The following is a 43,558-nucleotide window of genomic DNA, read 5'->3' on the forward strand; positions in this document are numbered from 1 at the left end:
GAGCGCGTGAGGGGCCCGGTGACCACCGGGCCCCTCATGTTCGGTCGAGGTATTCCCAAAAAGCGACAGCGCTGTCATGATTTGTGAATGGCCTCCCCCACGCTCGGCACCAATCTTCGTCGGCTCGTCACCACCCTGGACGGGGCCGTCGACCGCGCCTATGAGGCCGACGGCCTCGCCTTCCGCGCCGCCTTCACCCCCGTGACCAGGGCGCTCCTTCGCCACCTGTCCCTGTCCGTGGGCGGCCTCGCCCGGGAGACCGGCATGACGCGTTCGGCCACCAGCCAGACCGTCGCCCAGATGCGCCGGCTCGACCTCCTCGTCCCGGCCGACAGCGAGGACGGTCGGGAACGGCGGGTGCGACTGAGCCCGTCCTGCCTGGAACAACTGCCCGCCGTCGAACGGCGGTGGCGACTCACCGCCGAGGCCGCCCTGGAGTTGGATCGGGAGCTGGGAACCGACCTGAACGGGACCGTCTCCGCCGCGCTGGACGTCCTGGAGCGGCGCCCCTTCCTACCGCGGGACTCCGGCGGGTCCGACGCGGAGGGGATCGACACGCCCGCCCTGGTGGACGAGGTGGCGGACCTGGTCGAGAGGAACTACGTCCACCCGGAGATCGCGTCGCGGGCCGCGGCCGGGCTCCGTGGCCGTGCCCTCGGCGAAGCGCGTTCGCTGCCCGCCGTGGCGGCCGCCCTCACCGAGGTGCTGCGCCCGTACGACGGCCACTTCCGGGTGGTGCCCACCGCCGAGATCCGCCGCCGGGACCGCCGTTCACGAGCCCGGGTGGACGACGTGGGGTTCGACGTCACCGAAAGGGAGGGTGTGCTCGTGGTGGACGTCGCCGAGTTCACACACCTGGCTCCCGAAACCGAGTCGGGGCGACGGCTGACCGAACTCGCCCGGGAACGACTGCGGCCCCTGGCTGAGGCCGAGGCCGTCGTGTTCGACCTGCGAGGCACCCCGGGAGGCGCTCCCAGCATGGTGGAGTTCCTGATCGACCACCTGGTGCCCGACACCCCGGTCGAGGTGGTCGCCTTCCACCCGCGCGACGGCGAGGTGTGGCGGTCGTGGACTCCGGCGGATCCGGAGAACACCCGTCGCCCGGACGTACCGGTGTGCGTGCTCGTGGACGCGGGCACGGCCTCGGCCGCGGAGAGCTTCGCGCTGGCCCTGCGCACACTGGGACGTGCCATCTTGGTGGGGCACCGGACCGCCGGCGCGGCCAACCCCGGGGACTACTTCGCCGCCTCATCGGGTCTGAGCGTGTTCGTCTCCACCGGAGCCCCCAGGGATCCACGTAGCGGGCAGGGCTGGGAGGGAACGGGCCTGGAACCCGATCTGGCCTGCCACGCGCCCCTGGCCCTGGACCACGCGCTGACACACTTGCGCGGACACCCCTGATCCCATACCCCGGTGGGGTACGGGTAGGGTGATGCCCATGTCGAGATCCGAACGGCGGCAGCAGGGCACGGGACGCGCGTGGGCGCGCGTCCTGGCGCTGGTCGCGCTGGTGTTCGGACTCGGAGCCATGCACACGCTGGGACACGTCCAACACGAGGCCCACGCAGCCGCGGGTCCGGCGGCCGCCCATGACGTGATGGGGAACGCCGTGGCGGAATCCTCCTCGGACCTGCCCGAGCTCGACCCCACCTCGCTCTGTCTGACCGTCGGGGCCTTCACCGTCTCCCTGCTCGGGGTGGCCACCGTCGCGTTCCACCGTTGGCCGGATGAACCGATCCCGTCCACGGGGCCGACGCGTCGGCCGTCCCCGCTCTTCCCACCGGCTCCGGACGATCCCTCTCCGGTTCGCTTACAGGTTCTGCGCGTCTAGATGCCCGCGGACGCCGACTCCGTCGGCCCGTCCGCTCGCCATGCGTGTACCAGCTGAACCCGGAAGACGAGGAACCGATGACCTTCGACAAGCGTGCCCTGAACCACCGTGCCCTGGCCGTGGCCTTGGCCACCGTCCTGTTCGCCACCTCCTGCGGCGAAGCCGAGACGGAGACCGACACCCCGGAGAGCCAGGGGCAGGTCACCGAACACACCGACGCGGACGTGCACTTCGCACAGATGATGATCCCGCACCACGAGCAGGCCGTGGAGATGTCCGACCTCGCCGACACCCGAGCCGGTGACGAGGTCCGGCCCCTGGCCGAACAGATCCGGGCCGCCCAGGGGCCGGAGATCGAACAGATGGAGACGCTCCTGGACGGCTGGGGCGCCGAGGTCGATCACGACATGGACCACGCCGAGATGGACGGAATGCTCTCCGAGGAACAGATGGCCGAGTTGGAGTCCGCCGAGGGAGACGAATTCGACGCCTTGTTCCTGGACTTCATGGTCCTGCACCACGAGGGCGCCGTCTCGATGGCCCGAACCGAGCTCGACGAGGGTGTGGATCCCCAGGCCCGGGAGTTGGCCCAGGAGATCATCGACGCCCAGGAGGAGGAGATCGCGCACATGAACGACCTGCTCGGCGAGGACGGCCGCGAGCACTGATTTCGGGCGACGAATGACGACGTCCCGGGCCCGTGCGGGTCCGGGACGTCGTGACGCCGTTCGGGGGGTCAGCCGGCGGTGGCCGGGATGACGCTGCCCTCGTAGGTCTCCTCGATGAAGCGCACCGTCTCCGGGGAGGTCAGCAGGTCGACCAGCACCTCGATCCGGGGATCGTCGGTGTTGTCGGTGCGGGAGGCGAGGATGTTCACGTACGGGTTGCCCTCGAACTCCTCCAGCAGGATCGAGTCGTTCTCGAAGTCCAGCCCGGCTTCCTGCGCGTAGTTGTTGTTGACGATCGCGGCGTCGACGTCGTCCAGCGAACGGGGCAGCTGGGCGGCCTCCACCTCACGGAAGTCAAGGTCGCGCGGGTTCTCCTCGATGTCGGAGAGACTGAAGGCGGCCTCGTCGATGCCCTCGGCCAGAGTGATGAGCCCGCTCTCCTCCAACAGCAGGAGCGCCCGGAACTCGTTGCTGGGGTCGTTGGGCAGCGCGACCTGGGAACCCTCGGCCAGGTCGGCGATGTCGTCCACGGACTTGGAGTACAGGCCCAGCGGCGGCAGGTAGATCTGCTCGACCGCGACGAGGTCGGTGTCGTTGCCCTCGTTGTACTCCAGCAGGAACGGCTCGTGCTGGTAGAGGTTGACGTCGAGTTGGCCCTCCGCGAGCGCGGCGTTGGGCGCGATGTAGTCGGAGTACTCGTGGATCTCCAGGGCGAGACCCGCTTCGGCGGCGAGTTCTGACTCGACGAACCGGAGGATGTCGCCGGCGGGGACGGCGGTGGCCCCCACGGTGAGGGTTTCCTCACCCTCGGCGGCCTCCGTGTTGTTCTCGGAGGGGGCACCACAGGCACTCACCGCGAGCAGGGCCAGGGCGGCGGGGACGGCGAATACGGCGCGACGCATGGGAGTCCTTCGAGTGTGACGTGTACGTACGAGTTCGGGTGGTTTTCCTACCTTTTAAGTATTAAATAAAGGTTAACCCGAGAAGTCCAGACCCAGTGACCAAGCGCACATGCCCTGACCTGCCCGAAGAGGGTGTCCGCCCCTGAATCCTCGCGATCGGGGCGGCGTTGGATCACCCGGTTTCGGATACGCACCGTGTTCACCGGATCGAAGCGCTCGCCCCCTACGACGCCTCCCCCACCGACGGGTCCGGGGAGAACGGATCCGCCCGAGTGGCGGGGGTCCGGAGGTTCGCGCGCCCCGTGACGCCCTGGGGCACCATTCGACCCCACGACCCCCGCCGCCCCTTACCGTCTACTTACCCCGGGTGAGCAGACTTGCCGTTGACGGCACCAGGACAGGGGCGTGCCCCCAGGGATGGAACGAGGACAATGCTCTCCGACGTGTTCGAGTGGTTCAAGGGGTTGTTCGGTGACACCGCCGGCGATCTGATCGACGGGGCCAGTGGCGCCGCAGACGAGGCCGGGGCCGCGGTCGAGGGCCTGGGCGATGGCGCCGTCGGCGAGTTCGCCCAGGACAGCGGCCTGGACACCGTGGCCCAGGAGGCCCAAGAGGGCGCCCTGGGAGAGGTCACCGAGACCGCCCAGGGCTTCCAGGAGCAGGCCGAGACATTGGGCGGGATCGCCGAGGACCCAATGGGCGCCGCCGCCGACGGGATCCGCGGCCACATCACCGACGAGAACTGACGCCCCCGCCCTCGCCCGTCCTGCCGATACTCGGCGCGCGGGGGCGACTTCCGGGCGACGATCCGCGTAGCATTCCGACTACCCTCGGTCATCACCGATCGTCGAAAAGTCAGGGAGCTCCCATGAAGTCGCCCGTCAGCCCGCACCAGATGGTCCTGCGCCTCGCCACGGGTGCCTCCATCCTCAACTCCGGACTGAGCAAGCGCGGGGCCGACGAGGACACCGCGATGGGGGTGCACGGCATGGCGGTCGGCACCTACCCCTTCCTCGACAAGGTCGACCCGGTCAGTTTCACCCGGGCGCTGTCGGCCGGGGAGATAGCCCTGGGCACCGCCCTCCTCCTCCCCCTCGTCCCCAACAAGCTGGCCGGGGCCGGGCTGAGCGCGTTCGCCGCGGGCCTGCTCGGCCTGTACCTGCGCACGCCCGGCATGCACAAACCCCGCAGCCTGGCCCCGACCGATGAGGGCCTGGGCCTGTCCAAGGACCTCTGGCTGTTGGGCGCGGGGCTGTCCCTGGTGCTGGAGAGCTGCGAGCGTCGACGCTGAACCCCCGTTCGTCGACATGTGGCCTGCGCCGCCGGCGCACCGCTCGGAAGCACCGCGTGGCCATCCGGCGACTCCCGGTTATTACTGAACGGTCATAAATCAACCACTCACCTGCGATTACACAAACAGGTATCGAGTACCAGAAATATCTGCTTCATATGGTATTTACATATCACCATTGAATGACTACGGTTCTGGAAAGCGATCGGGTTCGACACCGCCCCCGAGAACAGCGTGAAAACCCGTTCGCCCACCTTACAAAGCAGCACTGCAAGGAAATTTCGATCCCCTGGCTGGGAGCGCTCCCAGCACTCCCAGTCAGCCCATCCCCCCTTCCCCTTCCACATCCACCCAGGTCAACGTCAGAGACCCCGGAACTCTCCGGCGCCGGCCGTGAACGAAGCCTCGTCCCCTCGACGCTTCGTTCGCATCGGGTGGATTCACCCCCCGCTCACTCTTGAGGAAGAAATCGAGATGACAGAAAACCGTGCCGTGAAAAGGACCCGATGGGTCCGTGGTGGACTGGCCGTGGCCGCCGGATTCGGCCTCGTGCTTTCCGGATCCCACGCACTCGCCGCCGCCGAACGCGTCGAGAACCCCTACGTCGGCGCCGACGTCTACGTGAACCCGATCTGGTCGGCCAACGCCGCGGCCGAACCCGGTGGCGAGGCCATCGCCGACCAGCCCACCGGTGTGTGGATGGACCGCATCGGAGCCATCGAGGGCAACGACAGCCCCACCACCGGCGACATGGGACTGCGCGACCACCTGGACGAGGCGGTGGAACAGGCCGCCGGGGAACCCCTGGTCTTCCAGCTGGTCGTCTACAACCTGCCCGGCCGCGACTGTGCCGCGCTCGCCTCCAACGGCGAGCTGGGCCCGGACGAGATCGACCGTTACGAGTCCGAGTACATCGACCCGATCGCGGAGATCCTCGCCGACTACGAGGACACCTCGCTGCGCGTGGTCACCACCATCGAGATCGACTCACTGCCCAACCTGGTCACCAACATCTCCCCGCGGGAGACCGCCACCCCCGAGTGCGACGAGATGCTCGCGAACGGCAACTACGTCAACGGGGTCGGCTACGCCCTCGGACGGTTGGGCGCCATCGAGAACGTCTACAACTACGTGGACGCCGGCCACCACGGCTGGATCGGTTGGGAGGACAACTTCAGAGCCTCGGCCCAACTGTTCTACGAGGCGGCCAACGCCAACGGGGCCTCCCCCGACGACGTGCACGGCTTCATCGCCAACACCGCCAATTACTCGGCTCTGGAGGAGGACAACTTCGCCATCACCGACCAGGTCAACGGCACGAGCGTGCGCGAGTCGCAGTGGGTGGACTGGAACAACTACACCGACGAGCTCTCGTTCTCCCAGGCCCTGCGCGACGAGCTCGCCTCCATCGGGTTCGACTCCGAGATCGGCATGCTGATCGACACCTCCCGCAACGGCTGGGGCGGCCCCGACCGTCCCACCGGTCCGGGCCCGGAGACCGACGTCGACGCCTACGTCGACGGCGGCCGCTACGACCAGCGCATCCAGTCCGGTAACTGGTGCAACCAGTCCGGTGCGGGTCTGGGTGAGCGACCCACCGCCGCCCCCGAGCCGGGCATCCACGCCTACGTGTGGATGAAGCCTCCGGGCGAGTCCGACGGCTCCAGCGAGGAGATCCCGAACGACGAGGGCAAGGGCTTCGACCGGATGTGCGACCCGACCTACGAGGGCAACCCGCGCAACGGCAACAACATGAGCGGTGCCCTGCCGGACGCTCCGGTCTCGGGCCACTGGTTCTCCGCACAGTTCCAGGAGCTGCTCGCCAACGCCCACCCGCCGGTCGAATAGGAGGGATGGACGCCTTCCCGGGTCCGGGCGCCCGCACATCCCACGGGGTGTGCGGGCGCCCGCCGTGTGCCCCGCTCGCCCCGAAGATGGCTACCGTGGAGTAGGTCTCACCCCGCCTCGACCCGAAGGGCCCACCATGTCCTCCCCCATCTCCCCCGCCACCCGCCGAACAGCACTGGTCACCGGGGCGTCCTCCGGGATCGGCGCGGCCGTGGCCGCCGCCCTGGTCGAGCGCGGCTACCGCGTATTCGGTACCAGCCGTGCACCGGAGAAGGTCACCACGCCGATCGCCGGGGTCGAATACCTGGCCCTGGACCTGACCGACTACGCGTCCGTGGCGGCGTGCGCGGAGGCCGCCGGTGACGTGGACGTCCTGGTCAACAATGCCGGGGAGAGCCAGAACGGGCCCATCGAGGAGCTCCCGATGGACGCGGTGGAGCGGGTATTCCGGCTCAACGTGTTCGGGGCGGTCCACCTCACCCAGCTACTGCTGCCGGGGATGCGCGCACGCGGGTACGGGCGCGTGGTGATGGTCGGGTCGATGCTGGCGAGTTTCCCGTTGGCGTTCCGATCCTCGTACGTGGCGACGAAGGCGGCCATCAAGGGGTTCTCGGACGCCACGCGGCGCGAGGTGTCCCCGTTCGGGGTGGGGGTGACCACCGTGGAGCCGGGTTCGATCAGCACCGGGATCAGCGAACGCCGCACACAGTACGTGTCCGAGGGTTCCTCGTTCGAGGACGAGTACCGCACCATGGTGAACACGCTCAACGCCAACGAGGCCAAGGGCATCTCGGCGGAGAAGGTGGCCGCGACCGTGGTCCGGGCGATCGAGGCTCGTTCGCCCCGGCCGCTGTACGCGGTGGGCAGCAACGCGCCCCTGGTGTTCGCGCTGCGAAGGCTGCTGCCGAGTTCGGTGATGCTGCGGATCGTGGCCCGCAAGCACGGTCTGCGCTGAGTCCACGCCCCCGGTCATAAGCGTCCTGAAAGCAGGGCGGAGCATAATCGGACGTGGAACAGGGCGAACATGCGGCCGGCGACCACGAGAACGCCAATCGGTGAGACGACGAATACCCCCACGCGCACGAGCGATCCGGGGCCGGGGCGCGCGAGACCGTTCCCCGGCCCCGCGCTCGAAAGGCACCCCTTAGGTTGGCCTCAGCGGTTGTCGAACCGAACCGAGGAGTAAGCGTGACCAGTGTCGTCAAGTTCAACGTCCTGACCGTCCCCGAGGGCGAGGGGGCCACCCTGGAGGGGCGCTTCGCCAAACGCGCGGGCCTGGTGGAGGGTCAAGAGGGCTTCGAGGAGTTCCAGCTCCTGCGCCCGGTCGAGGGCACCGACAAGTACCTCGTCTACACCCGTTGGCGGTCGGAGGAGGACTTCCAGAACTGGGTGAACGGCCAGGACTTCAAGAAGGGCCACGCCAAGGCCGCCGCGGACGCCGACAAGGACGGGCACGCGCACGGCGGGCACGGTGGCCCGGCCGCGACCAACAGCGAGATCTGGGGCTTCGAGGTCGTCCAGCACGTGGTCGCCAAGGGCTGAGGTTCCCCACCCGCGGTACCGGCCATCGTGGCCAACGGGCATTCGGTGGGGGCGCCGCGCCCTCACCGATGTTCGGACGACAGGATGGACCTCCATGAGGAAGTTCGCCCGTCGTGTCCGGTACGCCTTCGCCCCGTCCGCCGTGGCCGCCGGACTCATCGCCGTCCTGGTCGGGGTGACCAGCTCCGCCGCGATCGTGTTCACCGCCGCCGAGGCCGCGGGTGCCTCCCCCGGAGAGACCGCGTCCTGGATGCTGGCGTTGGGTGTGGGCATGGCCGTGACCTGCGTGGGCCTGTCCCTTCGGTACCGGGCCCCGGTGGTGACCGCCTGGTCGACCCCGGGTGCCGCGTTGTTGGCGGTCGGTCTGGACGGGGTGACCATGGCCCAGGCGGTGGGCGCCTTCCTGTTCTCCGCCGCGCTCATCACCCTGAGCGGGGTGACCGGCTGGTTCGAGCGGGTCATGGACAGGATCCCCGTCCCTCTGGCCGCCGGGTTGTTGGCCGGCGTGCTCCTACAGTTCGGGATCGGCCTGTTCAGCAGTATGGAGGGCGACTTCGCGGTGGTGTTCGCGATGTTCGCCACCTACCTGGTGTGCCGGAGGTGGCTGCCCCGGTACGCGGTGCTGCTGTCGCTGCTCGCCGGTGGCCTGGCCGCCGCCTTCGAGGGTTCGTTGCACCTGGGTTCGGTGGACCTCGCCCTGGCCACCCCGGTCTTCGTGGCACCGGAGTTCTCCTGGCAGGTGTTGGTGAGCGTCGGCCTGCCCCTGTTCGTGGTCACGATGGCGTCGCAGAACCTGCCCGGGGTGGCGGTGTTGCGCGGCGACGGCTATCAGGTGCCGATCTCGCCGGTGATCGCGTGGACCGGGGCGACCAACCTGGTCCTGGCCCCGTTCGGCTGTTACGGCATGAACCTGGCGGCGATCACCGCGGCGATCTGTACCGGCCCGCAGGCCCACCCCGACCGGGACCGCCGCTTCCTCGCCGGGGTGTGGGCCGGGGTGTTCTACCTGGGTGTCGGGGTGTTCGGCGCGACCGTGGCGTCCCTGTTGGCCACGCTGCCCTCCTCACTGATCCTGGCCATCGCGGGGCTGGGGCTGCTGGGCACCATCGGTGGTTCGCTGGCTTCGGCGACGGCCGACACGGAAGCGCGCGAGGCCGCGGTCGTGACCTTCCTGGCGACGGCGTCGGGGTTCACCCTGTTCGGTGTGGGTTCGGCGTTCTGGGGCCTTCTCGCCGGGGTGCTCACCCTGGTGATCACCCGGTGGGGCCGACGAAGCGACGCCGAAAAAGCCCTTGCCCAGCGGGAAAAGCGTGCGCTATAACTGATTTTCCGCACCGAACGACGGTGCGAGCCCACGACGTGAAGGGAGGCGTTCCCGATGTTCCGCATGATCACCGCGTCCGCTTCCGAGGTCGGCTTCCGACGCTGACCAGGGTGACGGCGGGCGCACCACACGAAGGTGAAGCCTTGACCGTTCTTCCGAACGACCTGACCATCCGCACCATCACCGGTCCCGAGGAGCTCGACCTCTTCAACCGGTTCCCCTACGCCCTCAACGACGAGTTCCCGGTCGACATGGCCCAGGGCCGTCGCCGCCCGCGGTGGATGTGGGTGGCCACCCACGGCGACCGTCTCATCGGCCGCCTGTCCTGGTGGTGTCGTGACCAGGACGACCACCCCCTCCTGATGGACGTGTTCGACGTCGTGGACGCCCCCGACGTGGATCGGGTCGCCGTGGCCGAGCACCTGGTGCGCACCGCGGCCGCCACCGTCCTCGGTGAGGGCACGATCTGGCCCGAGTACCTGCGTTTCCTTCCGGCCGACTGGCGTGAGGACCCCGAACAGCGGCCCATGGTCGAGGACCTGATGGCCGCCTTGGAGAAGACCGGGGGTCGGCCGCTCACCGAGCGGCTGCGCTTCGAGTGGCGGGAAGGTTCCCGCGAACCCGTGGTCGGCGACCGGCTCCGGTTCCGCGAGATCACCGACACCACGGAGATCCTGGACCTCATGGTCCGGGCCCTGGACGGCACCTTGGACCGCCACGACCAGGCCGACCTGCGGGAGAAGTCCGCGCGCGAGGTCGCCGAGGCCAACTTCGCCGACGAGTTCGCCGCCTACACCACGCCTCGTTCGTGGTGGCGGGTGGCGGCGCTGCCCGACGGCGAACCGGTCGGGTTCGTCATCCCGGCCCGCAACGCCTACCATCCGATCATCGCCTACATCGCCGTGCTTCCCGAGCACCGTGGCAACGGGTACATCGACGACCTGCTCGCCGAGGGCGGTCGCGTGCTGCGGGAGACGGGCGTGGACCACGTTCGGGCCGCCACGGACCTGGGCAACGTACCGATGGCCCGTGCCTTCGAACGCGCCGGTTACGACACCATCAGCGGGATGGTCACCATGGTGTGGAACGAGCACTCCCCCGCCTGACGACATGTGGGTGGGTCGTCCACGGACGACCCACCCGGGTTCCGATTCAGCCCCGTGGCACCGGATCCCGACCCTCTGAGGGGATCGGTTCGGCCTTCCCACCGGGTCCATAGGTCATCCGGCGCAGGAAGGTCTCCGCGGGGCCGCGCACACCGAACCGGTCCATGATGGCCGCGATCACCACGGTGACCGCCCAGACCGCCGCGCCGAGCAGCACCGCCTGGGCGTCGTCGAGTCCCGCGCCGATGTTCAGCGTGTACGGCATGAGGAGCGCGACCCAGGCCACGGACTGGAGCAGATAGCAGGTCATCGACCGCTGCCCGGTGGCGGCGAGCGCCCGTACGAGGGGCCCGCGGCGGTCCCCGATGGCGACGGCGAGCACCGCGATGAGCGCGGCGTACCCGAATCCACCGGCGTATCCGGACACCACGTGCAGCCACTTGACGGCGATCGACAGGACCGGGTCGGGCTGCCAGACCCGCACCATGACGAACATCTGGGGCAGGGCGCCGATCACGGCGGCGACGATGCCCACCAGGGCGACCCGACGCAGGAACCGCAGGTGTCGTTCGGGTTCCTCCATGAGACGTCGACGTGCCGCCCAGACCCCGACGGTGAAGGGCAGGACCGAGATGCCGAGCATGAGCACGGTCATCACCGGCCAGATGGCGAGCCGCATGATCAGGTCCGTCAGCGGGGTGACCTCCATGGCCTGCTGTTGGGCGTCGCTCGCGGAGAGGCCGGCCTCGAACACCGCGTACACCAGCGTTCCCACGGACGCCCAGGCCAGACCGGTGGCGAGCAGACGCCGGTCGGTACGGTGCAGCACCCCCGCCAGTAGGAGGGCGATGAGCCCGTAGACCGCGATGATGTCCCCGTAGAAGAGGAGCAGGGTGTGCAGGAAGCCGATGACGACCATCCAGCGGCCACGTCGGCGCACGAGGGAACGCACCCACGGCCAGGGGCGGCCCTCGGCGGTTCGGCGCAGGTAGATCTGGGCGAGCCCGTAGCCGAACAGAGCGGCGAACATCGGGTAGCCGCGAGACTCGGCGAACAGGGTCATGAACGCGGTGACCGTGGTGTCCAGGGTTCCGACCAGGTCGAGGCCCTCGCCCGTACCGGCGATCTGGCGGAACATGTGGGCGTGCACGGTGGCGATGACCAGCAGCATGAAGCCGCGGGCGAGGTCGGGAGCGAGGGAGCGTCGGGCCGGTGGGGTACCCGTCGTCCCAGGTGGTGATGGCGTGCCGTTCATGGGTGACTCCGTTCCTCGGCGCCTCACTAGGCTACGATGGCGTATCTTATGTGATCACACGATACGCGATCGTTTCTTATGAACGGACGTACATGAATGACCACAAGCGGCCGGCCGCCAAGACCACGCGCCGGCGCGGTCGGGAACTCCTCGACGCCATCCACCAGGCCGTACTCCTCGAAGTCGCCGAGACCGGTCTGCCCGGCCTCACCATGGAGGGGATCGCCCGTCGCGCGGAGACCGCCAAGACCTCGCTCTACCGGCGCTGGACCTCGCCGGAGGACATACTCATCGAGGCCCTCCGGGAGCGCTACCCGCGTGAGAACCCCACGGCCGACGCCGGCGGCCTACGAGAAGACCTGGTCGCGGCGATCGGACTCATGCGCGAACTCATGGGCGATCGGATCCTGGGACCCGCGATGCTGGCGGTGAACTCCGAGGCCATGGTGCGTCCCGAACTCCACCGGCGGATGTGGACGGAGGTGTACGACCCTCAGGGCGAACGCTTCACCCGGCGCGTGATGGAGCACTACGCCGCCCTCGGGCACATCGACCCGGCCAGGGTCAACGACCTCACCGCCGACATCGGCGAGTCCCTGATGTTGAAGTACGCCGTGGACCACCCCGGCGAGCTCCCACCGAAGGGCTACGAGGAACGGATCGTCGACGAGGTCCTGCTGCCCGTCCTGGGAGTACGGTCCTGACCACACGAAGACGCCCCACACCCGGGTTGGCGGGGGTGGGGCGCGGGTAGGGAGATCCTTTGTACTCGATCTCGAATCCTGGGGGAAGCCCGTGAACGCCGTGCTGTTCGACATGTTCGGTGTGGTCGCCATGGACCAGTCGGTGAAGGTCCGCGAACAAATGGTGGAGTTCTCCGGCCACGACCACGACTCCTTCTGGGAGGCCTACTGGGCGCGGCGGCAACCCTATGACCGGGGCGACCTCGATGGTCCCACGTACTGGAAGACGGTCGGTGAGCGTCTGGGCGCTCCCTTCACCCCCGAACAGGTGGAGCACCTGATCACCCTGGACCTGGACAGCTGGTCACGGATCAACGACGAGTCCGTCGAGGTGGTGCAGGGGCTGGCCGCGTCGGGCAGAGCCGTCGGGTTGCTGTCGAACATCCCCGAAGACCTCGCGAAACGGTTCGAGGAACGCTTCCCCGAAGTGCTCGACCTGTTCCCTGTGCTGGGGTTGTCCTGCCGGATCGGGCACGCCAAGCCCGAGACCGCGGCCTTCGAGTGGTGTCTGGAACGGTTGGGGTCCCCCGCCGAGGGCGTCCTGTTCGTGGACGACAACGCCACCAACGTGGCGGCCGCGCGGGACCTGGGGCTGCGGGGGCACCGATTCACGACGGTGTCCGACCTACGATCGGCGCTGGCGCACGGATGAGCCCCCGCGGCGGTACTCCCGGCGCGTCCGGTGGAAGCCGGACGCGCGGCTCGGCGGTCGGTTCTCAGGCGTCGAACTCGCGGAGGAGTTCGGCGACCTTCTCTGGCTGCTCGTAGAGGGACAGGTGCCCGGCGCCCTCGATGGTGCGCACCTGGGTGTGCAGGAAGCGGCGGGCCGGTCCGTGCAGTCGCGCGGGTGAGAAGAACGGGTCGTGCGACCCGGTGGCCACGGTGACCGGGGTTCCGGCCCAGGCCCTGAAGAACTCCCCGTACAGAGGAGTCGGTGTGGAGTTGGTGCGGCAGTGGCGGGCCACCAGCGTCAGCCACTCGGCCTCGGAACGGTACTCGGCGCAATCGGTGTCCGTGGACGGACCGCTGAGGAACTCGATCAGTCGGGTGCTGTTCTGCTCGTTGGGGTGGATCATCCACGGCAGGGTGACGCGCATCGACTCCGAGCTGACCCCGGCGGCCGTCAACCCGGCGGGGTTGAGCAGCATCAGTCCGGCGACCAGCGGGCTCGGGGTCGAGGACAGCGCGATCGCGGCGCCCCGGGAGTGTCCCAGGAGGATGACCGGGCGGTCGGTGATCTGCGGTAGGAGTTCGTCGAGCCACTCACCGTAGGCCTCCGTCCGGGAACCGGCGTTGCGCTTGTTGCAGCTCAAGCCCGGCTGTCCCGGAGGGTCGACCAGCAGTACCGGCCGGTCCGCGGCGAGCGCGCGGGCGGCGGGGACCGTGGTGGCGGCGTTGAAGTTGGTGCCCGACAGGACCAGGACCGGGGTTCCGGACCCGCCCAGGGCACGAAAGGCCTGTGTGGGCCCCAGGCCGGTCTCCACGGGTGGGAGGGGCCCGAGGTCGGGCCACCGGCTCAGGGCCTTGTGACACCAGGCGTGCACGGAACGCTCGGCGTTCTCGGAGCGATAGACGCGCGCGGCGCGACGGGGGACAACGGTCATGGATCTGATTTCGCGTAGAGAGCTGAGGTGTTCGCCGACCTGATTTCCCGGCGCACCAAGAGAGGACTGTACGCCTCTGCCGGGCGCCTGGCCACTTCAGAGGGCGAGCCCCCGAAAAGGTGTCGCCCGGCAGTGGCGTCCAGCGGATTCATACCCCCGCCGAAGTGCCCATTGGTGGGCATGTTCTCCCTGGTACGGGGGTCGATGATCCCGACCGGAAACGGTCATCGAGCCCCAAAGAGGTTTATTTTCGACTCTGATCGGTCGATACCGGAATCGGCCCTGTGATGGGCTTTCTCGATGATCGGATGAACCATCGACGGGAAACGGTCTCCACGGTGATTTGGGGTCCGAGTAGGAACGGAACGGTGAGTCCCGACAGCTGTCACATCTGTTGACACCCGTAGTGGGACACGCCACCCTGTCGGCATGGACGGTGACGCGGTGGACTTCGTCAGAGCCGACGTGGAGCGGGTGTGCGCGGAGTTCGCGGACTTGGCCCCGGCGGTGCGGCTGCGCAAGCTCGCCGAGCTGCGAGCGGTCTTGGACCAGACCCTTGACCAGGCGACGGCCGCGGCGATGGGCGACGCCCGATCCGAGGGGTGGGGACTGCGCCGTATCGCGGCGTTCTCGTCCGTCTCCCACGAGCAGGTACGGCGCACCCTCGCCGCAGCAAGCGAGGGTTCCCAGGAGTGAGGGGCCCTACTGGGGGGCGGACAAGATACGCCGGAAAGGGGCAACGGGCATCTTCAGGCCGCACTCCCGAAGGTCCGGCAACAGGACAAGTAACCCGTGAGTAGCTACGTGGTCAGGGTTGTTCTCCCAGGCCCAGTTCGCGCCCGGTCGGGCACGGGTAGGTCGTTTCGCAGGTCAGGCAGCGCCGCTCGCGCTCTCGTAGAGGTAGCAGGCGTGCAACTCGCGCTGGGCCTGGAGCAGGACCAGCCGGCCTCGGCCACGGCCTCCATGGCGGCGTCGGTGCGCGGCGCCTGGGCCAGGAGCTGGCGCTGGACGTGGTCCTCGGCCCGCAGGGCGGGGTGGGTGTAGGTGGCGGCGTCGCACTCGTCCAGGCCGAACACGTCCAAGGCGTTGGCGTAGTACAGGGCCGTCCACAGCGCCTCGGCCGGGACGAGCCAGGTGGTCGCGTCGGGGGCTTGGCCGTGCAGGGCGTCCGCCAGTTCCTGGAGGGCGGCCGGGAGCGGTGGCGGGGTGGGGTCGGTGCGGGCAAGGGTATCCAGCAGGGCGGCGAGGTGGCGGGGGTCAACGGCGACGGTCTCGTGGAACACGCGGGGGTTCTCCTTCTTCGGGGGAGGGGGTGTCAGATGCTGATCATCAGCCGGTGGCCGGTGGGCAGCACGCCTTCTCCGACATGGTCTTCGGCATCTTCAAGATGCTCGGCTACCGCTTCTCCCCGCGCTTCAAGGACCTGGAGGACCAGCGGTTCTGGAAGGCCCAGATGCCCGGCGCCGAGGCGGCGGGCGGGTACGGGCCGCTGGAGGCGCTGGCCCGCAACAAGGTCAATGTGAAGAAGGTCCTCACGGCCTGGCCGGACATGCTGCGGGTGGCCGGCTCGCTGGTCACCAACCAGGTTCGGGCCTACGACCTGCTGCGGATGTTCGGCCGCGAGGCCCACCCCACCCCGCTGGGGCAGGCGTTCGCCGAGTACGGGCGGATCGCCAAGACCCTGCACCTGCTCGCCGTCGTCGACCCGATCGACGACACCTACCGGCGGCAGATGTACAAGCAGCTCACCGTCCAGGAGTCCCGCCACAAGCTCGCCCGCGACATCTGCCACGGCAAGAAGGGCACCATTCACCAGGCGTACCGCGACGGGATGGAGGACCAGCTCGGCTCGCTCGGCCTGGTCCTCAACGCCGTGGTGCTCTGGACCACGCGGTACATCGACGCAGCGGTCGCCCAGCTGCGGGCCGAGGGCCACGAGATCCGGGACGAGGACGTGGCACGGCTGTCCCCTCTGAAGCACAAGAACCTCAACGTCCTGGGCCGCTACAGCTTCACCGCCTCCACCCCGGCGGGCGGCGGTCTGCGGCCGCTGCGCGACCCGGAAGCGGTCGAACTGGACGAGGACGACGACGGTCAGGAGTGAGCCTGTGGTCGTCCTCGGGCTGTCCGGCAAGCGGGGGTCAGCGGCAGCACCCGGCCTGGTCCGGGTCCTGGAACGTGGTGGTGAGCGGGCGGCCGACGGCGAGGGCCTGCTCCACGCGCACGGCGGTGGCCTGGGGGTGCTGGGCCAGCCACGGAGCGGCGGCCCCGGCGGAGGCGAAGAAGTGAACCAGGTTGCAGAACGCCGAGCGCACGGACGTCATGTCGTCGGGGATGACGAGGGAAACGACCGCGGTGGCCGGCTCAAGGTCCCTGATCCGGTCGTCCTCCACGGTGAGCCGGACGGGGGTGCCGGTGGTGTGGCAAGGGGAGGTGACCTGGGCGGGGCGGCCCAGGACGGTGGGGAACATCAGGGTGTCCAGGGCGCACCAGGTGTACAGCTGGCGTCCGTCGACGGTGAAGCGGTGCGGGGTAGGGCTGAGGGTGATGCCACTGCCGACGATGCGGCCGACCGGGTCGTATTCGGTGTCCGGCAGCGTGGTCAGTGCCTCGCGGATCTCTTCTTCGCTCCGGCCGGTGGCGTCGGCGAGGTCGCCGGTGGTGACGGGCCGGCCCTGGCTGAGGAGTTTCAGCAGGGCGCGCCACAACCACGGGCGGGTCTGTGCGCTGCTCGCGGCGCTGAAGGCCCGGGTGAGCCGGTTGGCGAGCTGGCCGGGATCGACGTCCATAGTGTCGTGCCTTTCAGGGGGAAGAGGTCAGGAGGCGCAGCAAGAGAGCTTGGTGACGTCGCGGGTGTAGGTCTGGGCGGCCAGCTTCAGGCCCTCGGCCATGGTCAGATATGGGCACCACAGGTCGGCCATCTGCTGCACGGTCATCTCGTTGGCCAGGGCGTAGACGGCGGTGGCGATGACGTCGCCGGCGCCGTCGGCCAGGACGTGCGCGCCGAGCAGGCGGCCGGTGGCGGCGTCGGCGACGAGCTTGATCAGGCCCCGGGTGTCGCGGTTGACCAGCGCGCGCGGCACGTACTCCAGTGGCAGGACGCGGCAGTCGCACGTGTAGCCCTGGGCGATGGCTTCGGCGTCGGTCAGGCCGGCGGAAGCGATCGCGGGGGTCGTGAAGGTGACCCGCGGCAGGTGGTGGTAGTCCACCGTGCGCCCGGCACCGTCGAAGGCGTTGTCGGCGATCAGGGCGCCGTGGGCGGAGGCGACGTAGACGAACTGCGGGTGCCCGGTGACATCCCCGGCCGCCCAGATCCGCGGGTTGGCCGTACGCAGCTGCTCGTCGACGACGACTTCACCGCGCTCACCGGTTTCGACTCCGACCGCGTCCAGGTCCAGGCCGTCGGTGACCGGACGACGTCCGGTGGCCACCAGCAGCTCGGCGGCCCGCAGTTGAAGCTCGCGGCCGTCACCGGTGCGCGCGGTGGCCACGGCCCCGTCGGCCTTCCGGCGCACCGCGGTCAGACGCGTGTGGGTGTGGACGGTGATGCCCTCGTCCGCGAAGACGTCCTCCAATGCGGCCGAGATCTCGGGTTCCTCACCGGAGGTCAGTCGGCTACGGGCCACCACGGTGACCTTGGTGCCCAGGCGGGCGAACAGCTGGGCCTGCTCCAGACCGACGTACCCGGCACCCAGGACCAGCAGGCTTTCGGGCAGTGCGTCGAGATCCATGGCGGTGGTGGAGGTCAGGTAACCGGCCTCCTGAAGCCCGTCGACGGGCGGCGCCCACGGGGCGGAGCCGGTGGCGATCAGGTAGTGCGCGGCCTCGATGCGGCGGCTACCGCCGCCGTCGGCCGGCGCGACGTCCAGGGCGGGGTTGTCCCGGTCGCCGGTGAAACGGGCGGTGCCGGGCAGGATATCCCAGCCGTACTCGGCGGCCAGGTCCGTGTACTTCTGTGCCCGCATCTCCTGGACCAGCGTGTCCTTGCCCTCGATCAGCACGTCGAATGCCACCGGCCCGGCCTCGGTGCGGATGCCGGGGAAACGCTGTCCCTCCAGCGCGCTGCGGCGGGCCTCGGCGGCGGCCAGCAGCGCCTTGGACGGCACGCACCCGGTGTTCACGCACGTGCCGCCGGTGGTGGCCCGCTCGACCATCACCACCGAATGCCCTTTGCGCCGCGCGGCGATCGCGGCGGCGAACGCCCCGCCGCCGGAACCGATGACCGCCAGGTCGTAACCGTGGTCCGCTGCGCTCACCGCAGCACCTCCTCGCCTGCGGCCCCGTGTGATCGGAACCGTTCTATGCGCTTTGCCGAATAGCTCTTGAGGCCATACTATGCGGATAGGCGAATAATTCCAGTTGTGGAGGCCCCATGCCCACCCGCACCACGGCCCTGGTTTCCCCGGTCCGCGACGCCGCCGAGGAGGTGCCGTGCACCCATCTGGACACGGTGGCGAAGTTCTTCCGCGCACTGTCGGACCCCACCCGCCTGAAGCTGCTGGAGTACACCCTTCGCGGCGAGCGCACCTCCGCCGACTGCGTCGCCTATGCAGGCATCTCCCAGCCGCGCGTGTCCGTGCACCTGTCCTGCCTCACCGACTGCGGTTACGTCACCGCCCGCCGCGACGGCAAGAAGCTGCGCTACTCGGTCGGCGACCCGCGCGTCGCCGACCTGATCGTGCTCGCCCGCTCGCTGGCCGCGGACAACGCCGCCGCCCTGACCTGCTGCACCCGCATCCCCGAAAACCAGGACTGACCGAAGGGAGCGATCCCGGCATGCCCATCGCAGACCGGCCCTCGCACCGCGACAAGGAAACCTCCGGCACCGGCACGGTGGCGGCCGGGATCGGCGCCGCCGTCCTGATGATCGTCTGCTGCGCCGGACCCGCCCTCGTCGCAGCTGGCGCCCTCACCGGAATCGGTGGCTTCCTCGGTAACCCATGGGTGATCGCCACCGCCACCGTCGTCGTCCTGGTGGTGGTCGCGGTCACCACTCTTGCCCGTTGCCGCCGCTCCGGCCGCGACGCCTGCTGTTCACCGACACGCACCGAAGACCGCGCCAAGGATCACCGCCGCTGACCTCCGCCCTGCCGCGTGACGAGGTCTCTCGCAAGCCGAAACCCGCAGCTGACAGCCGTGATCAAGTGCTTAGCGCCAACCGCTGTACCGCTGGTCCCCAACACCGGTAAGTTCGGTGCGGCGTCCGCCGGACAGCTCCGGCACGTGCTTGTACAGCGTCGACCGGGAGACGCCGAGCAGGCGGGCGATGGAGGCCACGGAGTTGTCGGGGCGGCTCAGCAGGTCGCGGGCGTGGCGGATCTGCTCCGGGGTCATGGCCGGGGGCCGTCCCAGGCGTTTTCCGGCCGCGCGGGCGGCGTCGAGTCCTTCGTGGGTGCCCTCGACGATGAGTTCGCGGATGAACTCGGCCAGGGCGGCGAAGACGTGGAAGACCAGGCGCCCGCCGGGAGTGGTGGTGTCCAGGGCTTCGTGCAGGGAGCGGAAGCCGATCCCGGCGCGGCGCAGGTCGCCCACGAGGGTGATGAGGTCCTGGAGGGAGCGGGCGAGCCGGTCCAGGGCGGGGACGACGAGGGTGTCGCCGGGGCGCAGGTAGGCCAGGCACGCTTTCAGCTCCGGGCGCTGGGCGTTCTTCCCAGACTTGACGTCGGCGAACACCTTGACGCACCCCGCGGCTTCGAGCGCGCGGAGCTGGCGGTCGAGCTTGGGGTGTCGGTAAGGAGCGTGTCATCAGGTGCCAACTAACCCGCGAGTAACTTAGCTGGGGCCGCGCCGGATGTCGTACTTCTGGAAACTGACGTTTCCGGAAGTAGACTGCGGGGGTGACTTCTGGAAACACGACCCCTGGCCCGCAGCAGCCCTCCGATTCGACTTCTGGAAACACACGGACCGGGCGGCCCCGCCACACCCCCGACCTTCCCGGCGACCTCGCGCACGAACTCACCGCCTTCACCGAACGATTGGCTGTCGCCACCGACCTGGGTCCGGCCACCCGGGACAAGTACCGGCGCAGCACCGCCTCCTTCCTGACCTGGCTGGCCGAGACAAGGGAGGCCGGTGCCCTGGACGGCGACCCCCTCACCGATGCGGCCGCGCGGGACTGGGCGGTGCGTGACTGGCGCCGGCACCTGAAGAACACCCGCACCGGCCGGGGCACCCACCTGGGCGCGGCCACCATCAACAACCGCCTGGCCGCCGTGGACGCGTTCTTCGCCCTGCGCGGCTCCGGCCGCCCCGCGGTGGTGCGCGAACACCTGGCACGCCCCAGCGCCCCCCGCGCCCTGGACCAGCGCGCGCTGTTGCGGTTCCTGCGCACCGTGGCCCGCGACGCCACCCCGCGGGACCGGTCCATCTGCCACCTGGCCTACTACACGGGCCTGCGCATCGCCGAGATCGTCGCCCTGGACACGGCCGACATCCGCCTGTCCGCACGCCGGGGCAGCGTGCGGGTGCGCGGCAAGGGGCGGTTCGGCGGCAAGGACCGCACCGTGCCCCTGCACGCCCAGGCCCGGACCACCCTGGAGGAGCTCTTGGACGGGCTCGGCCGACCCACCGCTGGCCCGCTGATCCGCAACCGCGACGGCGGGGCGCTGTCCACCCGCGCCGCCAACGCGGTGGTCACCGCCCTGGGCGCCGCGGCGGGGATCGGCCCCGCCGACGACGGCGAAGCCTTCGGGCCGCACGTGCTGCGCCACACCTTCGGCACCGACCTCGTGCGCGGCCGCAGCGACCTCGCCTCCGCGCCGGTGGACGTGGTCCTGGTCGCCGAGCTGATGGGCCACACCGACCTCAACACCACCCGCCGCTACACCCTGCCCAGCGAGGCGGACAAGGCCCGTGCTCTGGACACCCTCACCAGCGATCGGTGAGAGGGGTCCGTTGCGCGTTCAGCTGTTCTGGGCCTGGCGGCACCGTTCGCACAGCAGACGGCGTGCGGGTTCTGCGCGTTCCACTGCCCCGGGGCTGGCGGGGCGGCTCAGGACGTGGGCGGTCTCATGGGCGTGGTCGACGCACAGGGCCGCTCCGCAGACTTGGCAGATGCCCACTGCCGTGCGCTGTTTGCCTTCGTGGGCGCAGTCGTAGCACTGCATGGTTCCCCTGTCGTCGGTGTTCGAGCTCTGGAGCCGTCGCGCTGGTCCGGGTCCCGGGTGCGGCCAGAGGCTGCACCCGGGGCGCCGGGTCCCGGGTGCCGTGTCAGGGCTTGGAGTCGGGTGCGATCTCCGCGAGCAGTTCCTCGATCCGCTTCTTGATCTCGTCGCGGATGGGGCGCACTGCTTCCACGCCCTGTCCGGCGGGGTCGGGCAGTTCCCAGTCGAGGTAGCGCTTGCCGGGGAAGATGGGGCAGGTGTCGCCGCAGCCCATGGTGATGCACACGTCGGAGGCTTCGACGGCGTCGATGGCCAGGAGTTTGGGGTGCTCACTGGTGATGTCGATGCCGACCTCGGCCATGGCCTGGACCACGGCGGGGTTGAGGGTCTCGGCGGGTGCGGACCCCGCCGAGCGCACCTCGACGCGTCCCTGGGACAGGTGGGTGAGCCAGGCCGCGGCCATCTGGGAGCGGCCGGCGTTGTGCACGCACACGAACAGCACGGACGGTGTGGTGGAGTCGGTCATGGTCGTGGCCTCTACTTCGTCTCGGTGGCGGACGTCAGAGCGAGGTCATCCACCAGGTCGTGGATGCGGGTGTCGATGGCGTCGCGGATGCGGCGCAGCTCCGCGAGGGGTGCGCCGTGCGGGTCGGGTGTGGGCCAGTCCAGGTAGCGGCGGCCCGGGACGACGGGGCAGGCGTCGCCGCAGCCCAGGGTGATGACGACGTCGGCCGCCTGGACGACCTCCTCCGTCAACGGCTTGGGGTAGGCGGGACCCAGGTCGGCCCCCACCTCGCCCAACACCCGGGCCAGGTCCGGTTCCACCTGCGCGACGGGGTCGGTGCCCGCGGAGGAGACCGTGACCTGACCGGGGGCGCGGTGGGCGAGCAGCGCGGCGGCGATCTGGGAGCGCCCCGAGTTCTGGGTGCACACGAACAGCACCCGCACGGGGCGGGAACCGGGCGCCTGCTGAACGGCGGCCAGGGCGCCCAGGCGCTCGGCTGCCAGGCGTTCGGCCAGCACGTTCAGGTGGGCGCTGACCCGGGCCGTGGCGGCCAGGCGCTGGTAGGAGTCGACGATGAGCGCCTGCACGGTCTCGGTGGAAAAGCGCCCCTGGTGGCGTGCGGCCAGCCGGGCGGCGCCCATGTCGACGCGCTCGTGCAGGAGCGGTCGGGGCTCGGGTGTGGTCATAGTCGGGGTTCCTCTGTGAGAGAAGAGGCCACTGACGCGTCGCATCAGCATCGAATGATGAGATAGTATCAGGCCATGCTGATATCAGAGAATACTGATCTGATCAGGGCGTTGGCGGATCCGCTGCGGATGCGGATCGTGACGCTGCTGGCCCGCGAGACCCTGTGCACGAACCACCTCATGGAGGAGACCGGGGCGCGGCAGACCAACCTGTCCAACCATCTGCGGATCCTGCGCGAGGCCGGGGTGGTCGAGACCGAGCCCTGCGGCCGGTTCACCTACTACCGGCTCCGCCCCGAGGCGCTGGAGACCCTGTCCGAGGGGCTGTCCGGGCTGGCCGCCACGGCCCGCTCCACCGGCGCCGACCAGAACAGGAGGCCCTGCTGATGGCCCCGACCGACAACACGACCGTCGCGGGCACCTCCGTGGTCGCGGGGCTCTCGGTCCTGGACCGGTTCCTGGCGGTGTGGATCCTGCTCGCCATGGCCGTGGGCCTGGGCCTGGGCCGGGTGGTCCCCGGCCTGAACGAGGCCTTGGCGGCGATGGAGGTCGGCGGGATCTCGCTGCCCATCGCCCTGGGCCTGCTGATCATGATGTACCCGGTGCTGGCCAAGGTCCGCTACGACCGCCTGGACACCGTCACCCGCGACACCCGGCTGCTGGTGTCCTCCCTGGTCATCAACTGGGTCGTCGGCCCGGCCGTGATGTTCGCCCTGGCGTGGATCTTCCTGGCCGACCTGCCCGAGTACCGCACCGGCCTGATCATCGTCGGCCTGGCCCGCTGCATCGCCATGGTCATCATCTGGAACGACCTGGCCTGCGGGCACCGCGAGGCCGCCGCCGTCCTGGTGGCCCTGAACTCCGTCTTCCAGGTCCTGGTCTTCGGTGTCCTGGGCTGGTTCTACCTGGACCTGCTGCCCGGGTGGCTGGGCCTGGACACCGGCGGACTGGACGTCTCCCCCTGGCTGATCGCCCTCAACGTGGTCATCTTCCTCGGCATCCCGCTCGTGGCCGGGTTCCTCACCCGCACGCTCGGCGAGCGCAGGATGGGCCGGGAGCGCTACGAGTCGGCGTTCCTGCCCCGGATCGGCCCCTGGGCGCTGTACGGGCTGCTGTTCACCATCGTCCTGCTCTTCGCCCTGCAAGGGGAGAGGATCACCAGCCAGCCCCTGGACGTGGTGCGCATCGCCGTGCCGCTGCTGGCCTACTTCGTGATCCTGTGGTTCGGCAGCTTCGCCTTCGGCAAGGCGATCGGGATGAATTACGACCGCACCACCACGCTGGCCTTCACCGCGGCGGGCAACAACTTCGAGCTGGCCATCGCGGTGGCGATCGCCACGTTCGGCGTCACCTCCGGCCAGGCCCTGGCCGGAGTGGTCGGACCGCTGATCGAGGTGCCCGTGCTCATCGCCCTGGTCTACGTCTCCCTGGCCTGGCGCAAGCGCTTCGCCCCCGCACGCCGGTAGACGATCGCGTTCGGGAGCGCAGAGCGCTAAGACGCGGTCCTGCGCTCCCCGCGGCTGTGGACCGCCTGGCAAGACGAGAAGGGGAGGAACATGTCCACCGAACACCACCTGGTCGACGTCGCCGTCATCGGCGGCGGCCAGGCGGGCCTGGCCGCCGGGTACTTCCTGCGCCGCGCCAAGGCCGAATTCGTCATCCTGGACGCCGGCGACCGTCCGGGAGGTGCGTGGCCCCGGTACTGGGACTCGCTGCGCCTGTTCTCCCCGGCCGCGCACAGCATGCTCCCGGGGTGGTGGATGCCCGAGGAGCAGGGGCAGGAGTACCCTTCGGCCTCTCATGTGGCCTGGTACCTGGCCGAGTACGAACACCGCTACCACCTGCCCGTCCACCGCCCGGTCCGGGTGGGGCAGGTCGAGCGGGCCGAGGACCGGCTGCGGCTGCGCACGGACGCCGGTACCTGGCTGGCCCGGCGGGTGATCAGCGCCACCGGCACCTGGAGCGCCCCCCACATCCCGCACGTCCCGGGCCGGGACGCCTTCGAGGGCCAGCAGCTCCACACGGTGGACTACCGCGGCCCCGAACGGTTCGCCGGGCAGCGGGTGGTGGTCGTGGGCGGGGGCAACTCCGCCGCGCAGATCCTCGCCGAACTCTCCGAGGTCACAACGACCACCTGGGTCACCTCCCGGCCGCCCCGGTTCCTGCCCGAGGACGTCGACGGGCGGGCCCTGTTCGCCATCGCCACCCGGGCACAGCACTCACCCGTTGCGGGCGTGGCGGACCTGGGCGACATCGTGGTCGTGCCGAGCGTTCGCCGGGCACGCGAGCGCGCAGCCCTCAAAGCCGAGCCTATGTTCGACCGCCTCACCCGCACCGGCGTGGCCTGGGCCGACGGCACCGCACTGGAGTGCGACGCCGTTCTGTGGTGCACGGGATTTCGCCCGGTGCTCGACCACCTTCACCCCTTGGGCCTAGTAGGCGCACAGGGGCGGGTCGCGGTGCAGGGGACCCGGTCGGTGGCCGAACCGCGCCTGCACCTGCTGGGCTACGGGGACTGGACCGGGCCCGCCTCGGCCACCCTCATCGGTGCGGCGCGCACCGCCAAGGCGACCGTCGCCCAGATCACCCGGGAGCTGGAGTCCGAGGCGCCGCCCCGAACCCGGTGAGGTGGGCGCGCGCACCGCGCGCGGTGGCGCGGTAGACCCCCGGCGCATCGGTGGGTTCGGCGTAGTCCAGGGACTCCAGCCTGCCCCACGCCGCCGACGCGGTCATGGGCATGTTGAACGCACGTCCGTGCTGCCCCACCGACCTGCTCGCCGGCGTCACCACCCGCACCCTGACCGACGCGGCCCTGGAAGCGGTTCGCGGTATCTACGCCCAGGGCATCGCCACCGGCCACACCACCTTCGAGACCGAGGCGCCCGCCGTCGAGGACCGGAAGGACAGGTGGCTCCCCGCGCACCGCTGGGCCGCCGCTTCACCGGTCTCGTCTCGCGCGGTCTACGCCGGGGTCGCCCAGACCTCGGTCTTCCCCGAGAACCGCGCCAGCCTGGCCCTGCACCACCCACCACGGCACCTGGCGCGACACCGTCCTGGTCGAACGTCGACGCCCGCAAGCCCAACCGGCCCCCTAGCCCACAAACATGAAGGTATCGGCGCCCGCCCACCCTGCGGCGACCGGGGGAACCACTCCGGTGCCCCATCGCCCACAGCCCGCTGAGCCGCCCTCACATGAGGTGGATCAGCCGCCCAAGGCCAAGCGGTTGCCCATGTTCAGACGGATGTCGCCGTAGGGGTTCATGTTCGAGGAGAACAGCGGTGTGAGCCCGCGCCGGTCCTGGGCCGTCAGCGCGTTCTCCCACTCGGGTTCGGCCAGCACCTGTTGGAGCATCAGCGTGTTCACGTACACCAGGCACGCCTGGAGGATGTGCAGGGCGAGCATGGTCAGCTCCTGCTCCTCGCGCCGGTTGGAGGACAACTCGCCGGTCTTGCCGTAGAGGATCTCGCCGTGGATGCCGTGGGAGTTCTCCACCACGTTCAGCCCCGAGCCCACCTCGTACTGCAAATCGCGGTCGCGCAGGTAGCGCGCGCAGAACGCGGTCTTCTCCGCCCGGCCCACCTCCAGCATCGCCGCGTAGGTGGGGTGGGAGGCGTTGCGGGTGAAGCGGCGCAGGATCGCCTCGGTGGAGGCGGTGCCCAGCCGGATCGCGGTGGCGTACTTGATCATCTGGTCGTACTGCTGGGCGATCAGGTCCCAGCGGATCGGCCGGGTCATCGCCGGGCGCAGGTTCGGGTAGGTCTGAAGGTCGCCGCGGTCGGGCCGGTAGAGCTTGACGCGGTTGATCTGCTTGATGCGCGGCAACAACTTGAACCCCAGCAGACGGGTGATGCCGAACCCGATCTCGGACTGACCGTGGGAGTCGACGTAGTTGGCCTCCACGTTCATCGAGGTGCCGTGCCGCATCGCCCCCTCCACCATGGCGTGCACCTCCGAGGCCGAGCACGACAGCAGCTGGGAGTGCACCGCCATCGACCGCTCCTCGATGTGCCAGTAGATGAGCACACCCCGACCCCCGTACCGCGAGTGCCACTCGGTGAACAGGTTCTGGTCGAAGGCCTTGACGTGCGTGGAGTCCGACCCGACCGCGGTCGAGCCCTGCCCCCAGAGCGCTTCGGAGCGGATCGCGAAGGTGGCGTTGGCGATGGCACGGGCAGCGCCCCGGGCCCCCTCGACGGTGAAGTAGCGGCGCCGGATGTAGCGCAGGTCGTCCTCGGAGTAGGCGTGCTCGCCCGCGGCCGCCCGACGCAGCCCGGTGTTGGTGCCGTAGGCATAGATCACCAGGATCAGGCGCTCCCACAGCTCCTCGGTCGTGATCACCTCGCGGGCGCCGACCCCGGTGAAGGCATCCAGCATCCCGGTGCGCAACGCGGTCTCCTTGAGCATGTCCAGCAAAGGGACCACACCCCACTGGGCGCGCACCGCCTTCTTCAACCTGCGCAGGTTGCGCGGCTCAGCGCGCGCCTCCAACGGAGAGAGGCTGATCGCCCCCGCCTTGCGCTCGGCGACCTCCACCCACCCCAGGCGGGGCAGCGCGTCGTTAAGGTGAGCCAGCTCGCTGACCATGTCGCCACGCAGGCGAGCGATGAACTCGCCCGAGTCCAACGGCTGGTTGAGCTTGCGGTAGTTCTCGACGCGCTTGTCGGCGAAGTCGGCCGGCAGATCCTCATCCGGGTTGCGCCACCGGTCGGCGCCCACCACCCAGATCTCCTTGCAGCGCAGCTGCTCGCGCAGGACCTGGAAGACCCCGCACTCGTACACGGTGCGCAGCACCCGCACCCGGCCGCGTTTGTCGGTGCGGTGCAGCAGCTCGCGCAGCTCGAAGGGGACGACCCCGTCGACGGGGATGTGCTCACCGGCGTCGTAGTAGGGGCGGTTGTTGGACACCTCCCGGTAGCGGCAGATCAGCTCCAGGGCCTTGACCAGCGGGCGGTGCACGTCGTTGGAGGAGCAAAACTCCAGCACGTCCAACAACTGGAGCAGCCCGGCGCGGTAGTGGTTGGAGTAGGAGGACTTGAACACGCGCTGCTTGTGCTGGCGGTAGCTAGTGCCCTTGGACCGGAACTCGGCCAGCAAATCCTGCAGGGTCTGCTCACCGCCGGCGGCCGGGTAGACCACCTCGCGCACCAGCGACTCCGGCGAGCCCACGGAGGCCTCGGCGATACGGAAGAGGATGTCCTCCTTGCCCGAGACCCGCTTGAGGTCGCGGACGAACTCCTCGGTCACGACCTTCTCCGCGCGGGCATTGATCCGATGCACCGTAGCGATCACCAGGTCGACCAGGGTGTCGGTGACCTCCCGCTCGCGCGAGAACAGCAGCGCCCCCAGCAGAGACACCTTGACCAGGGGCGGGTGGCCGCGCAGGTGCGAGGGCGCCTCAGCCGCGGCCCGGTCCCGCCACGCGGCCACCATCGTGGCCGGGATCCGCGCGAAGGCCCGGTGCGGCACACCCACGGCCCGCACCGCTTCCAGCTTCGTCTTCTCCGCGATCAGCGTCTTGAGGCTGACGTTGCCCGGGGCGTCCTTGATCTGCGCATACACCTCGGGTCCCTCCCCGGGCGCCGGTTCCTCGCCGGGGTCGTCGCTGGCCTGCCCGATCAGCGTGAGCATCCGCTCCACGACCTCGGCGGGCACCCCGCCCGCCGCGCGGGCCATCATCGCTTCCTCGGCCCGGCTCAGAGCCGAGCGCACGATCCGCTCGACGCGGGTCTTCTCCGGCGGCTCGATCAGCTCCTCACGGCAGTGCTCCAGCAGGCGCTGACGCACCCGGTCGGGGTCGCGCTCCTGGTCGCACACGTTCTCGGCCAGCCACAGCGTAACCTTCTCGGCGTCGGCGACCGAGCACTCACCAAAGCCGGTGAAGTCGCGGATCTCGGTGCGGTTCCGCTTGGCCGAACGGCCCTGCCAGTCGTAGAAGGCGATCTCGGAAGGCTCGACCTTGACCTGCCCGGCCACGTGGACGATAGCGTTGTCGGGCACCTCGCCGCGGCCGCGCGGGAACCGGCCGCGCCAGAGCAGGAAGCGCAGGGTCAGCGCGAACCCGAGCCGACTCGCCCCGCTCTTGTTCCGCAGCTGTGTGAGCTCGTCGGCTCCGAGGGTGAAGCTGTCCAAGAGTTCGTCCAGGTCCAGGTCCCGTGCCACCCGACCGTCTCCTGCCCGCGCGTGTCCTTGGCCGGGCGGTGCGCCCGGCTATCCCCGATCTTCGGGGGCCTTGGGGCGGGTTGTCCGGCGAACCCGTAAGTTACTCGCGGGTTAGTTGGCACTTGGTGACACGCTCCTTACCGACACCCCGAGCGGGGGAAACGCGCCATCTTCTGGTAGCACTTCAGCGCGAGCACCACGGCGAACAGCGCCTCGGGGGCGCTGGTGCGCTCGCGCGCCCACCCGATCTCGTCGGCGTTGGGAGTGAAGGACACGTGCAGCATCCGCGCAGAGGTCAACCTCTTGAACTGCGGGTAGGCCGTGCGCTCGATCGAGGTCACCGGTAGTCCTCTTCCGGCCAGGGGGTCATCGAACGTCGAACACGGTAGTGCGGTCGAAGAGGACACCTCCGACGCTTCACCAAATCGCAACCGAAAGGGCGCAGAACGTCACGTCTCAGCGGAGGGTGAGGTCGCTGGCCAGGCCGTTGCCCCTTTCTGGCTTATCTTGTCCGCCCCCCCTACTGGCCGGGGCGGGGTGCGCGCAGGGGGCGCAGCCGCCCGGCACCGATCTCGGGCGCGAGGTTGAAGTTGTAGCGGCCCAACAAGTTCAGGTGCTCGCTGCCCAGGGGGCTGAGGCGGGCGATGTCAGCGGCGTGCACGCGGGTGCCCTCGGCGCGGATCTGGGCGATGGCGCGGCCGATGTAGACGGTGTTCCACAAGATGACGACGTTGACCATGAAGCCGAGCGCGCCGAGCTGATCCTCCATGCCCTCGCGGTAGCGCTGGCGTAGCTCGCCCTTGTGGCCGTGGAAGATCTTGCGGGCCAGGGTGTGGCGGGATTCTTGGCGGTTGAGTTGGGTGTTGACCCGGCGTCTGAGGAGTTCGTCGTCGAAGTAGGAGGCCAGGTAGATCGATCGGTCCAGGCGTCCCAGTTCCATCAGGGCCCGGCCGATCGGGGTGGGGGTGCCGCCTCCGGCCAGGTAGCGGAACAGTTCGCTGGCTTTGACCGCCCCCGAGCGCAGGGAGGCGGCCACTCTCAGCATCTCGTCCCAGGAGTCGGTGATCAGGCCGGTGTTGATCCGGGTGCGGGTGAGGTTGTTGAGCGGGCCGTAGTCGGCCGCGGGGTCGGTGCGGTACAGCGTCGCCGATCCGGCGTCGGCCAGGCGGGGGGAGAACTGCCAGCCCATGAGACGGAAGATACCGAAGGCGATCTCGGAGGCCCCGGCGGTGTCGGAGGTGATCTCGGTGGGGCGCAGCGAGGTCTCCTGCTCCAGCAGCCCTTCGAGGATGTAGTACCAGTCCTTGGGGGTGCCGGGGATGACGATGCCGTGGAAGCCGGTGAACTGGTCGCAGGTGAAGTTGTAGTAGGTCACCCCGCGGGCACCTTTGCCCTTGCCGAAGTACTTGGTGTTGGGTCCGGCGTTGATGGTCTTGACCGGGACGATGAAGCGCAGCCCGTCGGCGGAGGCCAGCTCGCCGCCGCCCCAGGCGGCCACGATGTCCAAACGTGAGTGGTAGTCGACCAGGTCGGCGTTGGCCGGGGTGAGGGTGGCCTCGCGGATGTAGTTCTGCTCGGTCCAGAACAGCCGGTCCAGGGACAGGGCCTGGCTGGCCTCGGAGACCATCGGGCGCATGCCGACGTTCATGGCCTGGGCGCACAGCACGGCGGCGATGGAGGTGATCATGTCCTCTTTGCGGGAGGGTGTCTGGCCGCCCACGTGGGTGAACCGGTCCAGGCACCCGGTCCAGGAGTGGACCTCCAGCAGCACTTCGGGGAAGTCCACGACGGGGACGCGGGCGGCCACATCGGCGCGCAGCGCGGTCAGTGAGGCGGGCTCGTCCAGGGCATCCAGGGCGGACAGTACGAGGTGGTCGCGGCCCTCGCGCTGCTCGATGCGCACCGAGGGGTTGGCCGCAAGGCCGTCGGCGAGCTGGCGGTAGGCGCCGTCCAGCCGATCGGCCCACCGGTGAAGGTCCACCCCGGGTGCGGGTGACAGGCCCAGGTCGCGGCACAGGCCGTCCCGGGCGCCCTCCCACGCGGGTCCGGCCAGAAGCCCGGCGGTGGGGTCGCCCCACTTGCCCAGGCCGGGCACGAACACCTCGTGGCGGCGCAGCGACTCGCGCAGCCGTTCGGCGGCGGCGACGGTGTAGGCGTCGGGGTCGAACTCACCGGCGTTGGGCCCGGTGGTGGGGAAGACGCGGCGCCGCCAGGCGGGGGTGAGGAAGGTGGTGGGCACGATCTTTGGGTCGACGCGGGTGCGGCGTTGGGGCAGGGTCCGTACGAAGTCCAGGGCGTCGATCACGTCGGCGCCGGCGGGGCTCTCGCCGCAGGCGAAGTCCAGGGTGCGCAGCAGCTTGGGCAGGAAGCGGCGGATGGTGGCGGCGCGCTCCATCAGTTCGGCTTGGGCGTCCTCGTCGGGCTCGCGGGCCAGGTCGCCGACGGTGGTGGCGGCGTTGTCCACGCGTGCGGTGTCCATGCAGGCCACGATCGCTCGCACGTCGCTGTCGGGGTCGTGGAAGGAGTCGACGACCTTGAGCCAGGCCTCGCGCAGCACCAGGGCGGCGGCGTCCAGGTCCTTGATGGAGCGCATACGGGCCCGGTTGGCGCGGTGGGCGGCGGTACGGATCAGATCGCCGATGAGCAGGTCGAACACCTCCACGGCCTCGTCGGCTGCGGTGGGTTCCAGGGTGGCGGCGAAGGCGACCAGGGTCGCCATCTTGCGGTCGTTGGCGAGCTGGGCGACAGCTTGGGCGCGGGCGGCCTTGGCGAAGCGCGCCAGGGCCACGATCCGTCCCGGGGGAACCGAGGACAGGTCCCAGGCGGAGGCGCCCAGGGAGCGGATGGCGGCGTAGCGGTCCAGGGCTTTGACGACGCCCTTGCCGCTGATGTCGGTGGGGCTTTTTCGGTAGCGGTCCAGCTGGGAGACGCGCCCGCCTTCGGCCACGTTGACCAGGGCCTGAAGGGTTGTGCGCTGTTCAGGGGTGGGGGCGGCGGACAGGAGCTTGAACTGGCGCAGGGCCACGCGCTCGCGCACCCCAGCGATGAGCCGTTCCAGGGTGCTCACGCCGGGCAGCAGGATCTTGGCCTCGACCAGGCGGTTGGTGGCCAGGTCGAACAGCACGCTGGGGCGCTCGTTGCCCGACCAGGAGCGCCGGTAGGCCCAGATGCCCAGCGACAGCCACTGATGCGGGTCGAAGAGGGTGTAGCCGTAGCGTTCGCGGATCAGCTTCTGGTGGTCCCAGCGGCCCTTCTTCTCCCCGTACCCCTTGAGGTCGTCGGCGGCCAGGCCGAGTTGTTCGGCGACAAAGTCGACGACGGCGGCGGGCACCTGGGTGGGGTCGTCCAGGAACGTGCCCAAAAAGCGCACGGTGGTCAGTTGCAGGGCCAGACCGAGCTGGTTGCGCGGACCGTAGGCGCTCATCGCTAGGCGGCGCGCGTCGGCATCCAGGTGGAAGAAGGCGCCCAGTTGGGACTCATCGGGAACGGTGTTGAAGCGGCCGTAGCGCTCGCGCTGGGCGGTGGTGAGGAAGTTGACCGGCATGAGGGGGTGCTTTCCGTGGAGGGGGCCACTGCCCTGGGGCGGTGGGCGGAGGTGGCACGGGGATCGTCCCAGGGGCAAGCCCATCGGGTGGTCGATTCGGCGCGATCGCCCAGATACCGGCGAGGAACCCGGTGGGCTGGTCCTACAGTGCAAAGGCGCCGCCTTCGATGAGGATGACGATGCCGAGGACGATGAGGACAGCGGGGAGCAGAACGTGGCCCCAGCGGCTGAGCGCGCGGGCGATGGGGGCGCGGGTGGCCAGGAACCTGCCGACCGCGCACAGCACACCGACCAGGAGCAGGAAGACCGCCGTGTAGACGGCGAGGCCGGTGTGGTCGGCGGTGATGAAGACGGGGACGTAGACGCCGATGTTGTCGCCGCCGTTGGCGAAGGTGACGGTGGCGACGGTGAGCAGGGCCGGACCGTTGTTGCTACCGGGGGCGTCATCGTCGTCATCGCCGCGCCACAGCTTCCAGGCCGCTCGCAGGCCCAGAAACAGGGGGAGCAGCCCGAAGTAGGCGCGCACCGCCTCGGGCAGGAAACCCGCGCCGAAGGTGGCGGCCAGCGTGGCGGCCAGGATCGCTGTGAAGCCCAGGTACTGCCCGGCTACGATCTTCGCGGTGGTCCCGCGCTGCCCGGCGCCTTGGGCAAAGAACAGCGCGAGCACCACGATGTCGTCGATGTTGGTGACGGTGAACAGGCCGACGGCCTGGGCGATGATGATCAGGTCCACGGGGCGGGGTCCTTGCCGGACGGTTCCGGCGCGCCGTGGCGGGCGGCGGTGAGCACGATGAGCACCGCGCCGACGACGATGAAGGTGTCGGCGAGGTTGAAGGTGGGCCACCAACCGGTGTGCAGGTAGTCGGTGACCACGCCGTCCAGTCCGCGGTCGATGAGGTTGGCCAGCGCCCCGCCCAACACCCCGGCCAGGCCGATGCGGCCCAGGAACGGGGCGGTGGAAGCGGTGCGCCAGGTGTAGGCGGCCACGGCGGCGGTGATGAGTCCGGTGAGGGCCACGATGATCCAGGCGGGCAGGGTCGCCCCCAGGCTGAAGGCGACGCCGGGATTGTAGGCCAGGCGCAACTCCAGCAGTCCCAGGAGGTGCGGGCCGGATTCGCCGGTCAGCCTCTGTTCGGCCAAGGCCTTCAGGGCCAGGTCGGTGGCGGTGAGCGCGGACGCGGCGGCCAGCACGCCCCACCGGGGGAGCGTGCCGGCCGCGGCCGGTGTCGTCGGCCTCACGCCTGGGCCTCCGCGCGCTCGCGCGGTGCGGCGATGGCGCCGGGGGCCAGCCCCAGCTTGCGGGTGCGTCCGGCGCGGATGCCGTTGCCGATGACCACGACCTCGGCCACCTCGTGTACCAGCACGACCGCGGCCAGACCCAGGACGCCGAACAGCGCCAGGGGCATCAGGCCGGTGATGATGGCCAGCGACAGTCCCACGCTCTGCCACATGATCGCTCGGGAGCGGCGGGCGTGCGCCAGGACCTGGGGCAGGTGGCGCAGGTCCTCGCCCATCAAGGCGACGTCGGCCGTCTCGATGGCCACGTCGGTGCCCATCGCCCCCATGGCGATGCCCAGGTCGGCGGTGGCCAGGGCGGGTGCGTCGTTGACCCCGTCGCCCACCATCGCCACGGGACCATGCGTGCGGAGCTCGCCCACGAGGCGGGACTTGTCCTCGGGGCGCAGGTCGGCGTGCACGTCGCCGGGGTCGATACCGGCCTGGGCGGCCAGGGCGGCGGCGGTGGCCGGGTTGTCGCCGGTGAGCATCACCACCCGGTAGCCTGCACCGCGCAGGGAGGACACGACCTCACCTGCTTCGGGGCGCAACTCGTCGCGCACCGCGATGGCGCCGATCACGGTGCCGGAGTCCTCGACCAGGACGGCGGTGGCCCCGGCGTGCTGCATCCGCTCCACGTCCCGGGCCAGGGGGCCGACCTCGATCCAGCCCGGGCGGCCCAGCCGCACGGTGCGCCCGCCCAGGGTGCCGGTGAGCCCGGCACCGGTGATGGCCTCCACGCCCTCAGCGCGCTCCGGTACGGGGGCGGCGGCCAAGATGGCGCGGGCCAGGGGGTGTTCGCTGCGCTCCTCCAGCGCGGCGGCCACCGCCAGCACCTGCTCGGTGGTGTGGTCGGGGGCGGGAGCGGTCTCGATGACGGCGGGGCGGTTGCGGGTCAGGGTACCGGTCTTGTCCAAAGCAACGGTCCTGACCCGCCCCATCGCTTCGAGGGCGGCTCCGCCCTTGACCAGGGTGCCGTGCTTGGAGGCGGCACCGATCGCGGCCACGACGGTGACGGGCACGGAGATGGCCAGTGCGCACGGCGAGGCCGCCACCAGCACGACCAGGGACCGTTCGATCCAGGTCAGCGGGTCACCGAACAGCGACCCCAGGGCGGCGATGAGCACGGCGGCGATCATCACCCCGGGCACCAGCGGTTTGGCGATCTTGTCCGCCAGGCGCTGTCCGGCGCCCTTGCGGGACTGCTCGGCCTCCACGATGGACACGATGCGGGCCAGGGAGTTGTCGGCCGCGGTGGTGGTCACGGTGACCTCCAGCACGCCGGTGCCGTTGATGGAACCGGCGAACACCTCGTCCCCGGGGGCCGCTTCGACGGGGACGGATTCGCCGGTGATGGCGGAGGTGTCCAGGCTGGTGTGCCCGGAGGCGATGACACCGTCGGTGGCCACGCGCTCCCCGGGGCGCACCACCAGGGTGTCGCCCACGGCCAGGTCGGCCGGGTCCACGGTATGCTCCACGCCGTCGCGCAGCACCCGGGCCTGGTCGGGGACCAGGTCCAGCAGGGCGCGCAGGCCGCGCCGGGTGCGGGCCACGGAGTACTCCTCCAGGCCTTCGGCGATGGTGTAGAGCACGGCCAGCATCGCGGCCTCGCCCACCTCGCCCAGGAGCACGGCGCCGATGGCGGCGATGGTCATCAGGGTGCCCACGCCGATCTTGCCCTGGGCCAGGCGGCGCACGGTGCCGGGAACGAACGTCCAGGCGGCCACCGCAAGCGCAACGGTCTTGAGCACCAGTCCCACCAGGTCGGGGGCGCCGGCCCAGCCCGAGGCGTACCCGGCGCCCAGGAGCAGGGCGGCCACGGCGGCGAAGCGGATCTCGCTCACCTGCCACAGCGTCTCGGGCTCGTGCTCTTCGGCTTCTTCGCCGGTGCGGGACTCTTCGCCGTCGCATGCGCAGGCGTCACTCACCGCGCACCCCCGTCATCGTCGTGGTCTGGTTGTCGGTTCCGTAGGTGGGGCACAGCACGACCGCTCGGCCGGTCGCGGCCAGCAGGACCTCGGCCGAGGCCAGCAGGTCCAGTAGTTCGGGGCGGGTCAGGGAGTAGAACACCTGCCGCCCCTCGGCGCGCCCGTCGACCAGGTTGCAGTCGCGCAGGCACGCCACGTGCTTGGAGACCGTGGACTGCGCCAGCCCCAGTTGGGCCACCAGGTCGGCGACCCGCGCCTCGCCTTGGGCCAGGCGGCGCACGATGGCCAACCGTGTGCCGTCGGAGAGGCTGTGGAAGAGGGCTTCGGCCGCGCTCAGGGTCGTACTCGTTGTGGACGGACACTCATCCGTGCTATTCATCGTCATGAAACGATCATATCCCATTTCGGCGATTATGGAAGGTGTGGGCATGCTCATGAACCGCGTGGAGTCGGCGCTGATCGACTCCGGCCCCCGGCGACTGCTCCAGCGCTACGAGGCCAACCTGCTCATCAAACTGGGCGGACGCACCCCCGGGGCCCGCGTCGCCGAACTGGGCTGCGGGCCCGGCTACGGCACCGGGCTCATCCTGGACACCTTCGGTGCCGCGTCCGTGGACGCCGTGGACCTGGACCCCAAGATGCTCGCCAGAGCACGGCGCCGCCTTCAGCGCCACGGCGAGCGCGTCTACCTGGCCCGAGGGTCGGCCACCGATCTGGCCAGCGCTTTCGGGCCCATCGGCGGCGGGAAGGACGCCTCCTACGACGCGGTGTTCGACTTCGCGATCATCCACCACATCCCCAACTGGCGCGATGCCCTGGCCGAGGTCGCCCGCGTCCTCACACCCGGCGGCCGGTTCTTCTTCGACGAGGTCACCGCCACCGCCCTGGCCCGCCCCACCTACCAGGTGCTGTTCGACCACCCCAGCGCCGACCGGTTCAGCGCGGGCGAGTTCCTCGCCGAACTGCCCCGCCACGGCCTGCACATCGGCGAGAACTGGCGCACCCGCATCGGCGGCGACTACCTCCTGGGCGTCGCCACCCGCACCTGAACCCCATCCACCCCACCTGAACGGAGACCCCCGTGGCACTGGCCGCTCTCACCCTCTACCTACTTGGCCTGGCCCTGGCCTTCGGTGTGCGCGCCCTGGCCGCGTGGCGGCGCACCGGTGACACCGGGTTCCGCCGCCCGGACACCACCGCCTTCACCGCCCCCTGGTGGGGAAGTGTGCTCTTCGTCGGCGCGCTCGTCCTAGGGCTGGCCGCACCGGCGACCGGGATGTTCGACCTGGCCACGGCCGCCCCGCCGCCGAGTGTGGGAGTCTCCGGGTTGGTCCTGATGCTGTTCGGCCTGGTCTTGGTGCTCGTCTCCCAGGCCGCGATGGGGGCCTCCTGGCGCATCGGCGTGGACGAGGACGAGCGCACCGAGCTGGTCACCCGCGGCGTCTTCGCGCTCGTGCGCAACCCGGTCTTCACCGGCATGGGCGTGCTGCTGGCCGGGCAGGTGCTCGCCGTGTCCTCGGTGCTGTCGATGGTGGCCCTGGCGGTCTTCACCGCCGCCGTGCAGGTGCAGGTCCGCGCCATCGAGGAGCCCTACCTTCTGCGCACCCACGGCACCACCTACACCGGTTATGCCGCGCGCGTCGGCCGTTTCCTGCCCGGAATCGGCCGTCTCACCGACCACGGCACCACGAAGGGATCCCGGTGAGCGGCTGCTGCGCCCCCAGCGATCAGGAGCCCACACCAGAGGAGGAGCGCGTCGGCCGTATCGCGCTGACCGTCATCCCCACCATCAGCGTCGCGACCCTGGTGGTCGTCGGTACCCTCCTGCTGTCCTAGAACGCGCACGGGGTATCGTGCGGTGCGCCGTGCTCTCACCGGTCGACGGTGAGCGCATCCAGAGCGGCGGCCTTGTCGGCTTCGGTGGGCAGGGCGTAACGCCGGGTGGTGTTGATGTCGCTATGGCCCATCAGCTCGGCGACCGTCACCAGGTCCACCGGCTCCTTGGACAGGTCGCCGCCACCGCGCACCAGATCCGTACCGAAGGTGTGACGCAACACGTGCGGGCCGAACGCCTCGCCGTCGTCAGCCGGTCCGATCCCGGCCATCGCACCGAGCTCACACACCACCGTGTTCGCGGCCCGCGTAGACAGCGCCTGGCCGTCGCGGTTGCGGATGAGCGGCCCGGCGGCGGGTCGGCCGAGGTCGTCCAGGAGGCGCTCCAGAGAGGAGCGCGCCTCTGCGTGCAACGGGACGGCGCGGTCCTTGCCGCCGAACCTGCCCTTGCCGCGCACCCGCACACTGCCCCGACGCGCGGACAGACGCAGGTCGGCCACGTCCAGGGCGACGATCTCGGCGATGCGCAGGCCCGCGTAGTAGGCCAGGTGGCAGATGGCCCGGTCCCGGGGTGAGGCGTCGCGGGCCACGGTGCGCAGGAACCGCAGCTTGGCGCGGGCGTCCAGGGCCCACGGGGCGGTGGGGCGGTGGGGCGGGGCAGGTGTTCGCGCACCACTGCCGGGCGTCCGGAACCGCGCAGGGCGAAGAAGGCGTCGATGGTGGCGAGCCGGTTGTTGATGGTGGCCGCCGCCAGGTGGGTGCCCCGGGCGGTGCGGGTGTTCTTCAGCGTGCGGCGGTAGTCGCGCACCGCCCAGTCCCGCGCGTCCGGGTCGGTGAGGGGGTCTCCGTCCAGGGCACCGGCCTGGCGGGCCTGGGCAAGCCAGTCCAGGAAGTGGGCGGAGTTGCGCCGGTACTTGTCGCGGGTCGCCTCTCCCAGGTCGGTGGAGGCGGCCAGCTTGGCGACGAACCCCTGGTGCTCGTCCGCCAGGTCGTCGGGGAGGTCGAGGGTTCGGCGCGGTCGGCCAGCGCGTGTGTTTCCAGAAGTGGAAAACGAGGGCTGTTCCCCGACAGGGGGTGTGTTTCCAGAAGTCACCTGGTCAGTCTACTTCCGGGAATACCGATTTCCAGAAGTAGGACGCTCGACATGATGGCCTGCGAGGTGTCAACAGATGTGACAGTTACCGGGACTCACCGTTCCGTTCCTACTCGGACCCCGATTTCAGGCACTCCTGAGCCGCCGGCCACCCCCGGCCGGCGGCTCCCGGTCAGGAGGCGAAAGCGGGGTCAGGCGGGCAGACGCACCAGCATCTTGCCGGTGTTGGCGCCGCGCATCATGCCGAGGAACGCGTCGACCGCGTTGTCGATCCCGTCGACCACCGTCACCTTGCTGTGCAGCTTGCCCTCCGCCAGCCATCCGGCCGCGCGCTCGTAGTACTCGGGGGCCAGATCACCGTGGTCACCGACCAGGAAACCCTGGAGCTTGACCCGCTTACCGACGAGTAGGCCGAGGTTGTCCGGACCGGGGGCCGGTTCGGTGTCGTTGTAGACCGAGATGGCCCCGCACAGGGCGGCGCGTCCGTGGACGCGCATCCCCTGGATGGCCGCACGCAGGTGGTCGCCGCCGACGTTGTCGAAGTAGACGTCGATGCCGTCCGGCGCGGCCTCGGCGAGTTGCCCCTCCAGGTCGCCCTCGCGGTAGTCGATGGCGGCGTCGAAGCCGAACTCCTCCAGCAGGCGGCGCTTCTTCTCGGGACCGCCGGCGGAGCCGATGACCTTGGACGCGCCCAGTCGCTTGGCCATCTGCCCGGCGAGGCTGCCCACCGCGCCCGCCGCACCGGAGACGAACACGACGTCGCCCTCCTTGAGTTCGGCGATGGCGGTCAGGCCCGCGTAGGCGGTGAGGCCGACCATGCCGAGCGCGCTCAGGTAGGCCTGGGCGGGCGCGGCCTCGGTGTCGACCACCTTGGCGCGGGCGGCGTCCATCAGCGCGTACTGGCGCCAGCCCTGGAAGTGCAGGACACTCGCGCCGACGGGCACGTCGGGGCTCTCGGAGGCCACGACGGTACCGACCGCACCGCCGTCCATGACCTCGCCGAGCCGGAACGGCGCCACGTAGGATTTGGTGTCGTTCATGCGGCCCCGCATGTAGGGGTCGACGGAGATCCAGTCGTTGCGGACCTGGATCTGGCCGGGGCCCGGCGCTTCGACGGTGGTCTCGACCACTGCGAAGTCCTCCGGCTTCGGCTCCCCATCGGGTCGGGCGACGAGGTGGACTTCCTTGGAAACGGGCATGCTTCTCCCCCTGTTTGTTTTCGTTCCGAACGTCGAGACCTGGACTGTTCACTCAGACCCTAGGTGGTTCGAACACGGTCGGTGCTGAGCGCGTCCCACCCTGTGTCGATCTCGTGCGCGCGTGGGGTGCGCCGAGCGGTCCCTTCGGGCTACTTCTGCGATCCCAGCAGGCCACGCCCGCCGTACTTCTTGTGGATGGCCTGTTTGGACACCCCGAGCGCCTCGGCGATCCGGGCCCAGGTGAGCCCCTGGTTACGGGCGCGGCGCACCAGGACCGCCTCGACGCGTTCGGACTCCGAGCGCAACTCCACGAGTGATTCCAGCGACTCCAGGGTGCTCTCGCCCCGCAGGGACCTGGCGATCTCTTCCAGTCGTTCGGTGCTCTCCATGGGTCAACGGTAATTGACACCGGGTGTCACCGTCGCCGCGTATCTTGATCCCCATGCCGACCATCGAACGCGCGCGTGCCGAGGACATCCCGGCGATCGTGGCCATGCTCACCGACGACCCCCTCGGCGCGTCCCGAGAGACCCCCGACGACCTCACCCCCTACCTGAAGGCCTTCGAGGTGATCGACTCCGACCCCCACCAGTACCTGGCGGTGGCCCGACGGGACGGGCGAGTGGTGGGCACCCTCCAGTTGACCGTTCTCCCAGGGCTGTCCAGGACGGCGGCCACCCGCGCGCAGGTGGAGGGGGTACGGGTGCACGCCGACGAACGCGGCGGCGGGCTCGGCACCGAGCTGCTGGAGTGGGCCGAAGGCCGAGCGAGGGAGCTCGGCTGCGTACTGCTCCAACTGACCTCCGACGCCACCCGTGTGGACGCCCTCCGTTTCTACGAGCGCCTGGGATACGAGGCGTCGCACGTGGGCTTCAAGAAGCCCCTCGCCTGAGCCCGCGGGACAGAGGAGGGGCTGGTCACGGTGTCCATGCGCCGGGTCTCCGGCCGGCTCGGGGCGTGACGGTCAGGGCGTGACGATGGCGAAGACCGGATCCGGGAGCTCCAACAGACCCAGCAACCTGTCCACCAGCGTCTCGTCGCCCTCGAACGACATGCCCTCCGTGCCCTTGCCCGCGAGCAGCCGCAATAGCCGGAACTTGTTCAGGGTGACGGTCAGGTCCGCTTCCCCCCGACGCGGCTTCTCCCTGGTGGTGAACGCCCCGTTGGAGAGGGTGGTCCGGTGGGTGGTGTTCAGGTCGGTGAACACCCAGTCGATGACGAAGCACTCCTCCCACGCCTTGGGACCGTTGACCCGGATCCCCACAGAGGTGAAGAGCTGCTCCAGCGACAGCGCCGAGGTCACCCCCGTACCGGTCTCCATCGCGGTCTCCGGCTTGCCGTTTCGCAGTTCGGCCGCGCCTTGGAGGTAGAAGTTTCGCCAGGTGCCGTTCTCCGAACCGAACCCCAGCCGTTCGTAGACCTCCACCAGCGCGGCGCGCGCTCCCTCGTGCTCGGGATCGGAGAACACCGCGTAGTCGAGCAGGGTGGCGGCGAACCTGAGATCGCCCTCGGCCTTGTACCCGTCGGCTTTGCGGACCACTTCGTCGATGCCGCCCATGCACTCCACGTACCGCCACGCCGCCTCCTCCGGCGGGTGTTGCCACAGGTGGGCGGGGTTGCCGTCGAACCAGCCCATGTATCGCTGATAGATCGCCTTGACGTTGTGACTCACCGAACCGTAATAACCGCGGGTGTGCCGGGCGCGCTCCAACGCGGGAGGCATCTGAATCCGTTCGGCGATCTCCGAACCCACCATCCCCAGGTTCATCATCCTGATCGTCTGGTCGTGCAGGTAGGCGTAGAGGTCGCGTTGTTCGCACAGGAAGCGGACGATCCGGTCGGTGTCCCAGGTGGGCCAGTGGTGGGAGGCGAACAGCACGTCGGAGTCGTACGCGAACAACTCCACGGCCTCGTCCAGGTACCGTGCCCAGGCACGCGCGTCCCGGACCGGCGCCCCGCGCAGGGTGATGAGGTTGTGCAGGTTGTGGGTGGCGTTCTCCGCCATGCACAACGCCCGGTGTTCGGGGAAGTAGAAGTTCATCTCCGCGGGCGCTTCGGTGCCGGGGGTCATCTGGAAGACGATGCGCACCCCGTCGACGACCTCCTCCTGGCCGGTACGGGTGATGTTCCGGTTGGGCGCGATGAGGGTGATGGTGCCGGTGGAGCTCGCCTGCCCCAGCCCCATCCCGATCTGACCTCGGGGCCCCGGCGACAGGTAGGCCCCGGTGTGGAACAACCCGCGGCGGGCCATCGCGGGGCCGGTGTAGACGTTCTCCGAAGCGGCGTTCTCCATGAACCACTTCGGGGCGAGGATCGGCACGTTGCCCTCGGTGACACCACCGACCCCACCGAAGTGGTCGACGTGGGAGTGCGAGTAGAGGACCCCGCTGACCGGCCGATCACCGCGTTGGGAACGGTACAGCTCCAGGCCGGCCCTCGCGGTCTCGGCGGAGACCAAGGGGTCGATGACCAGGACGCCTTGGTCGCCCTCGACCAGCGTCATGTTGGACAGGTCCAGGCCTCGGACCTGGTAGATCCCCTTGGTGACCTCGTACAAGCCCTGCTTCGCGCACAGGCGGGACTGACGCCACAGGCCGGGGTGGACGGTGTCGGGGCGGTCCTGGTCGAGGAAGGCGTAGGCCTCGGTGTCCCACACCACCCGGCCCTGTTCGTTCTTGACCTGTCCCGGTTCCAGTCTGGCGATGAGTCCACGGTCGGCGTCGGCGAAATCGTCTCCGATGGCCGCGCCCTCGTGTCCGTTCCCGATCATCACTGTCTCCTCGTCGTACCGACGGCCGCCGACACGGGCGGCCCGTGTCAGCGGCGGGGGAAGGCTCTGGGGCCCTCGGGATCCAGGTCCGTCAGGAGCGGAGCGCCTCGACGAGTTCCCGTTCACCGTCCTTGGACAGGTTGGTCTGGATGACTGTGGGGTGCAAAGGCTTGAACGCGTCGACGACCCGGTCGATGGTGGCGTCATCGGCGAGCAGGAACACCGCGGCGCGGTCCTTTTCGAGTTCGGAACCGATCTGCTTGATCATGTCGTCGTCGATGCCCACGTCGCTGAGCTTTCCCGCGATCGCGCCCGTGCCGGCCCCCACGGCCAGGCCCAGGAGCGGATTGAGGAAGAGCATGCCGATGAGGGTGCCCCACAGCGCGCCCCCGGCGGCACCGTAGCCGGTTAGGTGAAAGGTCTGGTGGATGCGCGGGCGCCCCTTGTCGTCCTTGTAGGCGTAGGCCGCGTCCTCCAGTCGGAGGAGTTCCTGTTTGCCCAGGTCGGATGCGATGTCGAGCGCCTTCTCCGCGGTGTCGCGGTCGGCGACCCCCAATACGATCAGCTGCGCCATGGGTGTGTTCCCTCGCCGTCGATTCCCGGCCCGAGGTCCCGGGCCTTGGCCCGGAGCCTTTCCCGGGGCATCTTTGGTCAACGTCAGTGAGGGGGACGATTCACGCAAAACCTCATAGATCACGCAGGGGACCACCGGGGCCGAACCCGGGGTCGTCGGGATCGTTCTCCCGGCTCACCTGGCGGCGGACCAGCCGGTAGAGGACGTAGCCCCAGACCAGGACGGCGGTGGCGACCATCAGGTGGCCCAGCGTGCCGAGTTCCACGGTTCCTCCCTTCCCGACCCCTACCCGACCCGGTGTTCTCGGACGCGGCGGGCCAGGACCAACCTGGCGGTGTAGGGGACCAGGACCCGCCCGTCGGGGAAGTGGTGGTCGGCGATGGCGCGCAGTTCGGTGCGCAGGCGGCCCTCTCCGATCTCCCGGGCCGCGGCCGCCATCCTGCTGGAGGACATGGCCATGCCGAGGTAGCCGTCGGGGGTGAGTTCACGGGTCCAGCCGAAGGTGTGTTCGGTGGCTCCGGTCAGCCCTTCGGAGGCCGACAACTCTCCGACCAGGTCGTAGGAACGGTAGTGGCGGTCGTATCCGGGGCTGTGCCGCTCCAACAGGGTCTCGTGATCGTCGGTGAACGCGCTGTCCAGGACACGGTCGTTGCTGAGCACCGCCAGGGTCCCGCCCGGTTCCAGGAGTCGGACGGCCTCGGCGAAGAAGGCTGGGCGGTCGAACCAGTGCACGGCCTGGGCGGTGAGGACCAGGGCGGCGGAACCACTCGGGAA

The 43,558-nt window shown here is 69.8% G+C and carries 47 protein-coding genes and 3 pseudogenes; 25 read left to right on the plus strand and 25 right to left on the minus strand.

What is annotated here, in order from left to right:
• The first annotated feature begins 87 nt into the window (after nt 1-87).
• The 3 genes from ABZ717_RS11380 (at nt 88) to ABZ717_RS11390 (ending at nt 2,499) form a co-directional block, all read left to right on the plus strand.
• Nucleotides 88-1,401: a S41 family peptidase gene (locus ABZ717_RS11380; protein WP_358508351.1), complete on the plus strand. Its 1,314-nt coding sequence runs from the start codon at nt 88-90 to the stop codon at nt 1,399-1,401.
• A 37-nt stretch (nt 1,402-1,438) separates the two neighbouring features.
• The gene (locus tag ABZ717_RS11385; RefSeq protein ID WP_358508353.1) at nt 1,439-1,831 is read left to right on the plus strand and encodes a hypothetical protein; all 393 of its coding nucleotides are present in this window, start codon (nt 1,439-1,441) and stop codon (nt 1,829-1,831) included.
• A 77-nt stretch (nt 1,832-1,908) separates the two neighbouring features.
• Nucleotides 1,909-2,499, plus strand: coding sequence for a DUF305 domain-containing protein (locus ABZ717_RS11390; protein WP_358508355.1), 591 nt, complete (start codon nt 1,909-1,911; stop codon nt 2,497-2,499).
• A gap of 68 nt (nt 2,500-2,567) precedes the next feature.
• On the opposite strand, the gene ABZ717_RS11395 is transcribed toward ABZ717_RS11390, so the two are convergent.
• The gene (locus tag ABZ717_RS11395) at nt 2,568-3,401 is read right to left on the minus strand and encodes a MetQ/NlpA family ABC transporter substrate-binding protein (protein WP_358508357.1); all 834 of its coding nucleotides are present in this window, start codon (nt 3,399-3,401) and stop codon (nt 2,568-2,570) included.
• 431 nt (nt 3,402-3,832) lie between these two features.
• On the opposite strand from ABZ717_RS11395, the gene ABZ717_RS11400 reads away from it, so the two are divergent.
• From ABZ717_RS11400 to ABZ717_RS11430, 7 genes and pseudogenes are all read left to right on the plus strand, one after another.
• Nucleotides 3,833-4,147 carry a hypothetical protein gene (locus ABZ717_RS11400; protein WP_358508359.1) on the plus strand — a complete coding sequence of 105 codons (315 nt, stop codon included), beginning with the start codon at nt 3,833-3,835 and terminating at the stop codon, nt 4,145-4,147.
• Between the two features lie 122 nt (nt 4,148-4,269).
• Nucleotides 4,270-4,692, plus strand: a complete 423-nt coding sequence (locus tag ABZ717_RS11405; RefSeq protein ID WP_358508360.1) for a hypothetical protein — start codon at nt 4,270-4,272, stop codon at nt 4,690-4,692.
• A 582-nt stretch (nt 4,693-5,274) separates the two neighbouring features.
• Nucleotides 5,275-6,540, plus strand: a pseudogene (locus ABZ717_RS11410) (glycoside hydrolase family 6 protein); the annotation flags it as partial.
• Nucleotides 6,541-6,676: 136 nt separating this feature from the next.
• A complete protein-coding gene (locus tag ABZ717_RS11415) occupies nt 6,677-7,495 on the plus strand; it encodes an SDR family oxidoreductase (protein WP_358508362.1) in 819 nt (272 codons plus the stop codon).
• 233 nt (nt 7,496-7,728) lie between these two features.
• Entirely contained in the window at nt 7,729-8,082 is a 354-nt protein-coding gene (locus ABZ717_RS11420) for an antibiotic biosynthesis monooxygenase (RefSeq protein ID WP_358508364.1), read from the plus strand.
• Nucleotides 8,083-8,176: 94 nt separating this feature from the next.
• The gene (locus ABZ717_RS11425) at nt 8,177-9,403 is read left to right on the plus strand and encodes a benzoate/H(+) symporter BenE family transporter (RefSeq protein WP_358508366.1); all 1,227 of its coding nucleotides are present in this window, start codon (nt 8,177-8,179) and stop codon (nt 9,401-9,403) included.
• A 146-nt stretch (nt 9,404-9,549) separates the two neighbouring features.
• Nucleotides 9,550-10,512 (plus strand): GNAT family N-acetyltransferase, encoded by a 963-nt coding sequence (locus ABZ717_RS11430; protein ID WP_358508368.1) that lies wholly within the window; start codon nt 9,550-9,552, stop codon nt 10,510-10,512.
• A gap of 46 nt (nt 10,513-10,558) precedes the next feature.
• On the opposite strand, the gene ABZ717_RS11435 is transcribed toward ABZ717_RS11430, so the two are convergent.
• On the minus strand, nt 10,559-11,767 hold the full coding sequence (locus ABZ717_RS11435) for a DUF418 domain-containing protein (RefSeq protein ID WP_358508370.1): 1,209 nt from the start codon (nt 11,765-11,767) through the stop codon (nt 10,559-10,561).
• 92 nt (nt 11,768-11,859) lie between these two features.
• Here ABZ717_RS11435 and ABZ717_RS11440 point away from each other — a divergent pair, with 92 nt between their 5' ends.
• Both ABZ717_RS11440 and ABZ717_RS11445 read left to right on the plus strand, forming a co-directional pair.
• Nucleotides 11,860-12,471, plus strand: coding sequence for a TetR/AcrR family transcriptional regulator (locus tag ABZ717_RS11440; protein ID WP_358508372.1), 612 nt, complete (start codon nt 11,860-11,862; stop codon nt 12,469-12,471).
• A 91-nt stretch (nt 12,472-12,562) separates the two neighbouring features.
• Nucleotides 12,563-13,162 carry an HAD family phosphatase gene (locus tag ABZ717_RS11445; RefSeq protein WP_358508374.1) on the plus strand — a complete coding sequence of 200 codons (600 nt, stop codon included), beginning with the start codon at nt 12,563-12,565 and terminating at the stop codon, nt 13,160-13,162.
• A gap of 64 nt (nt 13,163-13,226) precedes the next feature.
• On the opposite strand, the gene ABZ717_RS11450 is transcribed toward ABZ717_RS11445, so the two are convergent.
• Nucleotides 13,227-14,114: an alpha/beta hydrolase gene (locus ABZ717_RS11450; protein WP_358508376.1), complete on the minus strand. Its 888-nt coding sequence runs from the start codon at nt 14,112-14,114 to the stop codon at nt 13,227-13,229.
• Between the two features lie 429 nt (nt 14,115-14,543).
• Here ABZ717_RS11450 and ABZ717_RS11455 point away from each other — a divergent pair, with 429 nt between their 5' ends.
• A complete protein-coding gene (locus ABZ717_RS11455; RefSeq protein ID WP_358508378.1) occupies nt 14,544-14,810 on the plus strand; it encodes a hypothetical protein in 267 nt (88 codons plus the stop codon).
• Between the two features lie 104 nt (nt 14,811-14,914).
• Here ABZ717_RS11455 and ABZ717_RS11460 read toward each other — a convergent pair whose 3' ends face one another.
• Complete coding sequence (locus ABZ717_RS11460; protein ID WP_358508380.1) at nt 14,915-15,397, minus strand: hypothetical protein; 483 nt, start codon at nt 15,395-15,397, stop codon at nt 14,915-14,917.
• On the opposite strand from ABZ717_RS11460, the gene ABZ717_RS11465 reads away from it, so the two are divergent.
• On the plus strand, nt 15,313-16,218 hold the full coding sequence (locus ABZ717_RS11465) for a Tn3 family transposase (protein ID WP_358508382.1): 906 nt from the start codon (nt 15,313-15,315) through the stop codon (nt 16,216-16,218). The two genes, ABZ717_RS11460 and ABZ717_RS11465, sit on opposite strands and share 85 nt — an antisense overlap.
• A 37-nt stretch (nt 16,219-16,255) precedes the next feature.
• Here the strand turns inward: ABZ717_RS11465 and merB are convergent, their stop codons facing one another.
• Both merB and merA read right to left on the minus strand, forming a co-directional pair.
• Nucleotides 16,256-16,903: an organomercurial lyase MerB gene (gene merB, locus ABZ717_RS11470; protein ID WP_358508384.1), complete on the minus strand. Its 648-nt coding sequence runs from the start codon at nt 16,901-16,903 to the stop codon at nt 16,256-16,258.
• Between the two features lie 27 nt (nt 16,904-16,930).
• Nucleotides 16,931-18,370: a mercury(II) reductase gene (gene merA, locus ABZ717_RS11475; protein ID WP_358508385.1), complete on the minus strand. Its 1,440-nt coding sequence runs from the start codon at nt 18,368-18,370 to the stop codon at nt 16,931-16,933.
• Nucleotides 18,371-18,486: 116 nt separating this feature from the next.
• On the opposite strand from merA, the gene ABZ717_RS11480 reads away from it, so the two are divergent.
• Both ABZ717_RS11480 and ABZ717_RS11485 read left to right on the plus strand, forming a co-directional pair.
• Nucleotides 18,487-18,870, plus strand: coding sequence for a metalloregulator ArsR/SmtB family transcription factor (locus tag ABZ717_RS11480; protein WP_358508387.1), 384 nt, complete (start codon nt 18,487-18,489; stop codon nt 18,868-18,870).
• Between the two features lie 20 nt (nt 18,871-18,890).
• The gene (locus ABZ717_RS11485) at nt 18,891-19,193 is read left to right on the plus strand and encodes a hypothetical protein (RefSeq protein WP_358508389.1); all 303 of its coding nucleotides are present in this window, start codon (nt 18,891-18,893) and stop codon (nt 19,191-19,193) included.
• Nucleotides 19,194-19,262: 69 nt separating this feature from the next.
• Here ABZ717_RS11485 and ABZ717_RS11490 read toward each other — a convergent pair whose 3' ends face one another.
• Complete coding sequence (locus ABZ717_RS11490; RefSeq protein ID WP_358508440.1) at nt 19,263-19,466, minus strand: helix-turn-helix domain-containing protein; 204 nt, start codon at nt 19,464-19,466, stop codon at nt 19,263-19,265.
• A 15-nt stretch (nt 19,467-19,481) separates the two neighbouring features.
• A pseudogene (locus ABZ717_RS11495) lies at nt 19,482-19,823 on the minus strand (recombinase family protein); the annotation flags it as partial.
• Nucleotides 19,824-19,951: 128 nt separating this feature from the next.
• Here ABZ717_RS11495 and ABZ717_RS11500 point away from each other — a divergent pair.
• Nucleotides 19,952-20,998: a tyrosine-type recombinase/integrase gene (locus ABZ717_RS11500; protein ID WP_358508391.1), complete on the plus strand. Its 1,047-nt coding sequence runs from the start codon at nt 19,952-19,954 to the stop codon at nt 20,996-20,998.
• An 18-nt stretch (nt 20,999-21,016) separates the two neighbouring features.
• Here ABZ717_RS11500 and ABZ717_RS11505 read toward each other — a convergent pair whose 3' ends face one another.
• The 3 genes from ABZ717_RS11505 to ABZ717_RS11515 form a co-directional block, all read right to left on the minus strand.
• Complete coding sequence (locus tag ABZ717_RS11505; protein ID WP_358508393.1) at nt 21,017-21,220, minus strand: DUF2180 family protein; 204 nt, start codon at nt 21,218-21,220, stop codon at nt 21,017-21,019.
• 103 nt (nt 21,221-21,323) lie between these two features.
• Nucleotides 21,324-21,743, minus strand: a complete 420-nt coding sequence (locus tag ABZ717_RS11510) for an arsenate reductase ArsC (protein WP_248772467.1) — start codon at nt 21,741-21,743, stop codon at nt 21,324-21,326.
• An 11-nt stretch (nt 21,744-21,754) separates the two neighbouring features.
• Complete coding sequence (locus ABZ717_RS11515; protein WP_248772466.1) at nt 21,755-22,408, minus strand: arsenate reductase ArsC; 654 nt, start codon at nt 22,406-22,408, stop codon at nt 21,755-21,757.
• A gap of 75 nt (nt 22,409-22,483) precedes the next feature.
• On the opposite strand from ABZ717_RS11515, the gene ABZ717_RS11520 reads away from it, so the two are divergent.
• From ABZ717_RS11520 to ABZ717_RS11535, 4 genes and pseudogenes are all read left to right on the plus strand, one after another.
• Entirely contained in the window at nt 22,484-22,795 is a 312-nt protein-coding gene (locus tag ABZ717_RS11520) for a metalloregulator ArsR/SmtB family transcription factor (protein ID WP_248772465.1), read from the plus strand.
• Nucleotides 22,795-23,874 carry an ACR3 family arsenite efflux transporter gene (gene arsB, locus ABZ717_RS11525; RefSeq protein WP_358508396.1) on the plus strand — a complete coding sequence of 360 codons (1,080 nt, stop codon included), beginning with the start codon at nt 22,795-22,797 and terminating at the stop codon, nt 23,872-23,874. Before ABZ717_RS11520 ends, arsB begins: the two co-directional genes overlap by 1 nt.
• A gap of 90 nt (nt 23,875-23,964) precedes the next feature.
• Nucleotides 23,965-25,035 (plus strand): ArsO family NAD(P)H-dependent flavin-containing monooxygenase, encoded by a 1,071-nt coding sequence (locus ABZ717_RS11530; RefSeq protein WP_358508398.1) that lies wholly within the window; start codon nt 23,965-23,967, stop codon nt 25,033-25,035.
• A 74-nt stretch (nt 25,036-25,109) separates the two neighbouring features.
• A pseudogene (locus ABZ717_RS11535) lies at nt 25,110-25,503 on the plus strand (ArsR family transcriptional regulator); the annotation flags it as partial.
• Between the two features lie 107 nt (nt 25,504-25,610).
• On the opposite strand, the gene ABZ717_RS11540 reads toward ABZ717_RS11535, so the two are convergent.
• From ABZ717_RS11540 to ABZ717_RS11570, 7 genes are all read right to left on the minus strand, one after another.
• On the minus strand, nt 25,611-28,568 hold the full coding sequence (locus ABZ717_RS11540) for a Tn3 family transposase (RefSeq protein WP_358508400.1): 2,958 nt from the start codon (nt 28,566-28,568) through the stop codon (nt 25,611-25,613).
• 137 nt (nt 28,569-28,705) lie between these two features.
• A complete protein-coding gene (locus tag ABZ717_RS11545) occupies nt 28,706-28,909 on the minus strand; it encodes a DUF4158 domain-containing protein (protein ID WP_358508402.1) in 204 nt (67 codons plus the stop codon).
• Nucleotides 28,910-29,088: 179 nt separating this feature from the next.
• Nucleotides 29,089-32,112: a Tn3 family transposase gene (locus tag ABZ717_RS11550; protein WP_358508404.1), complete on the minus strand. Its 3,024-nt coding sequence runs from the start codon at nt 32,110-32,112 to the stop codon at nt 29,089-29,091.
• 142 nt (nt 32,113-32,254) lie between these two features.
• On the minus strand, nt 32,255-32,845 hold the full coding sequence (locus ABZ717_RS11555; protein WP_358508406.1) for a cadmium resistance transporter: 591 nt from the start codon (nt 32,843-32,845) through the stop codon (nt 32,255-32,257).
• On the minus strand, nt 32,836-33,351 hold the full coding sequence (lspA, locus tag ABZ717_RS11560) for a signal peptidase II (protein ID WP_358508408.1): 516 nt from the start codon (nt 33,349-33,351) through the stop codon (nt 32,836-32,838). Before lspA ends, ABZ717_RS11555 begins: the two co-directional genes overlap by 10 nt.
• On the minus strand, nt 33,348-35,315 hold the full coding sequence (locus tag ABZ717_RS11565) for a cation-translocating P-type ATPase (RefSeq protein WP_358508410.1): 1,968 nt from the start codon (nt 35,313-35,315) through the stop codon (nt 33,348-33,350). Before ABZ717_RS11565 ends, lspA begins: the two co-directional genes overlap by 4 nt.
• Complete coding sequence (locus tag ABZ717_RS11570; protein WP_358508412.1) at nt 35,308-35,700, minus strand: metalloregulator ArsR/SmtB family transcription factor; 393 nt, start codon at nt 35,698-35,700, stop codon at nt 35,308-35,310. The genes ABZ717_RS11565 and ABZ717_RS11570 overlap by 8 nt, the downstream gene beginning before the upstream one ends.
• A gap of 43 nt (nt 35,701-35,743) precedes the next feature.
• On the opposite strand from ABZ717_RS11570, the gene ABZ717_RS11575 reads away from it, so the two are divergent.
• The 3 genes from ABZ717_RS11575 to ABZ717_RS11585 are packed head-to-tail and all read left to right on the plus strand — an operon-like array spanning nt 35,744 to nt 37,151.
• On the plus strand, nt 35,744-36,364 hold the full coding sequence (locus tag ABZ717_RS11575; RefSeq protein WP_358508414.1) for a methyltransferase domain-containing protein: 621 nt from the start codon (nt 35,744-35,746) through the stop codon (nt 36,362-36,364).
• 32 nt (nt 36,365-36,396) lie between these two features.
• Nucleotides 36,397-37,020 (plus strand): isoprenylcysteine carboxylmethyltransferase family protein, encoded by a 624-nt coding sequence (locus ABZ717_RS11580; RefSeq protein ID WP_358508416.1) that lies wholly within the window; start codon nt 36,397-36,399, stop codon nt 37,018-37,020.
• On the plus strand, nt 37,017-37,151 hold the full coding sequence (locus ABZ717_RS11585; protein ID WP_358508418.1) for a hypothetical protein: 135 nt from the start codon (nt 37,017-37,019) through the stop codon (nt 37,149-37,151). The genes ABZ717_RS11580 and ABZ717_RS11585 overlap by 4 nt, the downstream gene beginning before the upstream one ends.
• A 35-nt stretch (nt 37,152-37,186) precedes the next feature.
• Here the strand turns inward: ABZ717_RS11585 and ABZ717_RS11590 are convergent, their stop codons facing one another.
• The 3 genes from ABZ717_RS11590 to ABZ717_RS11600 all read right to left on the minus strand — a co-directional run bounded on the left by ABZ717_RS11590 (nt 37,187) and on the right by ABZ717_RS11600 (nt 39,829).
• Nucleotides 37,187-37,738 carry a tyrosine-type recombinase/integrase gene (locus tag ABZ717_RS11590; RefSeq protein ID WP_358508420.1) on the minus strand — a complete coding sequence of 184 codons (552 nt, stop codon included), beginning with the start codon at nt 37,736-37,738 and terminating at the stop codon, nt 37,187-37,189.
• A 694-nt stretch (nt 37,739-38,432) separates the two neighbouring features.
• Nucleotides 38,433-39,440 carry an NADP-dependent oxidoreductase gene (locus ABZ717_RS11595; protein WP_358508422.1) on the minus strand — a complete coding sequence of 336 codons (1,008 nt, stop codon included), beginning with the start codon at nt 39,438-39,440 and terminating at the stop codon, nt 38,433-38,435.
• A gap of 149 nt (nt 39,441-39,589) precedes the next feature.
• The gene (locus ABZ717_RS11600) at nt 39,590-39,829 is read right to left on the minus strand and encodes a hypothetical protein (protein ID WP_358508424.1); all 240 of its coding nucleotides are present in this window, start codon (nt 39,827-39,829) and stop codon (nt 39,590-39,592) included.
• 53 nt (nt 39,830-39,882) lie between these two features.
• On the opposite strand from ABZ717_RS11600, the gene ABZ717_RS11605 reads away from it, so the two are divergent.
• Nucleotides 39,883-40,332, plus strand: coding sequence for a GNAT family N-acetyltransferase (locus ABZ717_RS11605; protein WP_358508426.1), 450 nt, complete (start codon nt 39,883-39,885; stop codon nt 40,330-40,332).
• A gap of 72 nt (nt 40,333-40,404) precedes the next feature.
• On the opposite strand, the gene ABZ717_RS11610 is transcribed toward ABZ717_RS11605, so the two are convergent.
• From ABZ717_RS11610 to ABZ717_RS11625, 4 genes are all read right to left on the minus strand, one after another.
• Nucleotides 40,405-42,210: an alkyl sulfatase dimerization domain-containing protein gene (locus ABZ717_RS11610; protein WP_358508428.1), complete on the minus strand. Its 1,806-nt coding sequence runs from the start codon at nt 42,208-42,210 to the stop codon at nt 40,405-40,407.
• 91 nt (nt 42,211-42,301) lie between these two features.
• Nucleotides 42,302-42,784 carry a DUF1269 domain-containing protein gene (locus tag ABZ717_RS11615; protein WP_358508430.1) on the minus strand — a complete coding sequence of 161 codons (483 nt, stop codon included), beginning with the start codon at nt 42,782-42,784 and terminating at the stop codon, nt 42,302-42,304.
• 112 nt (nt 42,785-42,896) lie between these two features.
• The gene (locus tag ABZ717_RS11620; RefSeq protein ID WP_190318584.1) at nt 42,897-43,049 is read right to left on the minus strand and encodes a hypothetical protein; all 153 of its coding nucleotides are present in this window, start codon (nt 43,047-43,049) and stop codon (nt 42,897-42,899) included.
• A gap of 20 nt (nt 43,050-43,069) precedes the next feature.
• On the minus strand, nt 43,070-43,558 hold a 489-nt coding region (locus tag ABZ717_RS11625; RefSeq protein WP_358508432.1), incomplete at its 5' end, for a methyltransferase domain-containing protein.

Source organism: Nocardiopsis sp. NPDC006832 (assembly GCF_040635885.1).
GTDB lineage: Bacteria > Actinomycetota > Actinomycetes > Streptosporangiales > Streptosporangiaceae > Nocardiopsis.

Excerpts from the sequence above, each read along its gene's own strand:
- ABZ717_RS11380 (WP_358508351.1), top strand. The coding sequence starts at position 88 with ATGGCCTCCCCCACGCTCGGCACCAATCTTCGTCGGCTCGTCACCACC.
- ABZ717_RS11385 (WP_358508353.1), top strand. The coding sequence starts at position 1,439 with ATGTCGAGATCCGAACGGCGGCAGCAGGGCACGGGACGCGCGTGGGCG.
- ABZ717_RS11390 (WP_358508355.1), top strand. The coding sequence starts at position 1,909 with ATGACCTTCGACAAGCGTGCCCTGAACCACCGTGCCCTGGCCGTGGCC.
- ABZ717_RS11395 (WP_358508357.1), bottom strand. The coding sequence starts at position 3,401 with ATGCGTCGCGCCGTATTCGCCGTCCCCGCCGCCCTGGCCCTGCTCGCG.
- ABZ717_RS11400 (WP_358508359.1), top strand. The coding sequence starts at position 3,833 with ATGCTCTCCGACGTGTTCGAGTGGTTCAAGGGGTTGTTCGGTGACACC.
- ABZ717_RS11405 (WP_358508360.1), top strand. The coding sequence starts at position 4,270 with ATGAAGTCGCCCGTCAGCCCGCACCAGATGGTCCTGCGCCTCGCCACG.
- ABZ717_RS11415 (WP_358508362.1), top strand. The coding sequence starts at position 6,677 with ATGTCCTCCCCCATCTCCCCCGCCACCCGCCGAACAGCACTGGTCACC.
- ABZ717_RS11425 (WP_358508366.1), top strand. The coding sequence starts at position 8,177 with ATGAGGAAGTTCGCCCGTCGTGTCCGGTACGCCTTCGCCCCGTCCGCC.
- ABZ717_RS11435 (WP_358508370.1), bottom strand. The coding sequence starts at position 11,767 with ATGAACGGCACGCCATCACCACCTGGGACGACGGGTACCCCACCGGCC.
- ABZ717_RS11440 (WP_358508372.1), top strand. The coding sequence starts at position 11,860 with ATGAATGACCACAAGCGGCCGGCCGCCAAGACCACGCGCCGGCGCGGT.
- ABZ717_RS11450 (WP_358508376.1), bottom strand. The coding sequence starts at position 14,114 with ATGACCGTTGTCCCCCGTCGCGCCGCGCGCGTCTATCGCTCCGAGAAC.
- ABZ717_RS11455 (WP_358508378.1), top strand. The coding sequence starts at position 14,544 with ATGGACGGTGACGCGGTGGACTTCGTCAGAGCCGACGTGGAGCGGGTG.
- merB (WP_358508384.1), bottom strand. The coding sequence starts at position 16,903 with ATGGACGTCGATCCCGGCCAGCTCGCCAACCGGCTCACCCGGGCCTTC.
- ABZ717_RS11480 (WP_358508387.1), top strand. The coding sequence starts at position 18,487 with ATGCCCACCCGCACCACGGCCCTGGTTTCCCCGGTCCGCGACGCCGCC.
- ABZ717_RS11485 (WP_358508389.1), top strand. The coding sequence starts at position 18,891 with ATGCCCATCGCAGACCGGCCCTCGCACCGCGACAAGGAAACCTCCGGC.
- ABZ717_RS11505 (WP_358508393.1), bottom strand. The coding sequence starts at position 21,220 with ATGCAGTGCTACGACTGCGCCCACGAAGGCAAACAGCGCACGGCAGTG.
- ABZ717_RS11510 (WP_248772467.1), bottom strand. The coding sequence starts at position 21,743 with ATGACCGACTCCACCACACCGTCCGTGCTGTTCGTGTGCGTGCACAAC.
- ABZ717_RS11515 (WP_248772466.1), bottom strand. The coding sequence starts at position 22,408 with ATGACCACACCCGAGCCCCGACCGCTCCTGCACGAGCGCGTCGACATG.
- ABZ717_RS11520 (WP_248772465.1), top strand. The coding sequence starts at position 22,484 with ATGCTGATATCAGAGAATACTGATCTGATCAGGGCGTTGGCGGATCCG.
- arsB (WP_358508396.1), top strand. The coding sequence starts at position 22,795 with ATGGCCCCGACCGACAACACGACCGTCGCGGGCACCTCCGTGGTCGCG.
- ABZ717_RS11530 (WP_358508398.1), top strand. The coding sequence starts at position 23,965 with ATGTCCACCGAACACCACCTGGTCGACGTCGCCGTCATCGGCGGCGGC.
- ABZ717_RS11550 (WP_358508404.1), bottom strand. The coding sequence starts at position 32,112 with ATGCCGGTCAACTTCCTCACCACCGCCCAGCGCGAGCGCTACGGCCGC.
- ABZ717_RS11570 (WP_358508412.1), bottom strand. The coding sequence starts at position 35,700 with ATGACGATGAATAGCACGGATGAGTGTCCGTCCACAACGAGTACGACC.
- ABZ717_RS11575 (WP_358508414.1), top strand. The coding sequence starts at position 35,744 with ATGCTCATGAACCGCGTGGAGTCGGCGCTGATCGACTCCGGCCCCCGG.
- ABZ717_RS11595 (WP_358508422.1), bottom strand. The coding sequence starts at position 39,440 with ATGCCCGTTTCCAAGGAAGTCCACCTCGTCGCCCGACCCGATGGGGAG.
- ABZ717_RS11600 (WP_358508424.1), bottom strand. The coding sequence starts at position 39,829 with ATGGAGAGCACCGAACGACTGGAAGAGATCGCCAGGTCCCTGCGGGGC.
- ABZ717_RS11605 (WP_358508426.1), top strand. The coding sequence starts at position 39,883 with ATGCCGACCATCGAACGCGCGCGTGCCGAGGACATCCCGGCGATCGTG.
- ABZ717_RS11610 (WP_358508428.1), bottom strand. The coding sequence starts at position 42,210 with ATGATCGGGAACGGACACGAGGGCGCGGCCATCGGAGACGATTTCGCC.
- ABZ717_RS11615 (WP_358508430.1), bottom strand. The coding sequence starts at position 42,784 with ATGGCGCAGCTGATCGTATTGGGGGTCGCCGACCGCGACACCGCGGAG.